The sequence below is a fragment of the Sphingobacterium tabacisoli genome, assembly GCF_017908035.1.
In the GTDB taxonomy this organism is placed as follows: domain Bacteria; phylum Bacteroidota; class Bacteroidia; order Sphingobacteriales; family Sphingobacteriaceae; genus Sphingobacterium; species Sphingobacterium tabacisoli.
Genome location: NZ_JAEQMU010000001.1, coordinates 2,479,878 through 2,537,548, shown reverse-complemented (window position 1 = coordinate 2,537,548; position 57,671 = coordinate 2,479,878). Strand labels below are relative to the sequence as shown.

General features: G+C 40.3%; 52 protein-coding genes (2 of these 52 cut by a window edge). 29 read left to right on the top strand and 23 right to left on the bottom strand.

Features of this window, described 5'->3' with window-relative positions:
• The 6 genes from JKG64_RS10770 to JKG64_RS10745 form a co-directional block, all read right to left on the bottom strand.
• On the bottom strand, positions 1-756 hold the beginning of the coding sequence (locus JKG64_RS10770) for an ATP-binding protein (protein WP_210354261.1). It extends 2,988 nt beyond the left edge of the window; 756 of the gene's 3,744 nt are visible here — the first part of the coding sequence; its start codon is at positions 754-756; its stop codon lies off the left edge, out of view.
• Between the two features lie 179 nt (positions 757-935).
• Positions 936-2,870, bottom strand: a complete 1,935-nt coding sequence (rpsA, locus tag JKG64_RS10765; RefSeq protein WP_210354260.1) for a 30S ribosomal protein S1 — start codon at positions 2,868-2,870, stop codon at positions 936-938.
• Positions 2,871-2,995: 125 nt separating this feature from the next.
• Positions 2,996-3,967 carry a YihY/virulence factor BrkB family protein gene (locus JKG64_RS10760; RefSeq protein ID WP_210354259.1) on the bottom strand — a complete coding sequence of 324 codons (972 nt, stop codon included), beginning with the start codon at positions 3,965-3,967 and terminating at the stop codon, positions 2,996-2,998.
• Between the two features lie 11 nt (positions 3,968-3,978).
• Positions 3,979-4,386 carry an acyl-CoA thioesterase gene (locus JKG64_RS10755; protein WP_210354258.1) on the bottom strand — a complete coding sequence of 136 codons (408 nt, stop codon included), beginning with the start codon at positions 4,384-4,386 and terminating at the stop codon, positions 3,979-3,981.
• An 84-nt stretch (positions 4,387-4,470) separates the two neighbouring features.
• Positions 4,471-5,511, bottom strand: coding sequence for an endolytic transglycosylase MltG (gene mltG, locus JKG64_RS10750; RefSeq protein WP_210354257.1), 1,041 nt, complete (start codon positions 5,509-5,511; stop codon positions 4,471-4,473).
• A gap of 2 nt (positions 5,512-5,513) precedes the next feature.
• Positions 5,514-6,266 (bottom strand): PASTA domain-containing protein, encoded by a 753-nt coding sequence (locus tag JKG64_RS10745; protein WP_210354256.1) that lies wholly within the window; start codon positions 6,264-6,266, stop codon positions 5,514-5,516.
• Positions 6,267-6,621: 355 nt separating this feature from the next.
• Here JKG64_RS10745 and JKG64_RS10740 point away from each other — a divergent pair, with 355 nt between their 5' ends.
• On the top strand, positions 6,622-7,626 hold the full coding sequence (locus JKG64_RS10740; RefSeq protein WP_210354255.1) for a D-alanine--D-alanine ligase: 1,005 nt from the start codon (positions 6,622-6,624) through the stop codon (positions 7,624-7,626).
• A 191-nt stretch (positions 7,627-7,817) separates the two neighbouring features.
• Here the strand turns inward: JKG64_RS10740 and JKG64_RS10735 are convergent, their stop codons facing one another.
• The 6 genes from JKG64_RS10735 to JKG64_RS10710 all read right to left on the bottom strand — a co-directional run bounded on the left by JKG64_RS10735 (position 7,818) and on the right by JKG64_RS10710 (position 14,243).
• The gene (locus JKG64_RS10735) at positions 7,818-9,062 is read right to left on the bottom strand and encodes a serine hydrolase (RefSeq protein ID WP_246512531.1); all 1,245 of its coding nucleotides are present in this window, start codon (positions 9,060-9,062) and stop codon (positions 7,818-7,820) included.
• Positions 9,063-9,105: 43 nt separating this feature from the next.
• Positions 9,106-9,705: an alpha-ketoglutarate-dependent dioxygenase AlkB family protein gene (locus tag JKG64_RS10730; protein WP_210354254.1), complete on the bottom strand. Its 600-nt coding sequence runs from the start codon at positions 9,703-9,705 to the stop codon at positions 9,106-9,108.
• Between the two features lie 10 nt (positions 9,706-9,715).
• The gene (locus tag JKG64_RS10725; protein ID WP_210354253.1) at positions 9,716-10,558 is read right to left on the bottom strand and encodes a bifunctional transcriptional activator/DNA repair enzyme AdaA; all 843 of its coding nucleotides are present in this window, start codon (positions 10,556-10,558) and stop codon (positions 9,716-9,718) included.
• Positions 10,559-10,623: 65 nt separating this feature from the next.
• Positions 10,624-11,325 (bottom strand): class I SAM-dependent methyltransferase, encoded by a 702-nt coding sequence (locus tag JKG64_RS10720; RefSeq protein WP_021069195.1) that lies wholly within the window; start codon positions 11,323-11,325, stop codon positions 10,624-10,626.
• The gene (pncB, locus tag JKG64_RS10715; RefSeq protein ID WP_210354252.1) at positions 11,318-12,496 is read right to left on the bottom strand and encodes a nicotinate phosphoribosyltransferase; all 1,179 of its coding nucleotides are present in this window, start codon (positions 12,494-12,496) and stop codon (positions 11,318-11,320) included. Before pncB ends, JKG64_RS10720 begins: the two co-directional genes overlap by 8 nt.
• Before the next feature lie 352 nt (positions 12,497-12,848).
• Positions 12,849-14,243: a DUF6600 domain-containing protein gene (locus JKG64_RS10710; protein WP_210354251.1), complete on the bottom strand. Its 1,395-nt coding sequence runs from the start codon at positions 14,241-14,243 to the stop codon at positions 12,849-12,851.
• Between the two features lie 240 nt (positions 14,244-14,483).
• Between JKG64_RS10710 and JKG64_RS10705 the strand changes: the two genes are divergently transcribed.
• From JKG64_RS10705 to JKG64_RS10690, 4 genes are read left to right on the top strand one after another with little or no spacing between them, the layout of a single operon-like run.
• Positions 14,484-15,242, top strand: coding sequence for an MlaE family ABC transporter permease (locus tag JKG64_RS10705; protein ID WP_021069191.1), 759 nt, complete (start codon positions 14,484-14,486; stop codon positions 15,240-15,242).
• A gap of 3 nt (positions 15,243-15,245) precedes the next feature.
• Positions 15,246-16,019, top strand: coding sequence for an ABC transporter ATP-binding protein (locus JKG64_RS10700; protein ID WP_210354250.1), 774 nt, complete (start codon positions 15,246-15,248; stop codon positions 16,017-16,019).
• A 10-nt stretch (positions 16,020-16,029) separates the two neighbouring features.
• Positions 16,030-17,025 carry an MlaD family protein gene (locus JKG64_RS10695; RefSeq protein WP_210354249.1) on the top strand — a complete coding sequence of 332 codons (996 nt, stop codon included), beginning with the start codon at positions 16,030-16,032 and terminating at the stop codon, positions 17,023-17,025.
• 27 nt (positions 17,026-17,052) lie between these two features.
• Positions 17,053-17,751, top strand: coding sequence for an RluA family pseudouridine synthase (locus tag JKG64_RS10690; protein WP_210354248.1), 699 nt, complete (start codon positions 17,053-17,055; stop codon positions 17,749-17,751).
• Positions 17,752-18,098: 347 nt separating this feature from the next.
• On the opposite strand, the gene JKG64_RS10685 is transcribed toward JKG64_RS10690, so the two are convergent.
• Positions 18,099-18,383: a DUF4286 family protein gene (locus JKG64_RS10685; RefSeq protein WP_210354247.1), complete on the bottom strand. Its 285-nt coding sequence runs from the start codon at positions 18,381-18,383 to the stop codon at positions 18,099-18,101.
• Positions 18,384-18,487: 104 nt separating this feature from the next.
• Here JKG64_RS10685 and JKG64_RS10680 point away from each other — a divergent pair, with 104 nt between their 5' ends.
• The 9 genes from JKG64_RS10680 (at position 18,488) to JKG64_RS10640 (ending at position 27,273) form a co-directional block, all read left to right on the top strand.
• Entirely contained in the window at positions 18,488-20,368 is a 1,881-nt protein-coding gene (locus tag JKG64_RS10680; RefSeq protein WP_210354246.1) for a S9 family peptidase, read from the top strand.
• Positions 20,369-20,371: 3 nt separating this feature from the next.
• On the top strand, positions 20,372-22,045 hold the full coding sequence (locus JKG64_RS10675) for a sensor histidine kinase (protein WP_210354245.1): 1,674 nt from the start codon (positions 20,372-20,374) through the stop codon (positions 22,043-22,045).
• Between the two features lie 3 nt (positions 22,046-22,048).
• Positions 22,049-22,744, top strand: a complete 696-nt coding sequence (locus tag JKG64_RS10670; protein ID WP_210354244.1) for a response regulator transcription factor — start codon at positions 22,049-22,051, stop codon at positions 22,742-22,744.
• Positions 22,745-22,885: 141 nt separating this feature from the next.
• On the top strand, positions 22,886-23,359 hold the full coding sequence (gene greA, locus JKG64_RS10665) for a transcription elongation factor GreA (protein ID WP_210354243.1): 474 nt from the start codon (positions 22,886-22,888) through the stop codon (positions 23,357-23,359).
• A gap of 219 nt (positions 23,360-23,578) precedes the next feature.
• The gene (locus JKG64_RS10660; protein WP_210354242.1) at positions 23,579-23,992 is read left to right on the top strand and encodes an HIT family protein; all 414 of its coding nucleotides are present in this window, start codon (positions 23,579-23,581) and stop codon (positions 23,990-23,992) included.
• 33 nt (positions 23,993-24,025) lie between these two features.
• Positions 24,026-24,676 carry a DedA family protein gene (locus JKG64_RS10655; RefSeq protein ID WP_210354241.1) on the top strand — a complete coding sequence of 217 codons (651 nt, stop codon included), beginning with the start codon at positions 24,026-24,028 and terminating at the stop codon, positions 24,674-24,676.
• Positions 24,677-24,691: 15 nt separating this feature from the next.
• A complete protein-coding gene (locus tag JKG64_RS10650; protein WP_133582789.1) occupies positions 24,692-25,234 on the top strand; it encodes an inorganic diphosphatase in 543 nt (180 codons plus the stop codon).
• Between the two features lie 6 nt (positions 25,235-25,240).
• Positions 25,241-26,554 carry a hemolysin family protein gene (locus tag JKG64_RS10645; RefSeq protein ID WP_210354240.1) on the top strand — a complete coding sequence of 438 codons (1,314 nt, stop codon included), beginning with the start codon at positions 25,241-25,243 and terminating at the stop codon, positions 26,552-26,554.
• A gap of 5 nt (positions 26,555-26,559) precedes the next feature.
• Positions 26,560-27,273: a 16S rRNA (uracil(1498)-N(3))-methyltransferase gene (locus tag JKG64_RS10640; RefSeq protein WP_210354239.1), complete on the top strand. Its 714-nt coding sequence runs from the start codon at positions 26,560-26,562 to the stop codon at positions 27,271-27,273.
• Here JKG64_RS10640 and JKG64_RS10635 read toward each other — a convergent pair.
• Genes JKG64_RS10635 through JKG64_RS10625 form a run of 3 tightly spaced genes read right to left on the bottom strand, consistent with a single transcriptional unit; the run spans position 27,270 to position 29,836 of the window.
• Positions 27,270-27,752: a hypothetical protein gene (locus JKG64_RS10635; protein WP_210354238.1), complete on the bottom strand. Its 483-nt coding sequence runs from the start codon at positions 27,750-27,752 to the stop codon at positions 27,270-27,272. The two genes, JKG64_RS10640 and JKG64_RS10635, sit on opposite strands and share 4 nt — an antisense overlap.
• 31 nt (positions 27,753-27,783) lie before the next feature.
• On the bottom strand, positions 27,784-29,208 hold the full coding sequence (locus JKG64_RS10630) for an ABC transporter permease (RefSeq protein WP_210354237.1): 1,425 nt from the start codon (positions 29,206-29,208) through the stop codon (positions 27,784-27,786).
• Position 29,209: 1 nt separating this feature from the next.
• Complete coding sequence (locus tag JKG64_RS10625; protein WP_210354236.1) at positions 29,210-29,836, bottom strand: ABC transporter ATP-binding protein; 627 nt, start codon at positions 29,834-29,836, stop codon at positions 29,210-29,212.
• A gap of 288 nt (positions 29,837-30,124) precedes the next feature.
• On the opposite strand from JKG64_RS10625, the gene JKG64_RS10620 reads away from it, so the two are divergent.
• The 5 genes from JKG64_RS10620 to JKG64_RS10600 all read left to right on the top strand — a co-directional run bounded on the left by JKG64_RS10620 (position 30,125) and on the right by JKG64_RS10600 (position 37,041).
• A complete protein-coding gene (locus tag JKG64_RS10620) occupies positions 30,125-32,965 on the top strand; it encodes a TonB-dependent receptor (RefSeq protein ID WP_210354235.1) in 2,841 nt (946 codons plus the stop codon).
• A gap of 73 nt (positions 32,966-33,038) precedes the next feature.
• Positions 33,039-34,190, top strand: coding sequence for a hypothetical protein (locus tag JKG64_RS10615; RefSeq protein WP_210354234.1), 1,152 nt, complete (start codon positions 33,039-33,041; stop codon positions 34,188-34,190).
• An 87-nt stretch (positions 34,191-34,277) separates the two neighbouring features.
• A complete protein-coding gene (locus JKG64_RS10610) occupies positions 34,278-34,967 on the top strand; it encodes a hypothetical protein (protein WP_210354233.1) in 690 nt (229 codons plus the stop codon).
• Positions 34,968-35,121: 154 nt separating this feature from the next.
• Complete coding sequence (locus tag JKG64_RS10605; RefSeq protein ID WP_210354232.1) at positions 35,122-36,189, top strand: MAC/perforin domain-containing protein; 1,068 nt, start codon at positions 35,122-35,124, stop codon at positions 36,187-36,189.
• Positions 36,190-36,399: 210 nt separating this feature from the next.
• Positions 36,400-37,041, top strand: coding sequence for a hypothetical protein (locus JKG64_RS10600; protein ID WP_210354231.1), 642 nt, complete (start codon positions 36,400-36,402; stop codon positions 37,039-37,041).
• 26 nt (positions 37,042-37,067) lie between these two features.
• Here the strand turns inward: JKG64_RS10600 and JKG64_RS10595 are convergent, their stop codons facing one another.
• The gene (locus JKG64_RS10595) at positions 37,068-38,261 is read right to left on the bottom strand and encodes a hypothetical protein (protein ID WP_210354230.1); all 1,194 of its coding nucleotides are present in this window, start codon (positions 38,259-38,261) and stop codon (positions 37,068-37,070) included.
• Between the two features lie 102 nt (positions 38,262-38,363).
• Between JKG64_RS10595 and JKG64_RS10590 the strand changes: the two genes are divergently transcribed.
• From JKG64_RS10590 to JKG64_RS10575, 4 genes are all read left to right on the top strand, one after another.
• Entirely contained in the window at positions 38,364-38,921 is a 558-nt protein-coding gene (locus tag JKG64_RS10590; protein ID WP_210354229.1) for a hypothetical protein, read from the top strand.
• Between the two features lie 32 nt (positions 38,922-38,953).
• The gene (locus tag JKG64_RS10585) at positions 38,954-40,729 is read left to right on the top strand and encodes a DNA polymerase III subunit gamma/tau (RefSeq protein ID WP_210354228.1); all 1,776 of its coding nucleotides are present in this window, start codon (positions 38,954-38,956) and stop codon (positions 40,727-40,729) included.
• Positions 40,730-40,822: 93 nt separating this feature from the next.
• On the top strand, positions 40,823-41,605 hold the full coding sequence (gene rlmB / locus JKG64_RS10580; RefSeq protein WP_210354227.1) for a 23S rRNA (guanosine(2251)-2'-O)-methyltransferase RlmB: 783 nt from the start codon (positions 40,823-40,825) through the stop codon (positions 41,603-41,605).
• A 76-nt stretch (positions 41,606-41,681) separates the two neighbouring features.
• Positions 41,682-42,284, top strand: a complete 603-nt coding sequence (locus JKG64_RS10575; RefSeq protein ID WP_210354226.1) for an HPP family protein — start codon at positions 41,682-41,684, stop codon at positions 42,282-42,284.
• A 51-nt stretch (positions 42,285-42,335) separates the two neighbouring features.
• Here the strand turns inward: JKG64_RS10575 and JKG64_RS10570 are convergent, their stop codons facing one another.
• A complete protein-coding gene (locus JKG64_RS10570) occupies positions 42,336-44,186 on the bottom strand; it encodes a DEAD/DEAH box helicase (protein ID WP_210354225.1) in 1,851 nt (616 codons plus the stop codon).
• 219 nt (positions 44,187-44,405) lie between these two features.
• Here JKG64_RS10570 and JKG64_RS10565 point away from each other — a divergent pair, with 219 nt between their 5' ends.
• Positions 44,406-45,917 (top strand): amino acid permease, encoded by a 1,512-nt coding sequence (locus JKG64_RS10565; RefSeq protein WP_210354224.1) that lies wholly within the window; start codon positions 44,406-44,408, stop codon positions 45,915-45,917.
• Positions 45,918-45,969: 52 nt separating this feature from the next.
• Here the strand turns inward: JKG64_RS10565 and JKG64_RS10560 are convergent, their stop codons facing one another.
• From JKG64_RS10560 to JKG64_RS10550, 3 genes are all read right to left on the bottom strand, one after another.
• Positions 45,970-47,304 (bottom strand): OmpA family protein, encoded by a 1,335-nt coding sequence (locus JKG64_RS10560; RefSeq protein WP_210354223.1) that lies wholly within the window; start codon positions 47,302-47,304, stop codon positions 45,970-45,972.
• A gap of 123 nt (positions 47,305-47,427) precedes the next feature.
• Entirely contained in the window at positions 47,428-48,285 is an 858-nt protein-coding gene (locus tag JKG64_RS10555; RefSeq protein WP_210354222.1) for a universal stress protein, read from the bottom strand.
• Between the two features lie 13 nt (positions 48,286-48,298).
• A complete protein-coding gene (locus tag JKG64_RS10550) occupies positions 48,299-49,147 on the bottom strand; it encodes a universal stress protein (protein ID WP_210354221.1) in 849 nt (282 codons plus the stop codon).
• Between the two features lie 348 nt (positions 49,148-49,495).
• Here JKG64_RS10550 and alaS point away from each other — a divergent pair, with 348 nt between their 5' ends.
• From alaS to JKG64_RS10535, 3 genes are all read left to right on the top strand, one after another.
• Positions 49,496-52,108 (top strand): alanine--tRNA ligase, encoded by a 2,613-nt coding sequence (alaS, locus tag JKG64_RS10545; protein ID WP_210354220.1) that lies wholly within the window; start codon positions 49,496-49,498, stop codon positions 52,106-52,108.
• A 19-nt stretch (positions 52,109-52,127) separates the two neighbouring features.
• On the top strand, positions 52,128-53,237 hold the full coding sequence (locus JKG64_RS10540; protein ID WP_210354219.1) for a TlpA disulfide reductase family protein: 1,110 nt from the start codon (positions 52,128-52,130) through the stop codon (positions 53,235-53,237).
• 105 nt (positions 53,238-53,342) lie between these two features.
• The gene (locus tag JKG64_RS10535) at positions 53,343-54,032 is read left to right on the top strand and encodes a response regulator transcription factor (protein WP_210354218.1); all 690 of its coding nucleotides are present in this window, start codon (positions 53,343-53,345) and stop codon (positions 54,030-54,032) included.
• Between the two features lie 56 nt (positions 54,033-54,088).
• On the opposite strand, the gene JKG64_RS10530 is transcribed toward JKG64_RS10535, so the two are convergent.
• Together JKG64_RS10530 and folK are read right to left on the bottom strand one after the other, a co-directional pair.
• Entirely contained in the window at positions 54,089-54,457 is a 369-nt protein-coding gene (locus JKG64_RS10530; RefSeq protein ID WP_210354217.1) for an Hpt domain-containing protein, read from the bottom strand.
• 11 nt (positions 54,458-54,468) lie between these two features.
• Positions 54,469-55,008 carry a 2-amino-4-hydroxy-6-hydroxymethyldihydropteridine diphosphokinase gene (gene folK / locus JKG64_RS10525; RefSeq protein ID WP_246512530.1) on the bottom strand — a complete coding sequence of 180 codons (540 nt, stop codon included), beginning with the start codon at positions 55,006-55,008 and terminating at the stop codon, positions 54,469-54,471.
• A gap of 36 nt (positions 55,009-55,044) precedes the next feature.
• On the opposite strand from folK, the gene sppA reads away from it, so the two are divergent.
• Both sppA and JKG64_RS10515 read left to right on the top strand, forming a co-directional pair.
• The gene (gene sppA / locus JKG64_RS10520; protein WP_210354216.1) at positions 55,045-56,805 is read left to right on the top strand and encodes a signal peptide peptidase SppA; all 1,761 of its coding nucleotides are present in this window, start codon (positions 55,045-55,047) and stop codon (positions 56,803-56,805) included.
• A gap of 87 nt (positions 56,806-56,892) precedes the next feature.
• Positions 56,893-57,671 carry the 5' portion of a phosphoglycerate kinase gene (locus JKG64_RS10515; RefSeq protein ID WP_210354215.1) on the top strand. The gene runs 412 nt beyond the window's last position, so only the first 779 of its 1,191 coding nucleotides appear in the window; the start codon lies at positions 56,893-56,895; its stop codon lies off the right edge, out of view.

Genomic DNA, 57,671 nt, shown 5'->3' with positions numbered 1-57,671 from the left:
GACTAGGAAGAAAGTGAGTAGTAAAATAACAACAGATAGAAAAGGATAGCCCTTACGCGCCAGCGTTAGGCAGGCACCATTTACCCAGATGACGAAACAGAGCGTCCCCAAGATCCAACATATCAATTGTATTTTAAGAAAAATACTGTTGTGCTTCCCCTCTTTTAGTTTGACAGAAAATAAAAAAGTATTGTCTTTAGCGTAGATGTTCTTAATATTTTCAGAGTCTCCAAAATTAGCTAGACGTAGATTATCCGTCTTTAGGAAGCTAAAGAATTGAGTTGTCTTAAAGTAACCGCTGGATGCATTGAAGCTCCTTTCTATCGGTATCAATGCTAGAACACTGATCTCATTCGATATGATCTTTTTTTTGACGACAAACGAAAAATTTTCCGTCTTTATAAAGCTTGTTTCATTTTTGAGTCCAGCTTCTGTCTCCGGGACATACATATTGGAGCTCCAAAAAATAGGCTTTTTGTTTTTGTATAGGTAGAGGTATACGTTTTCTTCTTCATAGCGCTGAGAAATCTCTTTTAATTGTAAGGGATATCTATCGCTATTGACAAAAGTTTTAAGATAGAGCGAGTCTCCAAAAATATGCTCGACGAGCTTTTCCTTTGATCTTAGATTCTCCGTGAGGTGTTTGGTGTCTAGCTCCAGTATATCGGTATCAGATATCGATTTTCGGATAGAAAAAGCTGTTGCTATAAACAATAGCGTCAATACTAATAAAAGAATGCGAAGGTTATTCTTCATTACAACGGGCAATTTGCTAATTACAAACTAGAGGGTGTCAGTCTTTAGATTATTGATGTTAAAAATAATGTATTAAAGACTAGTATACAAGTATGGACTATATATTTAGCTTTTAGGAGGTAAGGTTCTTAACGAAAAAAAGGCCCCTTGTGGGGCCTTTTATATAAATCTAATGGATTTTATTTAGATTTTTTTTCGTCACCTTCCATTTGCTCTTTTAATTGAGCTAATACATCAAGGTCACCTAAAGTAGATTTCTCGACAGAATCTTTTACTTTCTTAACCGCAGTTGACGCTGCTTTAGCATCTTTTTTACGGCTGTTAGACTCTTCTTTACGAACTTCTTCTTTAGCATCTTCCCAGATACGAGAGTGAGAAATAACTAGACGTTTGTTCTCTTTATTGAATTCAATAATTTTGAACTCTGTTGCGTCATCAACTTTCAAAGCGCTACCGTCTTCTTTTACAGAGTGTTTAGATGGACAGAATCCTTCTACACCGTACTGTAAAGCTACGATATCTCCTTTTTCACCTACTTTGATAACAGTTCCTTCGTGAATTGAACCTTCAGTAAAGATTGTTTCAAAAGTATCCCAAGGATTTTCTTCTAATTGTTTGTGACCTAAAGACAACTTACGGTTTTCTTCATCTAATTCTAAAACAACTACGTCTAATGTCTCACCAACTTTAGTGAATTCGTTAGGGTGGTTGATTTTTTTAGACCAAGAAAGATCAGAGATGTGGATTAAACCATCGATACCGTCCTCTAGTTCAACAAATACACCGAAGTTAGTCATGTTTTTAACAACAGCTGATTGTTTAGAACCTACTGGGTAACGCTCTGTGATATTTTGCCAAGGATCTGGAGTCAATTGTTTGATACCTAAGCTCATTTTACGGTCTTCACGATCTAACGTTAAGATTTGAGCTTCGATTTCATCACCTACTTTTAAGAACTCTTGAGGAGAACGTAGGTTTTGAGACCATGACATTTCAGATACGTGGATCAATCCTTCTACTCCTGGGATGATTTCTAAGAAAGCACCGTAGTCAGCAACAGTAACGATTTTACCTTTTACTTTAGAACCGATTTCTAAAGCTGTATCTAAAGATTCCCAAGGGTGTTGAGAAAGTTGTTTCAAACCTAATGCGATACGTTTTTTCTCGTCATCAAAGTCTAATACAACAACGTTGATTGTTTGGTCTAATGCCAATACTTCTCTTGGATGCTCGATACGTCCCCAAGAAATATCAGTAATGTGAAGTAAACCATCTACACCACCTAAGTCGATGAACACACCGAAATCAGTAATGTTTTTAACAGTACCTTCTAATACTTGACCTTTTTCTAATTTAGAAACAATCTCTGATTTTTGGTTTTCTAAATCGTCCTCGATCAATACCTTATGCGAAACTACTACGTTTTTGAATTCGTGGTTGATTTTCACAACTTTGAATTCCATAGTTTTTCCTACATAGATATCGTAGTCACGAATAGGTTTGATGTCGATTTGAGATCCAGGTAAGAAAGCTTCTACACCTTTGATGTCTACGATCAAACCACCTTTAGTACGTGATTTTACGAAACCATCGATGATAGCATCATTTTCCAATGCTTCATTGATAGATTCCCATGATTTTTGAGTTTTCGCACGCTTACGTGACAATACTAATTGACCATTTGCATCCTCTTGTGATTCAACAAATACGTCTACAGTATCCCCGATTTTTAAATCAGGAAGATCACGAAACTCAGTTTTTGCTACAAGACCATCTGATTTGAAACCAACATTCAAAACCACATCTTTACTATTGATAGATACCACGATACCTTCAATAATTTCGCCTTGGTTGATTTGGTTGAAAGTACCTGCGTACTGTTCTTCCATTTTTGTACGTTCTGCTTCGCTGTAATTACCGAAAGCTTTCTCGTCAGCATCCCAATCAAAATCTCCAGCTGGAGTAATCCATGTGTTGGATTTGATTTCGTCGATTAAGTTTGAATCAGCTTCAGACTCAATCTTTTCAGTGTCTTTCACTACTTTAGTGTCAGCACCTTGTAGCTCTGCGTTTTTCGCCGCTAACTCTTTTTCTGCTTCTTGTTTTTTTGCCATTAATTAATTATCTCCTTTTCCCTACATTGTAGGAAGTGCAAAGATACGAAAAACTTTTATTTACAATATTTTATGTGAAAAAAAAGTTTTCGACACCACAGGAAGTGTAAGTCGCGACTCAACGCTTAATTAGAAGGTTGTTTGAAAGAATTATAAACTTTAGGCTTGACAATCTTAATGCTCTGTTTGGAGAGTGTGATACTTGCATTCAGCTCAAAACCAATTAATAGGATAAGTGAATTGAGATACATCCATATCATCATTACGATGATAGTACCGATAGAGCCGTATAGTTTGTTGTAAGCATTGAAGTTATTGATGTAGTACACAAATCCAGAAAAGGTAAGGATAGCTAGGATTGTTGCTAATGTTGCCCCTGGGCTGAATAGTTTCCATCGTTTGGAAGCTGAGGGACCAAACTTGTAAAGCATGCTGACAGTGCTAAAATAGATGGCGAATAGAATAATCCATCGTGCCGCCTTTACCACGAAAGTCCAAAACCAGGACATTTCATACGTAATGTGGTCTTTAAGGTAAGTAATGATCATGCCCGCGCCAGTAAAAACCGCTATACCTATAGTTAAAGCTACAATGATCGCAAATGATAGCCCTAGGGCGATGAGACGTCGGTGGCCCCAGCTTCTTTTTTCCCGGGTCAATGAAGACTTATTGAAAGCCATCATTAGGTTTGTTACTCCATTGGTCGAAAAAAAAGTTGCCAATAGAAAACCGAAGGACATGAGTCCGCCGTTTTGATTTTTAATAATATCCTCTAAGGTAGATTCTATGGCAGCGAAAGCCTCCAAAGGGATGACTATGGCTAGGAAGTCCATCAGCCCCTCTTGAAAATTGTTGATAGGAATATAAGGGATGAGGGTGAATAGAAAAATGATACCCGGGAATATCGCTAACATAAAGTTATATGCCAGAGAAGAGGCCTTGTTAAGGATCGCTTCTCTTTTGATCTCCTGAAAGAAAAATACAGCTACAGTGTACAGTGGTAGATTGCTGAATCCCGGCAGAACCGCCGTCTTGGACCATTCGATGAATCTGTCGTAAGGTCTTAGATGGAGCAGGCTGTCATGTAGCTTTTTCATTTAGGGTCTTTCTATATAAAATAGGGTGCTATTTTCTCCAGGAAAATCTCTGGAGCCCGACAGGGCCTATTTTTTTTCATATCCACAAATACCAATTGCGTACTGCCCGTATTGAGCAGCGTTCCCTGTTCATTGCATATTTCATACTCGAAATTGATACGCACATTAGGCTTTTCACGGATAGTGGTCTTGATCGTGATGAGCTCGTCATATTTAGCAGGCTGTAAATACTTTGTGTGCATCTCCAGTACTGGCATCATGACCCCCATATCCTCTAGTTCTTTGTAGGATATACCGGTCTGGCGAAGCATCTCCGTACGTGCTACTTCATAGAAGGCCGCATAGTTGCCGTAATAAACATAGCCCATTTGGTCTGTCTCCGCGTATCGTATCCGTAGTTGGTGTTCGTATATAAACATTTTTAGTATTGCGTACCGGGTATTGCGCATTGAGATTCTTAGCGGTTTTTCCCTTTTTACGATTTTTTCTCTACCCTTCTAACTCTATTTTTTAATATTTCTGTCGTCAAGTGCTTTTTGGAACTTCCGCGCATTTACCAAATGCTCCGTCACTGTGGTTGCAAAAGCATGGTACCCTGAGAAATCTTCTTTCGCACACATGTAGATATAGTCATGTTGTGCTGGGTTGAGAACAGCATCAATAGCCACAATAGGCGCCATTGTGATAGGGCCTGGAGGCAGCCCTTTATACCGATATGTGTTATAGGGATTATCGATAGTCAGGTGTCTGTTCAATACCCGGCGGATAGTGAAATCGTTATTTGCAAAAATAACAGTAGGGTCTGCTTGTAAAAGCATTCCTTTTTTCAGTCTATTCAGGTATAGTCCAGCAATCTGTGGCATTTCATCGTTATGCAGTGCTTCGCCCCGTACAATAGAAGCCAGGATAGAAACTTCCACAGGTGTGAGATTTTGTTTTTTTGCTTTTTCCTTCCGTTCGTCGGTCCAGAATTTTTTATACTCTTCGTTCAGACGTTCGATTACTTTATCCGGCGATGTATTCCAATAGATGTTGTACGTGTTGGGGATAAACATCGCAAAGAAATTATCTTTGGTAAAGCCATACTGCTCCGCAACAGCTTCATTGTTTAAGATAGCGCTAAACTGTACAGAATCTGCTTCAAAACTTTTGCCTAGTAGACCTGCAAGGTTTTCTTTAAGACGGATGTTAGCGAAGCGCAGTTTCACAGGGTCTTGTAGGCCTGCTCTCAGATTGCCTATCAATTTTCGGTTGCTCATACCTGGAGTCAATTTGTAACGTCCAGCTTTAACACTCTCTGGAAAATCCATCGCTTTGGCCACGATATTAAAGTGTTCGGGGTCATTTACCAGATTCTCCTGTCTGATACGGCGTAGCACACTTTCATAATTATCATTGGTATGTACGTATAGGTATTCCTGGGCATCAGTAACAGATGGCCCCCAGAAAATCTGGTACGCCTTCCATCCGATAAAAGCACCGATGATTAGGACTGCGATTAAAATTCCTTTTAACCAAGTAGGGAAAGCTTTTTTTGCTGTCATGTCTAGTCGTTAGATAGTGTCAAGTTGATTGGTGTACCAATGCTAATAAAGCGTGATGTCGAATCTGGGGATTGTGCGATGACACGTGCTGTAGTCGAATCGGTTATTGCTCCAGATATTGCCCCAATATGGAGTCCTAGCCCCTGCAATGCAAACTTAGCTTCCGATAGAGTGAGGTTCAATAACATCGGCACTTCAACTTCGTTGGCTCCTTTTCCATTCCCGAGTACCACGGTGATTGAAGATCCTTTGGAAATCATTCTTCCGGCATTAATTTTTTGACCACCAAATTGAATACCTAATACGACGTCTCGTGCGATGTCGTTGATATAAATGGTGTCTTTAATTTTTAAATTATGGTTTTTTAAGATTGCAGACGCCTCAATAAGGTTCTTTTCAATAACATCAGGCAGTGCAATCTCTGGTGCAACCTGCGTGATAATAGTTAGGTATATTGTTCTACCTCCTTTTACTAGAGCTGATGCTTCAGGGTCTTGCTCTATAACTAAGCCTGGTTTGGCATCCATTTGGTAGACCGAGTCTATTTTGTATTCTAATCCCGCTTTGTCTAGTATCTGCTTGGCTTCAGATATCGTGAGCCCCTTTAATACAGGTACTTCTTGGGCATCGCCGTGCTTCGTGTAGATTTTAAGACCGAAGTATACTACGAGAAATAAAACGATAAGTGTGATCAGTGCATAAATCAGATTTTTTCTGAACACATCAGTTCGTAGATAAAGCAATAGTTTGGACATGAAATGAAATTTATATAAATCCTTGTGTTCTACTAAAAAGGTAGAAGCTTTTTTACAATGTAGTTTTCCTAAGCAAAAATATTCGTTTTTCCCCGTATCACAAATTATATTTCCTTTTAAACGGTCAAGTATTCAGACCGGACTAGCTAAAGGGACTCCTATTTTGTTTGTATAAGTGGGTACTATCGTTTAAAAAAGACTTATTGGCTGTGTTTTTATGAGTTATGTATTAGCGAATGATGTACATTTTTTTTAGGTTTGTGGAAGTTAAACTAGCTAATGTCCCTTCGTAGGGTGGATGCAGGGTAAGCGTTCATAATCTTAGCAGACCTGCTCATAAATAATTATATTCTAAATGAAAACAAAAGTAGCGTTAATTACCGGTGGATTTACGGGTGAAGCCGAGGTGTCTTATAAAAGTTCGGCTTTTGTCTATAGTCAATTGGATAAAAGTAAGTACGATGTATATATCATCGATATCACAAATGAGGGATGGTACGGGAGTGCAGGTGAGGGGGAGAAGGTGCCCGTTGAAAAAGACGACTTCTCTTTGTACATCAACGGCGATAAGATTCTTTTCGATGTTGCTTTAATTATTTTGCACGGCACACCTGGAGAGGATGGACGTTTGCAGGGCTATTTTGATATGATCGGATTGCCTTATACCTCATGTAGTGCATTGACCTCTGCGCTGACGATGAATAAGGGCTATACCAAATCTGTTTTAGCGGATATTCCGGAGATCAATGTTGCTAAGTCGGTATTGCTATTTGAAAACCACCGCAAAGACGGTGTTCGTCTGGTCGAAGAAAAGCTAGGGTTGCCCTATTTTGTCAAACCCAATGCGGGTGGATCGAGTATCGGCATGACTAAGGTCAAAGAAGCGGCACAGTTGCAGGAGGCATTGGACAAAGCCTTTGATGCCGAGAATACTGGTAAGCAGGTGTTGGTTGAAGAGTTTGTGCAAGGAAGAGAGTTTTCCCAGGGTATCTTTAGAAATGCTAAAGGCGAATTGGTCGTGCTACCCGCTACTGAAGTACGTACCACACGGGAGTTTTTTGACTTTGAGGCTAAATATATTCCAGGACTGACCGAAGAGATAACACCGGCAGACCTGAATGAAGAACAACGTGATCGTGCAGCCCGGATTATTAGAGAGATCTATGTTCGATTAGATTGTAAAGGAATGGTGCGTGTCGATTTCTTTTTGGAGCACGATACCGACAAGTTTTATTTTATTGAGATCAATACGATTCCGGGACAGACTGCACAGAGCTTTATACCGCAACAGGTACGCGCTTATGGAATGAAAGAAAGTGATTTTTATGCGGAGCTTATAGAGGCTGCGTTAGAACAATAGAACTTTTATGAAGCCATCGAATGATCAACAGAGATGAAACGGTCTCGATGTTGTCAGAGAGCTCTTGAATGCTAACGGAAAAGAAAATATCCTGAAAAAGTTCTTGAGAGTCTCTGAAAAACATAGACTTTGAGAAAAAAAGAGTCCGAAAAGTGACGATATGTGTTACCTTTTTGGGCTCTTTTTTTAGATTAAAATGAAAACCGTTTTAAGTTAGGCTGAATGGCTTTTGGCCTTTTTAGTTCTTCCTGATAGAGGACTTCTCCAAGGTTCTTTAAAAAAGGATAAGTGATTGTCTCATATTCATAGATTCCATCATTATATATTCCATTCTCATTGGATTGTACTACTACAGAAACCAAAAATTCAATACCTTTCTCAAAATCGACGATATACGCATTGTCAATATTATAGCCGTAAGAATCCCCGTATTTATTAAAGCTTCTGATATTTTGAAAGGATTTTATCGACTTGTCCCGTCCAAAATATACAAACTTACTATAAGTAGGCCAAAATTCCTCTCTCTCATATTGTGGGTAGGTTACCTCCTGAGGGCTCCTTGACATGTAATAATATAGAAAACGGTAGTCGTCTTCTGTGAGGTTAAAACGTTGTTTCATGGGGAAGGCCTCAGGGAAAAGAAGTTTTCTCAATAGTAATTGTTGGTCTTCCAGCGCATATACATTAAGTCCCTCAAAAGACCAAGGTTCGTGAACCAGTTCGTCCGCAGCATTCATATAGCCAATGCCTTGTACTGTGTTTTTAAGCCAAGGCATCTCATAATCCTTAGGGTCATATTGAGCCACTTGTTTGTATATGATCTGATCATCCTTGTAAAATGTAAATGGGTTGGTATGTTTAGCCCAAATGCCTTTGTCTCCAATAGCCAGCCTATTTACAATGCGGCTGTATTTGGCTCCGTGTTTTTTGAGTTTTTTGTTAACCTCTGCTCTGCCCACAAACTCAAAAAGTCTGTTGTGTCCATCGTTGTCTGAAGTCAGTAGAACCTTTTTGATATAATGTGCAATACTTGGAAGAGTATTTTCTGAAGAAGAGTCTCTGTATACTGAAGTCTGTCTGTCATAGGCAGAATCTATTTGCAAAGGGGTATCTCGCCCAAGCCCTCTGATTTTTAGCTCGTTTATCTTTTCTAAAGCAAAAATAGCCGTAGGTAACTTGACCGTACTTGCAGGATAAAAATACCAGGTCGGATCAAGTCGGTAACCGAAAGAGGTAAAGTGAGGGATGTTGTCTTTGTCTCTGTCAATTTGAGTGTACAGTATCTGGACTTCGTTGTGTGTTGGATGATTGAGTATTTGGCCAAATAGATCCGGATTTTTCTGCAGTAGTGACGAGAGGTAGATGCTGTCAATCTGTTGTGCCATACCGGTTGAAATACTTGTAATGATAAAGTACGAAAATATTAAAATGCGCATTGTAGAAATATTAACGCATGGAAGTTACGAAAATTTAAAGCATTTACCTTTCTATAGTTCTAAAAGTTAGATTAATCCGCGGTCCGTGTGTTTTTTTTGTTGGGGGCAGGCGGTGCATCCAATGCGTTTGTGTAGTGTCTTTCATGATCAATAAGGAGCCATGCTCCAGTACCAGATCTACTTTTTCTTTACTCTCCTTGTGCTTAAAACTGAATTTTCGTTCGGCTCCAAAGGTCAAAGAGGCTATTGCACCATCTTTCTTTAAATCTTTTTCGCCGTCACTGTGCCAGGCCATACCCTCCGAACCGTCGTTATACAGGTTCAATAAACAGGAGTTGAACGTCTCATTAGACTGCTTTTCTACCATGTCTTTCAGTTCTAGCAGACAGTCAACCCAGGGAAGGGCTGTTTTTTGAATTCCCGAATAGGTATATTCAAATGGGAGGTCGCCATACCAGGCCACCATCCGTTTCGTAAAGATGTGTTTTCCGAAAATTACCGCCTCATCGTGGCGCCATGCGATATCGTTATGTAACACACGGAAATAATGCTCCGGATTGGACAGGATAACGCCATAGTAGTTGACCGTACCATCGTAAGGTAACCAGTTTTTGTTCGGTTCATCGAACGAAAATAATTTCATAGGCAAGGGGTTAAGGTATTATTTGTGCATTTTCCCAGCCTATTATAGCTGTTTTTCGGGTAGGCCCCCACATGTATCCTCCTACTATCCCTGAGGCCTGTATTACACGATGGCAGGGGATGAGGTAAGCAATCGGATTGCTGCCAATGGCAGTCCCTACAGCTCGGGAAGCTTTTGGGTTGCCGATATGTTCTGCAATCCGTCCATAGGTCTCTAGCTCACCCAAAGGAATCTGAAGTAGAGCTTCCCAGACTTTTAGCTGAAATGCCGTCCCTTTCACGTGTAGTTTTATCGGTTCCCTGGAATCTTTTTCGCCATTCATAAAGTTGCGGACCTGCTGATGAAAAGGAGAGGAGGACTCTTTAAACGAAGCATTAGGAAATCGTCCTTCTAAATTTTTTACCCCATTTTCCCGATCGGTTATGAATGCGATATGGCAAATTCCTTTTTCTGTTGCAGCAATAATGATCTCTCCAAAAGAAGTGTCCGCATAGTCGTATGTTATCACCAAACCTTCGCCTCCATTACGATATTCATGGGGAGTCATGCCCTCTAGTTTGACGAAAAGTTCATGGAGACGACTGCTGCTGCTGAGTCCCGTCTTAAACGTTGTTTCAGAAATTGATTCCGATTTCTGAAGCAACGCTTTTGCGTGGCTCAGACTGATGTATTGCAAGAATTTTTTAGGCGTAGTGCCCGCCCATTCGTGAAATAACCGCTGGCAGTGAAATGGGCTTAGATGGATATGTGCTGCGATATCTTCCAAGCTGGGTTGCCTATCAAAATTGTCTTTGATAAAAGCTATTGCTTGCGCTATACGCTCGTAGTTCCAATGTCTCTCTTTCTCATTCATACACAAATTTGACTTTTAAAAATCGGGTGTGCAATCCGAAAATTGCTCAAATGCATTCCACTTTCCTATTTTCTCGGTTCCATTCGAACCAAATATTGATCGTTGTCATCTTCATAGAGGACCTGTACCACCCAATTTTCTTCATGAGCGATACGTATCAATGTGGCCTGGTCCATATAGAGCCATTTGAAAGGAGCCCCTTTCTGGCCTTGAAACTCATATTGATAGCCTATCTCGCCAAAGTAGTATTCCGGTCTTGTGATACGGTATTCTTCATAGAGGTAGGAGATGTCCGAACTGTCAAATAGGAGCTGTCCTCGGTCCGTCAAGAGTGTTTTTGCATGATGCAGCAAGCGACGAAAGCCTTCGAGGTCGCCCGCTAATCCGATGCCATTCATCAGAAACAGTAGGGTGTCATATTTTCCTTCGGAATAATCCCAAAAGCTATGTTGAGCAATATGCAATACACCCCGCTCGCGCATAATGTTGCAGGCTGATGCTGATATTTCTAAAGCAGTAGTTTCAAAACCTTTTTCCTGTAAGTACAATGCATGCGACCCTACTCCAGCGCCAACATCCAATACCGTACCATCACATAGGGACAGTGCGATCAGTTCGAGCTCGGGAAAATCCTCTTCTGTACGGAAAAAGACTTCAACAGGCATTTCTTCAATATCGCCGTAGGTGCTGTGTAACAATAAAGGGTGGCTTAGCTCCCCATTCCGATGGAATTGGTTTAGCGCTTCACCATAAATATCTCTATGCATGTTCGTCAAGTTGTAGGTACCGTATGGCCATTTCTATTTCGGCTTGGTCCCCGGTGTGTTTTAAAGGTTCGTCAGAAAGTTTTATTACAGGTGTCCATTCGCCATCTTCGGGAAGGCTTTCGGTCATTTTTAATACAATATTCATGCGTTCTAGACCGACGTCGTTGGTAAAGTCTGTGCCTATACCAAAGGAATAGCCTATTCTGCCATTACAGTAATTGGTGATTTTCTCTACCTTATTATAGTCGAGACCATCTGAAAAAATGATAGTTTTTGATAAGGGGTCAATTCCTTTGGATTCGTAATGCTTAATGGTTTTTTTTGCAAATTCAATTGCATCCCCGCTGTCATGACGTACCCCGTCAAATAACTTGGTGAGTTTTTTGTCAAATTGCCTAAAAAATGCTTCAGTCGTATAAGTATCTGAAAGGGCGATTCCCAAGTCGCCCCGATATACGTCCGACCAGTTTTCTAACCCCAAAAGATTGGCCATTTTATAACCGTATTTTGCAGCGTGAAACATAAACCATTCATGGGCATGTGTGCCAATTGGTTTGGTCTTGTATTTCATGGCCAGATGTACATTGCTAGTTCCTATAAAAGTTTTTGAAGGGTGCGCTTTTAGCGTTTTGATGACCAGGTCGTGTACTGCATAGGAGTGCCTTCGGCGTGTGCCAAAGTCTGCAATGGTGATTTTTAACTTATCGTACTTGTCCATCTTACGGTCTACGATGTCCATCACCTGTTGATCATCGACCCGTTTTGCATCACTCATTTCATAATACAGTTCACAGATTAGAGACATGATCGGTACCTCCCATAGGATGGTACGGTACCAAAATCCCTCTATTTTGACAGACAGTTCCCCAGCATGTTGTGTAATGCTGACTTCTTCCGGGTTGTAGCGATACCCTTGTAGAAAATCAAAGTAGGTGGGGTCGATATAAGGACAGGTCTCTGCAAAGAATTGCTTTTCGGCATTGCTGAGCTTAAGCGTTGCCATCGCTCCGATTGCTTCGGTAAGCCTTTCAGCGAAGCCTTCCGGAAAAACGTGCTTACCCCTATTGATGAATTGATACTTTGCTTTTGCTTTTGGGAAGAGTTTGACAACGGCGTACTGCATTGTGAACTTGTAAAAGTCGTTGTCTAGAAGAGATTCAAGTCTTGCCATATCAGAGTCTGTCTTTTTTTTGATTGCTGCATTGTCTATTGCTGTGTCATGAATCGACGCAGACCATGCTAAGCGTGAACGAAAATACCAAAAATAATTTAGCGGAGGGCTGTATTTCAACAGCCATTGACTCCTTTTTGCAAAAAGGAGCTGTCTAAAAAGCTTGAATTTTTCGTCTTTGCGAGAGCTTGTACCGATTTGTCGGTAAAGTATGATGAGGCAATCTGTGTTTTAAGTAAGTTAGATTGCCACACCATCGTTCCTCAGGTTCGCAATGACGACGATTTGTTGCTTTTTAAACAGCCCCGATATTTGTTTCAATTTAATAGCTGTTTTTTTGTTTTGAGCGAGACTAACGTCTGCTTCTTTCTCCAGTATTACTACTACCGCCACCACGTGTACTGGATGCGCCTTGTTCCGAACGACTGCCCGACGAACGGGATGTACTACCTGTAGAGCTTTCTCTGTTTGAGGCCTGAAATACAGGTTGTGAATCTCTACGTTGTTGCGTGCGACTTTCTGGTTGACGGCTCCTTTGCTCCGTTTGGGGCTGTGCAGGAGACTGTCTACGGCTTTCAGACGATCCGCGATTTGTTTCGGCTCCACGTTGCGTGCGCGATGTTTCTTCATTACTGCGTTGGACCTCCCTAGAGCGATTGTTTTGTTCCTGCTGTGGTTGACGTTGTGTGTTACTCTCGACGCCCCTTACAGGTTGTTGCCTACTAGATGTTGTCCTACGCGAATTATTCTGGTTCTCCGATTGCGATTGGAGTTCTGAGCCTCTTTCTGTACCTCTTGCAGGTTGTTGCTCTCTAGATGTTGTAGCGCCACCGCGTATGCCGGAATTTCCATTTCTATCAACATTTGTTTCTCTTCTACTACTTTCGGTTCTTGATGAGCCTACTTCTGAACGACTGCTTCCTCTGGAGTTCGTTGTGTTGCGGTCGGTTCTGCTGGAAGTACTTTCTCCTCTTGAGCTGTTACGGTCTGTACGTGTAGATTCGGCCTCCCTGCGGGAGCTAGTTGCTCTGCCATCTGGACGGTACATGGATACCGAGTTGCGGTCTGAACGAGAAGAACCAGGTCTTGATGATTCTCTGAATTCGCGTACTTCTACCCGACGCCCGGTGCTACGTTCCATATCTCTGCGGGAAGGACCACCATAGTAGTTGTGGTTGTTTACAATATACGTGTTGTTGATAATCGTTGTATTGTTGTATATGGCAGGACGGTCATAGTAGCTATATCTGTACACATTTCTCGAATGGATATGCCTTACCGGGGTAAAAATCCAGATATCTATAGGTAGTCCTATAGAAACATGTACACCTATATGTGGTTGCATAGGTGCCCAGCCGTAATAACCATTACCAGAGCGCCAATCGACCCATGCTGGTCCCCATTCGTAACCAGGTATCCATGCCCATCCTCTGTAGCTGTTATGTACCCACCGGCCATAATGAAATGGCGCCCATCCCCATGAATAGCCAGACACCCAGGTGTTGCCATATTCGGTCATTGCCCAATAGCCGTTCGTGCCATAAGGTCTGAAGTCCCGATTTACCCGAGGGTACCAGATCTCCCCATAAGTCGGATCGTTTTCCCAATAACCATAGGGAGAAAGCTCGTCGTAGAATACGTCCAAGGATACTCCTCCATAAAACTGAGCCTGTGCCGTAGACGGCTGAAAAAGATTTGTAAAAACACAAACCAATGTTACGACTAATACTGTTATCCCCCTTTTCATACGCTTTCTTTCTTAAAACTTTATTATTCTGTTTTTGTCTTTGTTGGTAGGACGTGCTAATGATAGGGAAGGTTTAATCGAGATATTACGACAAAACTAAAATATAAAAAAATGGTAGTTTTATAGCTACAATTTAAGGTTCACCTATTTTGTGACCTCAATAAAAGTTAAAATTGTGTACCTTTGGCCAGTTTTTTGATGAACACATAGTTGTTTTTTTATTTACTTCTAAAAATATAAATGGGAAGGAAATTTAATAATCTGCTCCTCGAGTTTGCTCGGTTACATCGCTTTTTGATGCGGGTACTGCGCGAGGCAGTGAGTCCACCGTATGAATTTAAGGAGATTGTTCGGCAGTGTTACGAAATAGGTTGGAAGTCTTTTCCTCTTATTGGGTTGACCGGATTTATCGTAGGGTTTGTTTTTACCAAGCAGTCCAGACCTTCACTAGAAGATTTTGGTGCCACTTCTTGGTTGCCAGCATTGATTTCCATTGCTATAGTTCGTGCACTGGCACCATTGGTTACCGCTTTAATTGCATCTGGAAAAGTTGGGTCACAAATTGGAGCTGAACTGAGTTCTATGAATGTTACGGAGCAAATCGATGCCATGGAAGTTTCGGGTACCAATCCGTTCAAGTTTTTAGTTGTCAGCCGTATTGTTGCGACTACAATTATGATTCCTATTCTATGTTTTTATATCGCAGGCATAGGTTTGTTTGGAGGATATTTAAGTATTATCGGGAGTGATCAGTTAAGTTTGTTGAGTTTCTTTACACAAGTATTTGATAAAATTGGCTTCGTAGACATATTTGCAATGACATTACGTGCTGTTGTATTTGGATTTACCATAGGGTTTGCAAGCTGTTACGTAGGGTATTATTCATCTAAAGGAACCGAAGGGGTAGGGAAGGCTGCCAATAGTGCGGTAGTGGCCTCTATGTTTACAGTATTCATTGAAGAGTTGCTTATAGTTCAGGTATTATCTTTAATTTCTTAAAAGATGGCAAAGGTAGGAAACGTAATTAACTATGAAGACTGCGTGATCCACGTGGATAATGTCAGTAAATCTTTTGGAAATCTGCATGTCTTACGGGATGTCGATCTCAAATTATACAACGGGGAGAACCTAGTCGTTTTAGGGAGGTCTGGTACAGGAAAATCAGTGCTTATTAAACTGATATCGGGACTGTTAAAACCAGATGCCGGTGATATCACTGTTCTGGGACAGCGTGTCAATGATCTGACTGAAAAAGAACTGATGCAACTGCGGTTACGGATCGGCTTTTCTTTTCAGAACTCCGCATTGTATGATAGTATGACGGTAAGAGAAAACCTTGAATTCCCTTTGGTGCGTAACAAAAGAAATTTGACAAGAGCAGAGATCAATCGCGAAGTGGAGGATGTGTTGGACGGTGTTGGTCTTTTGCAGGCATTGAACCAGATGCCTTCGGAGCTCTCTGGAGGGCAGAAGAAGCGTATCGGTATCGCCCGAACACTGATACTGCGTCCAGATATCATGTTATATGATGAGCCGACAGCAGGGTTAGATCCAATCACATGTTTAGATATCAACGGCCTTATCAATGAAGTCCAAGAGCGGTATAAAACATCCTCTATTATTATCACACACGATTTGGCCTGCGCCAAAATGGTAGGAGACAGGATGGTCATGTTGTTGGATGGTAAGTTTGAAAGACAGGGAACCTTTGAGGAAATATTCGATACAGATGATACTCGGGTAAAACCTTTTTATGATTATAATTTTATAGTATAATAGATTAAGAATGAGCGCAGCAGAAAATAAACGATCACTAATTGTAGGACTTTTTGCACTAATAGGCCTAGTGATTTTAGTTGCAGGTATTTTAGTGTTAGGTACGCAACAGAATAAGTTTAGTAAGAACCTTGTCGTGAAAACTTATTTTCATGACGTAAAAGGATTGAAAGTAGGTAACAACGTTTGGTTTTCCGGGGTGAAAGTCGGAATTATCAAAGAAATTGCTTTCGAAGATGTTGGAAATGTCCGGGTGCTAATGAGTATACAGGAGAAGGACAGCCAATTCATTCGCAAAGATGTGGTAGCAACATTAGGTTCTGATGGATTAATCGGTAATGCGATTATTAGCTTGGTCGGTGGTACAGCTGCCAATCCACAAATTGCAGATGGTGATGTGATCAAGTCTGGTGCCAGTGGCGGAATGGATCAGATGATAGGGTTGTTGCAGGAAAATGGTGCAAATCTAACTGTTATCACTCAGAACTTTGCGAAACTATCCCAACAGATGGTTGATGGAAAAGGGACAATCGGTGCGCTATTAACAGACGATGCAATAGCTACAAATCTGAAGTCATCCGTCGTTTCTTTAAATAGCGTCATGACAGATGCCAATAAAGCGGTTAATAACTTGGTTGCGCTGACCGGTAAGTTGAACAATAACCAAGGACTTATTCACGACTTGACAACAGATACCGAGGTGTTTGCAAGCTTGAGAGAGTCTGCAGCACAATTACAGGGGGTAACTCAGACTGCAAATGCACTGATGGAAAACCTGAACAAAACTTCAGCAAGATTGAATGATAAGGATAATGCACTAGGTGTGCTTACAAACGATGCTGCTGCCGCAAACGAGATACGACAAATTCTCAAAAACTTAAACACAAGTACAGAGAAACTCGATGTTAATATGGAAGCGTTACAGAGCAATTTCCTATTACGTGGATACTTTAAGAAAAAAGCAAAAGAAGCGGAGAAAGAGTCGAAAGACGCTGTTTCAAAATAACGTTCAAGCTGAAGATAGCATATTAATATGGGAGTGATTACAGATAGCGATGTTATCTACGAAGACAATCATCTGATTGCAATAAATAAGCGTGGTGGAGATATTGTGCAGGTAGACCCTTCAGGAGATAAATCTCTGGAGGAAATGCTGTCCGAATATCTTGCTAAGAAATATAACAAACCTAATCGCGCTTTCGTTGGGGTTATTCATCGTCTAGATAGGCCAGTTAGCGGTATGATTCTGATGGCTAAGACCAGTAAGGGATTGGATCGCATGAATAGATTGTTTCATGATAGAGCAGTAGAGAAGACCTACCTTGCTGTAGTCAAAGAACGACCGCCGGCACTGAGAGGTAAGTTGACCAACTGGCTCTTGAGGGACCGCAAGAAGATGATAACCAAAGCATATGATAGGGAAGTCAAGAATGGGAGTTACGCTGAATTGGATTATGAGGTATTGGGGCAGTTGGATGGATTTTATTTATTAAAGATAAACCCGCTTACAGGGCGTACGCACCAGATAAGATGTCAGCTTGCCTATATGGGCTGTCCTATTGTTGGGGATAATAAGTACGGTTACCCGAGAGGATCTACACGCCGTACAATTTGCTTACATTCCCGATCTTTGGCTTTTAAACACCCCGTGACCGAGGAGGCGATGTGTATCGAAGCATCCGTACCAGAGGACGGTTTCTGGGAAAAATTTAACGCACTATTACGGAAGTAGTTTAATTAGGATATATCCGTCTTAATTCTTTAACTTTGTGAAATGAAAGCAGTTCGCTATATACTTATTTCTGGAATGCTATTGCTAGGGATGGTTTTTATCAAGCCAACAGTAGTAGTGTCACAATGTGCTATGTGCTCGCTGAATGCTGAGAATAGTACACAACATGGAAACACCCAAGGTAAGGGCTTGAATAATGGGATACTTTTTTTATTAGGAGCACCTTTCTTGATCGGAGCAGGTATAGGGATTTTATGGTATAAAAAATATCGCACAAAATCCCCAAAACAAACTCTCTTATCGCATCACTCGTAGTGAGGCGACCTTATTATTTATCCGTTACTTATTTATAGATATTGCATTACACTATCGAAGATAAATGCTTTTTCGTTGTGGTGCTGTGTGATGTGGTTTTGTAATGAAAGCAAATGCTCCGATTGAAACTGTTGGATGTCGTTTTCATCACTAGCGATTAATTGAACACAGTAGGTGTGTCCTTCGTGTGGAGAGTTCAGCATTTTTAGAAGTTTGACTTCTGCTGGTAGAGCTGGTGCCCAAGATTGTTGGATCCAAAGTAGAAGCACCTGATGTTGACTCTCTTCGATTATAATGGAAATATTGTATAGATACATGTTGCAAATGTACGAAATGTAATTTTCCAACCTGTAAAAAAAAAGTTGCAATATAGGTTTAGTCTAGGAAAATTATAATATTTGAGAGAACGAGAAATAGTTGGATGAGATTTTTAATAATAGTCTTTAGTTTTCTTTTTGTTACCACTGTTTTAGTGGGTTGTAATGGCAATGGAAAGGTGGAGTATATCCCGGTTCAAGATTTTTTCAGTAAACCGGATCGTTTTAATTTTAGAGTATCACCGGATGGCAGACACATTGCCTACCTAGGATTAGAAGACCATTGCCGTAATATTTTTGTGTTGGATTTAGAGGAACCCGATTCCTCGAAGCAATTGACCTACCAGGACAATATGAATGTCCAATATTTTTTTTGGATAGGTAACGATAGTCTTGTTTTTTCCAATACCCAGTCCCATGAAGACAGTTTACGCATTTTTACCATTGATATTCACCATGAAGTCGCCCGCCCTTTATTTGCACCGGCAAAACATGCATTAAGCTGGTTGAATCCACTGCGGTCTAAAGACGGTGCCCTTCTGGCTGAAATGAATATTCGGGATTCTTCCGTGTTTGATCTATACCGTGTTCCCTTAGATGGTTCCGGGCCGAGATTGGTAGAGCAGAACCCTGGAAATATTAGTTCATGGTATGCGTCTACAGATGGTAAAGTTAGGTTGGCGCTGACGAGTGATAGTGTTGAAGACCAACTGCTCTATCGTGAACAAGAAGGCGATCCCTATCATAAAGTCGTAGAGGCTGATTTTGCGACGACGATACTTCCTCTTGGACCCGTCAAGGGCGAACATGGGGCTGTATTTGCAATGTCCAATGTCGGAAGAGACAAGCTTGCTGTTGTGAAGCTAAATCTACGTACCGGAAAGGAAGAGGTAATTGCGGAAGACAAACACGTCGATATGAATAGAGAGGGGTATTCGTTTTCCAGGGAGGAAATGATTTATACCACTGGAATGTTGAACAAAAAGGAAACCCGCATTCTTAATAAAGATTTCAAAAAGATATATTCAAAAATAACCAACAAGTTTGATGGTTATAACATTGATATATTTGATATGGATAGTACATTTAATACTGTGCTATTTAAGACCTATACAGACGTAGATCCTGGTGGGATTTATTACTATTCCAAAAAGAAAGATAAGATTGTCGAGCTCTCTATTATGAATCCTGCACTTAGCGGTAAGCGCCTTGCGCCAATGGAGGAGGTCAGTTTTGACTCTAGGGATGGTAGGACTATCAAAGGTTACTTGACCTATCCGCTGGTAAAGAAGGATTCTTATCCGGTCGTGGTTCTGATTCATGATGGTCCGAATAGGAGAGATGTGTGGGGGTTTAATTCCGAAGTACAGTTTTTAGCCAATCGTGGGTATGCGGTTTTCCAAGTGAACTATAGAGGATCTGTAGGCTATGGTAAGGAATTCTATACTGCAGGTTTTAAGCAATGGGGTGGTGAGATCCAAAATGATATTAGTGATGGGGTGGCTTGGCTGATCCATCAGGGAATAGCGGATAAGAATAAAATAGCGATAATGGGTACCGGTTTTGGCGGGTACTCCGCATTATATGCCGCTTGTTTTAATCCTACGCTCTATAAGTGTGCTATTTCGGCGTCAGGTTATACCAATCTGTTTACCTATTTGAAAGAGATACCGCCTTATTATCAGCCTTATCTGCAGCTCTACTATAATATTATTGGAGATCCCACGAAAGAGTATGAGCTATTTAAGGCAACATCACCTTTGTTCCATGCAGAAAAGGTGAGGATGCCAATTTTGATGTTCCACGGGGGAAGAGATCGTTTCAATAGCCTGACCGATGTCAATCAGTTTGTGCAGAAATTGAAAAACAATAATGTTCCTGTGCGGTATGTATATAAAGAGGAGGAAGGCCGTCGGTTCAAGAAGGATGAGAATGTAATTGAATATTACCAGATGATTGAACAGTTCCTAAAAGAACAGCTGTAGCAAATGGCAAACTTTGGTTTACAATATCGAAAGAATTTTGGCCTTTTAATCACATTTTTGGTCTTGGTCACTGTGCTGTTCGTGACGTCAGCTTTTTTTGCGCGGAAGATGACCACTAATTTCGTGGAGACCGAGTTCAATAATAAAAAAGTGGAGGTCTTCGATGAATTTATAAAGCCATTTAATGAATTCTTCACCAAGAAGGTGCCCGAAATAAGCTATTATCAGGGCTATATTGATTCCACTCAGGCTGCTGAATTTTCTAATACCGTACTTCGTAGATATCCTTTTGTGGATAATGTAAACTTTTTCGATGTTGTATTTACCAATAGAGACACATTGGGGAAAGGTGTACGTTTTAATAATTTAGGTATATCGTCGCGCAATTCCTATAATTTTAAGCTAGATCCTAAGAATCGATTTATTGGTGTACACCAGAGTTCGGATGACTATAAGAACTATGCCGAGGATTTTAATAACATGATGCTCAAGTTGGCCGGTTTTTTAGATAGGGTTTCCGATTCTACGAAGTTGACTGATAATGATATTTATAAAGTATTCTACACCTTGCAACCCGGTAAGATCTCTTATTTAAATATTCCGAGAATGTCTGATATCATGGCTTACAAGTCCATGATGCGTTTTGAGGACTTGCCAAAGAGCGATTATGAGCAGGATCTGTTTGTCTTTACGATAGAACCACGTAAGATGGCTATCCTGAACAAGTATCCCAATCTCTATGAGGATATTGTTATCAAGCCGGTAGTTGATCAGTATGTTGTCAAGAACGCCGCTTATTTGAGTACGGAACTGGCCCTGCCTGGCGCATTGTCCGATTATAAGTTACAGTTCGAAGCCTCTAGAGAGTTCATTCAGCATGATGTTAATAGACGTTTCTTCCCGGTGGTACTAGGGCTTTCGTTGATTTATTTTATTCTTTTGATGGTAGGCTACTTGGTCTATCGGAATGTAATGATCAATAGCCGTTTGTATCAGTTGCAATACGATTTTATTAATAATCTGACCCATGAGTTCAAGACACCGGTCAGTGTCATCAAGATAGCGGGTAATAATATCAAGAGTGCCGACAAGCTATCCGATACAGAGCGGAATATGTATGGGCGGATTCTCGATCAGGAAGCCGATAAGCTGAATGCTTTAATGAATAAGTTATTGTCCTTTGCGCAGATTGAGAATAAATCCATTAAGTTTAATGGCGAGTATATCGAGTTGAATGAGTTCTGTCAGCATATATTTGATGCGACACACATCAAATATCCCGATTTGCAGTTGAATTATAGTATTGATGTGAAAAATGAAATGTATGCAGATCCTGTTCTGTTGACAAGTGTTTTTCAAAATCTAATCGATAATGCCTACAAGTATTCAGCTCCCGATCGAAAGGTTTTGGACATCAAAGTGCAACAAAACAAAAAGAATTTTGTTATTTTATTCAAAGATCGTGGGATTGGTATAGATAAGAAAGAATTTAATAGTATTTTTAAAAAGTTTTACCGCGTCAAGAACCAATTTAACCAGCAAGGAAGTATTGGTTTGGGATTGGCCTTTTGTAAAGAGATTACAGCGTTTATGGGGGGAGATATAAAAGTGGACAGCCAAATGAATGTTGGTACGGTTTTTACACTTAGTTTTCCTGTAGAAGTTAAAAAAACATAAATTATGGAAAAAGATATTACGGTTGCTGTTGTAGAAGATGATGAAAACTTACGTTTTTTAGTAAGTCATCGTTTACAAACAGAGAATTATAAGGTCATCCAGGTAGGAAATGGATTGGAGGCAGAACAGTTAATCTTAGAGCTTCAACCAGATATCGTATTGTTGGATTGGATGCTTCCTGGCAAAGAAGGTATTGAAGTCTGTCAGGCAGTACGCAAAGAAGGATTTGAAAATATCATCATTATGATGACGGCCAAATCCCAGGATGTAGACAAAATAGACGCCTACAGCTATGGCATCACGGACTATATCACCAAGCCTTTCAATATGGATGTACTGGTGGCCATGATCGAGAATAAGGTGCGTTTCTTTGTTCCTAAAAGTAATAATAAGGATGTGCATGTTTTTGGAAATACCGAACATCATCCACAGATCCATTCTTTGGTTAGAGATGGCAAAAAGATTGAATTGACAATCCTGGAGAACCGTATTCTCTTGCATTTTCTACAGAATATGGGACGAGAGATTACCCGGGAGGAGCTAATGGAAGTTGTCTGGGGGTATAGCTCCAATGTCAATACGAGAACCTTGGATATGCATGTTGTCCGTTTGCGTAAAAAAATCGAGAATAATCCCGATAAACCAACTTATCTGCAGACTGTCAGAGGTTTAGGGTATAAGTTTGTCGATGAAGAATAATCTGATGAATTTGGATAATTAAAACGTTTTAATTATCTTCGTCAATATCGAACAAGACCACTCTTTCAAATGAGGAAAGAGTGGTCTTGTTTCTTTTTTATTAAGAATCTAGTATTTACTATTTAAGTTAATTGAATAATTATGGCGGAAGTAACTTATTACACAGAAGAAGGGTTAGCGAAGTTAAAAGAAGAAGTACAGTACCTGAAAACTGAAGGAAGAACTAAAATAGCCAATGCTATAGCAGAAGCTAGGGACAAAGGCGACTTGTCAGAAAATGCCGAGTACGACGCTGCAAAAGAGGCACAGGGCTTACATGAGGCGAAAATCGCCAAATTGGAAGATGTGTTGGCGAGTGCACGATTAATCGATGAGTCTAAATTAGATCTTTCCAAAGTATTGGCTCTTTCTATCGTTAAGATAAAGAACAAGAAAAATGGAGCTGAGATGACATACCAATTGGTATCAGAGACCGAAGCAGATTTGAAAGCCGGTAAGATATCCGTTAAGTCTCCTATAGCACAAGGATTATTAGGTAAGTCTGTTGGAGATGTCGCTAAAGTGAATGTGCCAGCAGGTGAAATTGAATTTGAGATATTAGATATTTCTAGATAATATTTAAGATAGGTTATGAGCGGATTGCCATAACCGCTCTCATAACTTTATAATTTCAGCGGGAGAGCCATAGTTTCTATGGCTCTCCCGCTTTTTTTAATGTTTTGTCTATGTGTGCATAATGTCAGAAAAATAGTAGGTGCTAACTTTCATTGTAGTTTATGCAAATACTTGTTGAAGGTTTTGTTATATTTGTTCATTAATCAACTTGAAAGATAAATGTCTACAATATTTTCAAAGATTATTTCTGGCAAGATACCGGCCTATAAAGTCGCTGAGAGCAACGATTATTTGGCTTTTTTAGATATTTCTCCACTTACTCCAGGGCACGTGTTGGTTATTCCAAAGACGGAAACTGATTATATATTCGATATCAATGACGATGAGTATATGGGAATGTGGGTTTTTGCTAAAATTGTAGCTCAAGGTATAAAGAAAGTATTCCCATGCCGAAAAGTCGGAGTTGCAGTAGTTGGTCTAGAAGTAGCACATGCTCATATACATCTTATCCCACTTAATGAAGTGAGTGATATGAATTTTGAAAAGGCAAAATTGTCTTTACCTACCGAGGAAATGACTAAAATAGCGGATGAAATCCGTCACGCAGTGGTCTCTATCACTAATGGCGAGTAGTCAAGCCTCATACTCGTATCCTAACAAAGAAATATGCAAGAATTTTTAGTGTCATTTCAACAATTATTGGACGCTGAGTACTTATTAAGTCATGGCGGATTCTATATTGTTTGTTTAATTGTATTTGCAGAGACTGGTCTCTTTTTTGGCTTTTTCCTGCCTGGAGATTATCTTTTATTTTTAGCAGGATTGTTCTGCGCACTTAATAAGATTGACGTAGGTATTACTACGATGTATTTTGGTATCTTAGGGGCTGGTATCTTGGGTAATTTTGCAGGTTATTGGTTTGGACATCGAACGGGACCTATGCTCTTCAAGCGAAAGGATTCGCTGATTTTCAAACGAAAGTACGTTGTTATGGCCGAAGAGTTTTATCAGAAATATGGAGGTACTGCATTGGTAATAGGGCGGTTTGTGCCAATTATTCGTACATTTGCGCCAATATTTGCCGGAGTGGTTAAGTTGGACTTTAAGAAATTTGTGCTTTATAACGTTTTAGGCGCATTTATCTGGGTGTCTGTCTTAACTCTTTCGGGCTATTATTTGGGAGAGCTTTTCCCTTCTATCATTAATTATGTAGAGTATATTATTGTTGGTATGATTGTTATTGCATTCTTACCTATTATTATTGCTTTAATAAAACGATGGATAAAAGGCCAAAAAGAAAAAAAAGAAACAAAATAAACAGTAAATATATTAATGAGTACACAACACCCTTGGCACCAAGTTTCTCCTGGTGAGGACCTGCCAAACTCCGTAAATGCTATTATAGAAATACCTAAAGGTTCGAAAGCGAAATATGAAATCGACAAGGATAGTGGCTTACTAAAACTGGATAGAGTTTTATTCTCTTCAGTGATGTACCCTGCAAACTATGGTTTCATTCCTCAAACTTACTGTGATGATAAAGATCCATTAGATATTTTGGTTCTTTGTTCTGTAGATGTAGTTCCTATGAGTCTTATCGAAGCTAAAGTCATTGGCGTAATGCACATGATCGATGGTGGTGAGCAAGACGACAAAATTATTGCCGTAGCAAAAAATGATATGTCTGTTAATCACATTAACGACCTTTCTGAATTACCTCCGCATACGATGAAAGAGATTGTTCGTTTCTTCCAGGATTATAAAGCCCTAGAAGGTAAGAATGTAACAATTGAAAATTTATATGGCCGTACTTACGCTCAAAATGTTATCTTAGAGAGTATTGAGCTGTATAACAAAGATATAAGAAACAAATAACCCCTGATGGCCCTCGATATTTTTTGGACAATTTTTTTAGTTTTTGCAAACGGTTTTTTTGTTGCTGCTGAGTTTGCTATAGTAAAGGTAAGAGCATCTCAGATAGAGCTGCAGGCAAAATCGGGTAGCAATGTCGCAAAAATTGCGAAAAATATTACAGAGCATTTGGATAAATACCTAGCTGCTACACAGCTAGGTATTACTTTAGCTTCTTTAGGCTTAGGATGGAAGGGAGAGGCTGTAATGACACAGCTTGTGTCCCAACTGTTCGCTTATCTACAAGTGGATGTGTCGCAGGGATGGGCAAAATGGGCTGGATTTGCAATAGCATTCGGTACTATCACCTTCCTGCATGTTGTATTGGGGGAGCTTGCTCCAAAGTCTATCGCGATACAAAAGCCCGTAGCGACGACCATGAAAGTTGCTATTCCTTTACGTATTTTTTCTTGGGTATTAATGCCTTTGATTTACGTTTTTAACGGGTTTGCTAACTTTTTGTTGAGGTTGGTTGGTATACACCCCAATCCTCACGACTCGACACACTCTTCGGAAGAGCTTCAATACCTTTTAGAAAAGGGAAAGGAGTCTGGGGCATTAAATACTTCAGAGCATGAACTTATTAAGAATGTATTTGACTTTAACGAGCGTGTCGTAAAAAATATCATGGTGCCCCGTACCAAGATAATTGCTGTTGAGATTGATGACTCTGCCGAAGAGTTCATTAATACAGTAACAGAAGAAGGTTACTCCCGTATTCCTATTTACGATGACAATATAGATCAGATTGTAGGAGTGGTGCACACTAAAGATATTCTTCCTTTGTTGGTTAAAGGGAAAGAGGTTGTCTTAAAAAATATAATGCGTAAACCTTACTTTATTCCTGAGACGAAGAAAATCAATGATTTGATGACCGAGTTTCAGTTAAAGCGCATTCAGATTGCATTTGTTCTAGATGAATTTGGCGGTACTTCTGGTATGGTTACGTTGGAGGATATTGTTGAGGAACTGGTTGGCGAGATACAGGACGAGTATGACGAGGAAACACCCGTTGTCGAACGTATTTCTGAGACGGAGTATATGGTAGATGCTGGTGCTTCTGTACACGATGCAAACGGATATTTACCGTTGGAACTTCCAGAAAGCTCGGATTATGATACCATAGCCGGATTAGTAAGCCACGTGTTCGAGAAAATCCCTGATGTAGGCGAATCTACAGAAGAGTTTGGCTATGTGTTTACTATTATGAAAAAGACACAGCAGAACATCGAATTTGTGAAGTTGGATTTAGTGGAGACCGCTAATGACGATGACAACGAATAATTATAATGCAACTTTTTTACACTCCTGAGATAGAACCCCATCATGCTGCTTTTCTTCTGAATGAAGAAGAAAGTAAACATGCTATTCGGGTATTACGGCTGCAGGTCGGAGATACCATACACCTAGTTGATGGGAGGGGAGGGCTATATGAAACCGAAATTTTGGATGCGCATCCCAAGCGCACGAGTCTAAAGATATTAAAGGTTCAGACCGAGTTCGGTATATTACCCTATCGTTTGCATATGGTCGTGGCTCCAACAAAGAACATGGACCGGCTGGAATGGTTCTTAGAAAAAGCCACTGAGGTCGGATTGTATGAATTTACACCTATCATCTGTGAGCATTCCGAAAGAAAAGAGGTGAAGGTAGAACGGTTGGAGAAGGTTGCAGTAGCCGCGATGAAACAATCTTTAAAAGCTTATCTGCCACGTGTAAACCCCGCTATTTCGTTTAGTAAATTTCTACAACAAGTTGCCGGGACAGAGTCTTATAAAGGTCTTGCACATTGTGTGGAGTCAGAAAAGAAATATATCTCTACGGCGTTTGCATCTAAAGGCGATTACTTATTACTGATCGGTCCTGAAGGGGATTTCTCTGAAAAAGAAATAAGCCAGGCATTAGATGCTGGCTTTATTCCTATTTCTTTAGGGGATGCTAGATTGCGTACTGAAACAGCTGCATTAGCTTCCGTGATTGAAGTATCTTTATTGAATCGCTAGCGAATCAATTCCGCTTCGAATAGCTGTATCTCCGCATTTCCTTTGAGCGGTTCCGGATTGAATTTCATTTTTCCCTTGATTTTAATAGGCTCCTCGGTATATTTGATACTTCCTTTTTTCATAAATACCTCGACCATAGGAGGGATACCGTTAGTGCCACAAAACTGACACTGTGCAATCGGAAGTACCGATAGCATAAAAGTACTGTGGTTTCTTCCACTAGTGAGCGGTACGATATATCCCGGCAAGTCTACAATTTTGTTTTCCAGTTTTTTCAGCTCCGGTGGATAGTGGGGTGTATATACCTTTTTATTGCCTTCAGTGCTGACTTTGTACATCATTTTATCAATGGCTTCCCAGGTATTGTTCATCATCGGAGTGTGGTCCGGCACATTGAGGTTGGGGTAATCTTTTATCTGGGCATTTGAAACCAATGTGCTCAGTAAAAGAAAGTTTAGTATTAAAAATAATTTGTTCATTCTCTGATTTGTCTATGATTATCCCCTTTTGTTATTTGGATGATAATGTTTTTGAAATAGTTGTATTGTATGCTTTGAATGCAGGGATCAAAGCGGCTATTACGCCTAATGCTATCGCTGCCGCTAGAATAAGCAATTCATTCGGGTATAGCTTAAACGCTTCAATAAAATCCGCACTTTGACTCGTCTGTGTACTTATATAGTACAGTATCGTATGTCCCATCAGTAGACCGGCCAAACCACCGATCAATGTAATAACAAGCCCTTCGGCTACAACTAATCCAAATAGCTTTGTTTTCGTTGCTCCCATGGTACGCATGATTGCCATGTCATACCGTCTATCTTTTAGCGCATTGTAGAGACTTATAAATACACTCAATGCTGCAATTAGCATAATAACATAAGCCAGTATAGCAAGTGAATCTAGGCCTACACCCAATAGTGAAAAGATCCTAGAACTCTCTATCGCTGGTGAAGCAGCCTGCATGTGGGTGCTTTGGTTGATCAGTCGAGGTAGCACGCCTATGGCCGCCGGGGAGCTGTATTTGACTAAAAGAGCGGTGATTTCGACGCCATGGTCTTCTATCATATCCTGTCCTATGCTTTTGACCATGCCAGGTACTTCCATTCTTGGTTTTTCTTTAACCAATTCTTCTTCTACGTCTGCATGGTCATGCTTATGCTCCTCTGCTGTTGCATGTTCATGGTTGTGATCCCCATCACCGTGCTCATGTTTATGGTCATCTGCTTTATGTTCATGTGTCGAACCGCTATGATGTGCATGGTCGTGATCGTGGTCATGATCACAGTTCGGTCCATGTATATGTTCTCCATCATGCGCTATGCCATGTACCTCCCAAACACTAGCTAGGTTGGATAGTATAAGATTGTCTATGACAGATCGAGCTGGCGCCAGTATACCAACCACTTTGAACGGGTGGTCATCATGGACGTGTGCATCAGCTGAAAGACCATGCGCACTATGTATTTCATCTCCGATTTTTAAGTGGTGCTTTCGGGCTACTTCAGCACCGAGTACAATCTCAAAGCTTTTGGACCATAATGCCCCCTCAGCAAGCTTCAGTTCATATAATCCCATAAACGAAGTGTCTGTGCCGATAATCCGGTGCCCTTTGAAATTGTCGCCCAAAGAAATCGGAACAGCCAATTGTACAAAGGGATTTTCAGCTATCTTGTTTGCTTCCGCTAAGGATATATTGCCTGTAGGATTGTCGACATGGTAAAGACTACTCAATATTAATTGCATCGGGCTACCTTTGGCACCGATTACCAAGTCTACATTCTTACTGTTGTTTTCTAGTTGTTTTTCAAAGGTATCTCCCGATATATATATAACCAATAATATAGCAACCCCGAATGCGGTCAAGACTATACTCAATAGGGTTGCCCCCCACTGTTGGGTAATATTCTTCCAGACTAATGCAAAATTGTTCATATTATAACTGATAGGTATTGGAGAAATTGTCCTTTATTCGTTTATCGTGCGTAGCTATTAGCAACGTAGCTCCATAGGTTGTGGCTGTATCCAGTAAAAGCTCCAAAACATGTTGCGTATTCGTGTCATCTAAGGCGGCAGTAGGCTCATCGGCGACCAATAGCTTTGGTCTGTTGATCACAGCACGAGCGATGGCTGCGCGTTGTAGCTGACCTCTGCTTAGTTGAGAAGGGTAGTTGTTGACCTTTTCGGACAACTGTAATTTGTCCAGTATAGCCGCGATGGCTGTCTTATCCACGGTTTTCTTAGCTAGGGTTTGAGCCAGTGCTATGTTTTCACCGATAGTCAGGTTCTTCAAAAGGTGGGCCTCCTGAAAGATAAAACCAATATTATCCGCCCGAAACCGATCGAGCTGACTTTCGCCAAGTTGATAGATATCTTGGTTGTCTATGAATACTTTCCCACTAGTGGGGCGGGAAAGTCCACTCAATAAATGCAGTAAAGTCGTTTTTCCAGTTCCTGAGTCTCCTAATAGAAGGGTATGTTGATGCTTTTCTATTTTGAAATCAGCAAACTGCAGTTCGTGCGACGGTAAATAGTTGAACTTAAGGTTTTCTGAACGTATCATGGATAATGTATTCCTACGGTGTGAATTTTCAACCTTAAAGGTATCGGAAATTGGTTACAATAGAAAATCTTAATAAAATTATTACAGGATTAAGTCCATTTCGTCTTAAAGAAAAATTAATGTATCTGAAATAAAACGCGCGTTATCGGGGGGTAGAAGAGGCCTTTTTTTGTTGAATGGAGTCTAGTTAACGATTAATTAACAATAGGTTGAGTTAAAAGTAATTTGTCGGTAATATTGAGTTAATATACCCCTTATACTTTTGTGTTAAATTAAAATTAATTCAAGTTGAAACTAAATTTAAACATTAAAAAGGCAGGTTTGCTAGTATTAGGTGTAGTAGCAGGCTCAGTTGTATTTGCACAAAAGACAGATCCGAAAGGAAATGCCTTAGTAAAGGAGTCCACTAAAAAGGATACTGTTAATACGTTGAATGCACAGCAGAAGACAAGTGCTTCAATCGCTGATGGGGTTTCAGCTTCGGTATTAGGCATCCGGGGTCGGATCATCGACGTAGAGACGATGAAGCCTATAGCAGGAGTAAGTGTGTCCTTGTCTGATAATAGCAAAGTGACATCGACGAATGCGAATGGAGAGTTTATTATCCCTGTAGCCAAAAAGGGTGATTATAAAATAGTAAGTAGTTATCTGGGGTATAATAAGGAGGTTACTCCAGTAGTTTTAGAAGCTAAAAATTGGGAGACCGTAAGTGTTGTTTTGGTCAGTGAGTCTTCTACACTGGATGAAGTCGTTGTGACACGCAGACGTGTACAGGCTAGTGAATTTGCGTTATTAGAAGAACGAAAAAACTCGAATCTATTTGTAGAAAAAATCGGCGCACAGGAGCTGTCCCGTAAAGGGGTGTCTGATGCAGAAGGTGCATTGACCAAGATGAGTGGTGTGACCAAATCTGCTTCGGGAGCGAATGTATTCGTACGTGGATTGGGAGATCGTTATAACAGTACTACATTCAATGGATTGGCTTTGCCATCAGAGGATCCTTTGAACAAAAATATCTCCTTGGATTTCTTTGGTACATCAATTATTCAAAGTATAGCGGTGAATAAAACATTCAATCCTTTGATTGGGGGAGATGTCGCAGGTGCCAATATTGATATACTTTCCAAAGACCTGAATGAAGACGGGTTTATTGAAATAGGCGCGTCTGTAGGGGTAAATAGTCAAGCGATAGATGCTAAAAACTTGCAACGTATCGATGGGACAAACTGGTTCGGATCTTTACGCGAAAAGAAAGTGCCAATTGCGGATCTGAATAGCTATGATTTTAATAATAAATGGAATACTAAAGAGATGGAGAAACCTATCAATTCTAGTTTTTCTTTAGCGGGAGGTCGTAAGTTTAAAGTCGGGAATGGTAACCTGAATGTTTTTCTTACCGGTAATATGAATTCTGATTACAAGTATTTAAATGGAGCAATTCGTCAGACTACAACCTCAGGACTCATTATTCGGGATCAAGAAATGACGAAAACCCAATACAATATCGCGAAGACGGGAATGGCTAATCTAAAGTATAGTATTGGAAATCATTCCGTCTCTTTCAACTCGCTATATATCAATGACCAATCGCAGGAGTTGGAACAAAATTTTGGATTGGACGCAAGCCGTGAACCTAATGATAAAGTTTTGTTTAGACGTCAGCATGTTGTTAATAATCAGCTTTTTGTTAACCAGTTGTTGTCTAAGTTGCAGCTCACTGATGCTTGGAAGCTAGATTTAGGAGTAGGTTATAATATGGTTGTAGCACAAGAACCAGACAGACGTACCAATAAAATTATCCTTGACGAAGACGGTATTTATCAGCTACATGGTGAAGCCAATTCTAACGAACGTTATTATTCAGATATCAAAGAAAAGGGACTTACTAGTAAAGCAATCGCAACTTATAAGGTTAATGGAAACAGTGGGTTGGACCGTAAGATAGAATTTGGTTATCAAGGGGAGATTGTAAAGCGTGATTTTAATGCAACCATTATTGGGCATAGAATAAAAGGAGACCGTATCATCACGAGCGACTATATTAACAATATCGACGCTATGTTTAACCCTTCAAAGTTACAGTCCGGATATTTTGAACAGACTACTTTGCGTGGTGGTTTGGAACCTAACTGGTATTCCGTAGACAAAAAAGTGCATAGCATGGTGATGGCGGGTACCTATCAGTTTACAGACCGGTTAACTACGGTATTGGGCCTAAGATATGACAATGTATATCAGGATATAATTTATCAAACAAATATGGGGAGTACGGAGTTAGATGGTCCTTCCACTATCAAAAAGAATTATGTCTTACCAAGTTTAAATGCTAAATATGCGCTGACCGAAAATAGCAACCTACGTGCTTCTGCAAGTATGAGTTATACGTTACCACAGTTTGCGGAGTTGGCTTACTTCCTGAATACATTTTCCAACTACAGTACGCAGGGTAACAAGGATTTAGTTCCTGTAGAGAATACTAACGTTGATCTTAAGTGGGAGATGTTTCCGACGAAAGGAGAGTTATTATCCTTTGGTGTCTTTTATAAAAATCTTAAAAACCCAATTGCACGTTCAGAAACAGGAACGAACGTAATGACCTATTATAATGTTGGTGCTTCAGCGACTGTTGCGGGGGCTGAGGTAGAGTTGAAAAAGAACCTATTGACAAGAAACACAGCTAATGGCGAAAACGTCTTGTCGGCAGGGGCTAATTTGTCCTATTTATATACTTCTCAAAAATTAGAGAATGTAGATCCTTTATTTACAAAGGTGCATGGAACAAGTGCATTACAGGGAGCCTCTCCATTATTGGTGAATGCGGATGTTTCGTATTTGTATCACGGTAAAAATTGGAACTGGACATCAACGGCTGTTCTAAACTATTTTAGTGACCGAATCTACTCGTTAGGTACACGTGGATTTAGTGATGTAATTGAGAAGGGAATACCTACGCTAGACTTTATCTCTTCAGCAAGTATTAACAAAAAATGGGGTGTCGATTTAAAAGTACGCAATTTGTTGAATCCTGAGTTTAGGTTAGAACGCGAAACTGATACAAAGGAAAATATCGTTCTAGAGTCCTATAAAAGAGGTATGGACTTGAGTTTAGGAGTCTCATACAGGTTTTAATGTTTTGATAACATTAGTTTAACCGTTAGTTTTTTTTAAATATTTAGTATTGTATAAGATAAATAATAAACAAATGAAAAGGAAATTATTTGCAGTTTTGACAGTTTCAGCTTTAGTGTTCGCATCATGTAGTAAAGACAACGATCCGAGTAAGCCAGGTCAAGGAAATGAGTTAACAGAATTGAATGGTAGCATCACTAGCGATGCTGTTTTAAAAGGTAATTCTATTGCCCTAAAAGGAGCTACGATTGTACGAGCAGGCGCTACGTTGACGATTCCTGCAGGTACTACAATTACGGCTTCAGAAAAGACAGCCTATTTATTAATCGAAAAAGGTGCTAAAATCATTGCGAAAGGTACAGCTTCAGCTCCCATTACTTTTACTTCCACCACAAAAAGCTCTGGTGGTTGGGGTGGTGTTATCATAAACGGTAAAGCTCCACTTTCTCGTGCGACAGAAGCAACTGAAAGTACATTCCCTACTGAAATCAATACAGCAATCATGTATGGTGGAAATGATGTTAAAGATAATTCTGGTGAGTTGGATTATGTAATTATCGAATATTCTGGATCTAATATATCCGATGATAAAGAGCATAATGGTTTGACATTGAATGGAGTTGGTAATGGTACAAGAATTAGTAATATCTACATTAAAGATGGTGCTGATGATGGTATCGAGTTCTTCGGTGGATCTGTTAATGTAACGAACCTATTAGTAGTAGATTCGGAAGACGATATGTTCGATTTTACACAAGGTTATACAGGTACTGTAACGAATGCTTATGGTATCTGGACTCCTAAGTTTTCTACGAATGAAGATGATCCAAGAGGAATTGAAGCCGATGGTAACATGGATGGCAAAAATCCTAATGATATCGCTCAATCTAACTTTATTATCAAAGATATGACGATTGTACACAAAGCTACAGCGCCTGCAAAAGCTGGTGAAATGGTGGATGTGGTTAAAATCAGAAGAGGAGCAACAGCTAATATTTCTAACTTGAAAATAGAAATAGGGGCTACTTCAAGATTCGCTGATATTATTGACTTTACTGATGGTTCTGGTAAGGGTAATCCTGCATCTAAAATCACTTATACATTTAATCCTGCGAGTATGTATGACGCAGCAAAAGTAAAAGCTGAAGGTGCTACAATAACTAAGAATGATACGCAAACAGGTGCTAACACAGGTGCATTCTCTTGGACGAAATTTTCTTTCTAAGATTCCCGTATTAAAAATAAACAAAAGGGGCGATTCATGGAGTCGCCCCTTTTTGTTTATATATTTGACCGCCATAAAAACAATACCATGAGATATTTTTTTAAACTAGTTTTACTCTTACTACTTGTTAGTCTACATACAGGTCGTGGTTACGCACAGGCATTATCTATATCTAAATACAGCAAGGAACTACTTGTGCCTATACCAAAAGGATCAACGATTTTTATGCTGACTAGTAGAGGTGATTTACTATATGTTATGGTTAAGGACGAGTCCGACCTTGACTTTAAGTATAACATAGATGGTCGTTTGTCAAAAGTTGGAGACAAGGATATCTCTTACAATTTTGATGGACTGTTAGTTCATTTTGGAGAAATTAGTGTCGACTATAATTTTGAAGGAAAAGTGAGGAAGATAGATGATATATACATCGACTATAATTTGGATGAACAAGTAAGAAGGTTTGGAAATGTTGATATAAACTATAATCGGGATAATAAAATACGCCGAATTGGAACCATTGAAATAGATTATGATATTGATGATCGTGTTCGGAGATTTGGAGATGAAGATATAGTATATAATTTAGATAATAAGATTCGGCAGTTTGGTGAGCAGCGTGTAAGTTATGATATAGATGGACGTATTCGTGAAATCGGGGGGAGTCGTTTTGATTATAATCTTGATGGATTGCTTCGGTCTGTTAAAAATAGTCAGAGGGGGATAGTGAACGAGAATGTCATGTGGTATTATAACATGATTCAACAAATGAATTGAAAAGATTAACTCAATAGCTGGCAATTCGGAAGAAATTTATATAGAAGGAAGTGATAATGATTCTTTATTTTTTATCGTTTACAATAGATTAATGTTGAGCTAATTATCAGTTAATAATAAACTCCCTTATTTGATTAACTATAAATATGAGAATATGCTAAAGGTTAAATTTATCTATCCCCTAACGGTGATAATGATTGGTAGTTTCACTGCCTGTAAAAAAAGTGCATCAGATGAACCTATAACGCCGGATCCGGAAGTTGTAGATCCAAAATCAGAGGGAGTAGCAGAACTGAAATTCGTGATTAAGAATCTTACGAAGAGCAATAGTGTGAAGGAAAAGGAAGGGTATAATGAGTTTAATTTCCTGGGGTATGGTTATGACGTTATGGGTAAGTATTCCCACAGAAGTTCAGTGAAAGACGCTGTAATCAATACACCAGCATTTGCACAAGAAAACCCCAGTTCTATTGACATACGTCTCCCTCGGGAAGGAAGTTTTCGTACCGTTTATGGGGCGGATTCTGAAGGTTTTTTAAAATTGCTGACAGGTGAAAAATCCGATATCAGTTACTTTAAGGGAAATGTTACGCAACCCTTTGGAGATACTGATCCAACTGCAAATGAATATGTCTACGGCTTGTATGATAGCTTTGCAAAGTACAAACAGCTCACCATCTTTTATACCAAAAGCAAAGTGATGTCGTATCTGACGAAAGGTTTTCAAGCTGACATTAAAATATTGGGGGCAGAGGAGTTAGTCAAAAAATACGGAACACATGTCTTACTTTCTTTGTTTACAGGAGCTAAACTTAGTTTGGACTACCAAGCAGGGTATACCGGCAATAAGGATAAGCACACTGCTGTACAAAGTAGTTTTCATGTTGGTCTGAATGAATGTTTTGGATTATTTTCTGGTGCTTTTGCTCCATCCGATTCCACGGTGTTTAAGGATGTGGTTCGACCTATAATCGCTTTTGAAGCAATTGGTGGAGATCCAAGTAAAATAGTTGTAAATAGAAGCTCTGGTGTAAACCCGAAAGTAAATATATCTGATTGGGCGAAAGATCTTACTGATGATAATTCGCGTTTTGTTTACATCGGTGGTCTAGATAACTTGTTACCTATTTCGGAGCTTATAGCGGATGTGGAGAAAAAACAAAAAGTAGAGGCCTTTGTCACGGAATATATCAGAGCAAATCAAGTAAAGGTCAAAAGGTAGAAGCAATGAAGTTTATAGGATATTGGGTAGTATCTAATTATCAATTAAGCTATCAATTAAATAGCCTTAACATAGAGTTTACATAGCCTTAGCATAGCCAATAGCTATGTATAGGCTGTGTTAAGACTAGGTTAAAAACATTTTAACACATAATTTGTTGTTAATAAAGTGGTAACTTGTTTTAAATCAGTAAACTCTAAATTTAAAGCTATGGCAATTCTAAATGATGGCCCAAATGGGCCGATTCGAGGTAAATTTGGTAGCGTGTTCGCCTATGTGTTGAACGGACAGAATATTGTACGTGGTGCCCGTAAACCACGGACGACTCCACCGAGTCAGGCGGAATTACTGAATCGAAAGAAAACTAAGGTCACCAATGATTTTCTGACTTATTTGTTCCCGATCGTGAAGTATGGATATAAGAATTTGTTGATAGATCACCCCACACAAAATGCGGCTAATCTAGCGCAATCCCACGTGAGGAAAGATTGCATTGCTATCGATGCCAATAATGAACCCTATGTGAGAGCGGAATTGTTCAAACCGTTTAGAGGGACTTTATTTACGCCAGAGAACGCAGAAATGCAACTGATGGATGATCATCTGCATATCACATGGACACCGCCCGATGTGAATAATCTAGAGGAGTGGGTCAAACTGAATGTGGTAATAGTGAATGTAGAAGTGTTGGCCGACATGAGAGTTGCCATCGTGCCCGCCCGTTTAGGAGAGTATCGCTTACAATCAGGATTACTTAATTGTTGCGGTAAGGGACTGCATGTGTATATAGGCTTCGAAAATAGTTATACTGGGCAAATGTCCGATTCTGTTTATCTCGGAAAGCTAGATTGAGAGTAGAAATCATTGGCAAAGAAATCTTACTTTGGTCTGTAGTGATACACAATCTCGTACTTTTCGTGTTTGTACTTCTCGGCTAATTCACCAATATTTAAGCTTTGTCCCTGAGGAGTAGGTTCGCAGATGGAAAAATATTGTCCTTCGTAGGCTATGGACTCCCCAATTTTTTGTTCAAACTGTACGGCCATCGTAATGTGGGTGGGGTATAGTATGGCAATCATGGGAAGGTTATAGATTTCTTTGACCAAGAAAAAGAACAAGGCCGCTCTGTCGTCGCAGTCGCTGTAATTGTTCATCAGTGTCTGTTCAGGAGATAGACGTTTTTCTATACCAAAGTTGATATCATCATTCTCGTATAAGAAAGCGTATCTGGTAAAACGCATAAGGTAGTCAACCCCTCCTTTTGTGTCCATTCCTTTAATATTCTCCTTGAGTACAGGAATCAAGGATTGATAGGTCACTTGAGTGAGTGGAATATTAAAATAAGTCTCGAAATCTACTCCAGGGTAGTTCTTAAAAATCCCGGCGACGTGGTCATTGACTTTGATGTCAAATTCATAGACTTTGTCCTGATATTGAAAGTTGACATTCTTAACCGCATAGGACTCATCTTTGAATTCGGGCATTTGCGCTATTTTGTAACTGAAGTCGCCTTCTGCGCCAGGGATGGTAATTGCTACAGGACGATAGACATCGGAGCGTTTGAATAACTTGCCATAATCATGGTAGTTAAGGCAGGTAAACTGCTGTCCATCGATAATAAAAAAAGGAATATCCGAGATATCCTCTTTGTTTTTGATGTAGAATATCACTTGGTCATCGCCGACCGCTAGGCGGGCATCGTACCCCGATTTGTTCATCAGGTACCATTTATAGAGCGTGTAGCGATGGTAGTTCTCGGCTTTAGGGCTTATTGCTTCCGATACCTGTCGGATAAGCTGGTAGTAAAGCCAGTCATTAAGGTTATTTTCCGCTTTAAATGCTGTTAATTGTTCTATAAGCGGTGTATATTCCCTTGATTCGATGTCCTTGTAAAAGTGTAAAATAGACTGTTCGTCGGTTTTTCCCTGGATTTGAATCTGAGGAGTATGAGATTTGTCGAAAACAAACGGTTTTTTAAAAAAGTCGATGGTATCCAATTGCTGTCCCCACAACGGAGCTGTACAGGTCAGACCTATACAGATTAAGAGGATATATCGGATACAAAGTCTCATTTTATTAACATTCGCTTAATATAAAGTTAATAAAAAAATAATGTTATTTTTCTTATCTTGACTTATTTAGGTTCAATAGGCGGTGTATCGTCCAGTTTTTTTATGAGAAAGATTATTCTATTCATGCTGTTTAGCATAAGCGTTAGCTGGGCTCGTGCCCAGACTTCAAATTCCAAAGCTTTTATGGAGGCTTTTAAACCACATCTGGGTAAGTATTATGAGGGTACGATCGTAGCAGGTGGAAAGGAAGGGGATGGTTTTACCGGAGAGCGATTGCTGATGGAGGTTATGAGCTGGGATGAGCGGGAGGTAAAGGTTCCGTTTTATGTAGGTGAAGACAAGTCCCGTACCTGGATTTTTAGTTGGAGTAATAATCGGGTGGAACTAAAGCACGACCATGGAAAGTCGGATGGTACAGCAGATAAGGTGACTTTTTACGGAGGTACTGCCCCCAATGAGGGAACCCCGAATATGCAGATGTTTCCAGCCGACGCAGAGACAGAGCAACTTATCGATTACGCAGCCTATAATGTATGGTGGGTGACTATTGATGCGGACAAATTTACCTACAATCTGCGACGAATCGGATCGGATCGGTTATTTTCGGTGGAGTTTGATCTAACCAAACCTATTGTGTCGAATTTCAAACCTTGGAGATAGGTTTTTGATTCTAATTCCATATCTTTGCAGGGATGGATAATTTCATTGTTTCAGCCCGTAAATATCGCCCAGCGACCTTCGACTCCGTTGTAGGACAGTTGCATATTACAAATACGCTAAAGAATGCGATTCATAGTAATCAGCTTGCGCAAGCGTTTTTGTTCTGTGGACCTAGAGGAGTGGGGAAGACGACCTGTGCCCGTATATTGGCTAAGACAATAAATTGTGAGAATATCTCCTCAAGTACCGAAGCTTGTGGAGAATGTGAAAGCTGTAAATCTTTTGCGGGAGGTGCTTCATTCAGTATTCATGAATTGGATGCGGCATCGAACAACTCTGTCGACGATATCCGTAGCCTGATCGATCAGGTACGTATACCCCCACAGACCGGCAAGTATAAGATTTACATTATTGATGAGGTGCATATGTTGTCTCAAGCAGCTTTTAACGCCTTTTTGAAGACGTTGGAGGAGCCGCCTTCCTATGCGATATTCATATTAGCGACCACAGAAAAACATAAGATTCTACCTACGATTTTGTCGCGTTGTCAGATATTTGACTTTAACCGTATCCGGGTAGAAGATATGTCCAATCATTTAGCATCAATAGCGAAAAAAGAAGACATAACGTTTGAGATAGATGGCTTGCATGTCATCGCTCAGAAGGCTGATGGTGGTCTCCGCGATGCACTGTCTATGTTTGATCAGATTGTAAGTTTTTCGAATCGGAATCTTACCTATCAGGCCGTTATTGAGAACTTGAATATTCTTGACTATGATTATTACTTCAATCTGGTCGAAGCGATAAAAAAAGAAGATGCTGCAGAGGCCTTATTAATTTTAGATAATGTACTGAACAGAGGCTTCGATGGGGGGCATTTTATTGCAGGTCTATCAGGGCATTTGAGAAATCTGTTGATCACAAAGGAACCTAAAACATTAAAACTGTTGGAGGTTAGTGAGAATGTTAAGAAGCGATACCTTGAGCAATCTTCATCCTTGAGTTCAGGTCTTCTGCTGTCGGCCTTGAATATTGCAAATCAATGTGAAATAAGCTATAAAACCAGTAAGAATCAAAGGCTTCAGGTCGAATTGGCATTATTGAAGATGTGCCACATAGCTGCAGCAATACAGCTTGGAATAAATGGTGTATCAACTCAGGTTGATCAAAAAAAAAAACTACCTAGTTCCGTAACAACACCCACTCCACCTCCTGCTGCGGCGGCAAAGACTGAACCTTCTGAACCTGTAGTCACCAAGGTTGAACCTCCCAAAGTGACCGCTACGCCTACAAAGCCTGTTGTAGAGGAAAAAAAGAGCTTCTCTTCGGGGAAAGGATGGGGAAGTTTTAAGTCTGCTGTCGACGTACCTAACTTGAACACGGTATTTGAAGAAAAGGCGGTAGAAGAGGAACAGGAGAATGATCTGGTACAGGGAACAGAATTTAGAGAGGTGACTTTTAATTCCTTCATCGGAAAGTGGAACGAATTAGCCGAGAAGATGAAAGCAAGTAATCGTATTACCATATATACGATCATGACTGCCAACCCACCGAGACTGCAAGGGAATATTATTGAAATTGATGTTGAAAATGCCATTCAGAGCGATCAGCTACGGGAAGGTAAAATCGATATGCTCAACTATCTTCGCCCAGCGTTACAGAACTTTTCTTTAGATATGCAGACCGTTCAATTGGAACAGGCCGTCATCCGTAAAGCCTATACCTCGCAAGAGAAGTATCAGGCAATGGCTTCCAAAAACCCTGCTCTAGAAGTGTTGAGAAAGACTTTTAATCTAGGTCTTAGTTAGTAGTATTCTTGCCATTCGATTTGAATGGTTTTTAATTTTTAATTTTGGTTTTTAACCGAGCTTTTGCGAGCTCATCTTCAGATAATTTAAAACATGCAAAATAATTTCCAACGTCATGATAGAGGCGAAAAAAGAGAAAGTAATCAAATGGTTTTTGGTATTCGTGCCGTAATTGAAGCTATTGACAGTGGGAAAGAAATAGAGTCGCTTTTTATACAGCGTGGTATCAGTGGGAGCCTCTTCTTGGAACTCAAGTCATTGCTAAAAGAGCATGGTTTAAGTTATCAACAGGTGCCTATTGAAAAACTGAATAGGATTACCAGAAAAAATCATCAAGGAGTTATTGCAGTTATCTCGCCTATCATCTATCAACATATCGAAGATCTATTACCATCCATTTATGAAAAGGGAGAAACTCCTTTGCTGTTAATGTTAGATGGTGTTACTGATGTCCGTAATATGGGTGCGATAGCGCGTACCGCAGAATGTGCCGGCGTACACGCGATTATTGTTCCGAAAAAAGGTTCTGCCGAGATTAATCCGGATGCGATAAAAACATCTGCAGGAGCATTGTACAAGATACCGGTGTGTAGGGAAGATTCCTTGGGTAAAACTGGCCGTTTTCTTATTGAGTCTGGAATACAGCTGGTCGTGAGCACAGAAAAAACACAAGATTCCGTATATGATGTGGATTATAGTGGACCTACCTGTATTATAATGGGGGCCGAGGATGTCGGAGTATCGGATGATTTAATTCGCATCTCGGACAAGTTGGCCAAAATACCGATGTATGGAGAGATAGGTTCGTTAAATGTTTCTGTCTCTGCAGGCGTTGTGATATACGAAGCAATACGTCAGCGGGCGTTGGGTAGTTAGTAGGTTAGAGAGTTAAGGGGTTGTAGGGGTTATAACTGTTATAACCTTTGTAACTTTATAACCATTAAAAAAGGAAATGTTAAAGAGAAAACTGGAGCGCGAATTTAGAAAGTACCGCTATGTGATGTATCGCGAGACACTGATTGACCATCGTGAGCATTTCTGGTCTTTTTTAGGAGCATTTGTTGGTATTGGCATCATTGCTTTCATACAGTCTATGCATTTGCCGTCTCTCGAAAATGTATTTTTAATAGGTTCCTTTGGTGCCTCGAGCGTACTTGTCTACGGAGCAATACAGAGCCCTTTGGCACAACCCCGGAATCTGATAGGTGGGCACGTGGTATCGGCATTAGTTGGTGTTACTGTAGCTACTTTTGTACCGGATATAATCTGGCTTACGGCGCCACTTGCAGTTGCCTTTTCTATTGTCTTTATGCAGATTACGCGTACCCTGCATCCTCCAGGGGGAGCTACGGCATTGATTGCGGTGTCTGGTGGCACAAAAATAGCGGCTTTAGGTTATTGGTATGTGCTTAGTCCTGTTTTTACAGGAGCATTGATCCTATTTCTGGTTGCTCTATTGTTCAATAATATTACCAAAAATAGGCATTACCCGGTTAAGAGCTCTAGGTTACGACGATCTAGGAGAGATTACCTGAAAAAGAGATTTAATAAGTAAAAAAAAACATCCGCCAATTTTGACGGATGTTTTTTTATGTAAGCTTTTCGACTAGTATTTACTTTTCGATTCGCGACGTTTGCCAGAGAAGTCACGGAATCCGCCACCGCTGTTTCCACCGCGATCACCTCTTCCGCCACCGTAACCGCCACTACTACGACGATCACCACCACGGTCTCTTCTTTCGCCACCACCGTAGCCACCGCCATTACGACGCTCGCCACCGCGCTCTCCGCCTCTTGAACGACCACCTCTATCGGAACGGCCACTATCTCCAGAAACTTCGATACGTACCTGACGTCCGTTGAAATCAACAGCTTTAAAACCTTCGAAAACTTTGTTTACTTCCTCATCCTGAACTTCAAAGAAAGTAAATACGCCTTTCATATCAATCTTACCAATTGATTTTCCAGATATTTTAGCGTTGTTGCAGATGAATCCTAACATGTCTCCACGAGAAAATTCGTCTACTGCTCCAAGGTTCATGAATAGACGCGTGTATCCTTTTGATCCAGCACGTGATCCACGTTCGCCACGATCTCTACCGTCTCTACTCTCTCTACCATCACCACGGGCATCAATGTTCAAATCAGGAGCATTATTGTAATACTCTAAGAATCTATTGAACTCTAAAGATGCAAATCTTTTTACAATCTCTTCTTTTGATAAAGATTCAAAGCCTTCCATAATCTGAGGTAAGAAAGGATTGATTTGATCCTCGTTTACTTCTACATTCTGTACTTTGTTGATGATTGTTAAAAGTTGTTTTTCTACAACTTCAGGCCCCTGAGGTACTTGTTTACGCTCAAAAGTTTTTCCGATTACTTTTTCAAGTTGACGGATCTTGCTTTGCTCTTTAATGTTAATTAAAGAAATAGAGATACCTGTCTTTCCTGCACGTGCTGTACGACCTGAACGGTGCGTATAGTTTTCGATTTCGTCAGGCAAAGAGAAGTTGATAACGTGTGTAATGTTATTAACATCAATACCACGGGCAGCAACGTCAGTAGCAATTAGCAACTGTAAGCTGCGGTCGCGGTAACGCTTCATCACTTTGTCACGCTGTTGTTGAGACAAATCTCCGTGTAGTGAATCGGCATTATAACCATCCTTAATCAAAGCCTCTGCAATTTCTTGCGTTTCAATCTTGGTACGACAGAAGACGATACCGAAGATGTCTGGGTTAGAGTCTACAATACGTTTGAAAGCAGCGTATTTATCTCTAGCTTTGATCAAATAGTATTGGTGGTCAATGTTTGCATTACCTGTGTTTTTGGTTCCTACAGTCATCTCTACAGGATCTGTCATGTAGTTTTTCGCTATACGACGTACTTCTGTAGGCATAGTTGCAGAGAATAACCATGTTTTTTTGTCATCTGGTGTCTCCGACAAAATGTTGTTAATGTCTTCTTTGAAGCCCATGTTCAACATTTCATCAGCTTCATCCAATACAACATATTTTACTTGTGAAAAATCAATTGCATTTCTGCCGATGATATCCAACATACGACCTGGAGTCGCTACTACAATTTGCACACCACGTCTGATTTGACGCAATTGATCCGAGATGTTAGCACCTCCATATACAGCTACAACATGTACGTTGTCGATGTACTTCGCAAATTTTTCTAAATCCTTTGAGATTTGTAAACAGAGCTCACGCGTTGGGCAAAGTACTAAAGCTTGAGGCTGTTTTTGAGAAAAGTCTAATTGCTCTAATAATGGTAGACCAAATGCCGCTGTCTTACCTGTGCCGGTTTGGGCTAATCCGACAAAATCGTCGTTGCCAGTCAATAAAACAGGAATGGCTTTTTCCTGAATTTCAGATGGTTTTTCGAAACCTAATTCTGAGATGGCATTAACAACTTCCTCACGGATTCCCAGTTCTAAAAATGGGTTCATGAAATAAATTATACAATAGGCACTATTGCCTAAGGCGCTGCAAAGGTACAACTAATATTTAACAATTCCTATAGTGTAAGCGATTGATTTTGAATAGGCTGAAGTTTTTATTGTCAGAAAGTGTTATTGGGGAGCTATTTGAAGAAAAACGCTAATCCTTAGTTGGATATAGCAATTTTTTTTTTAGGTTTGGATTACGTTAACTAATCTAACTAAATTATGTGGTATAAAAAATCTATAGCCAAGCTTGTGTCTGAGGCCGAGCAAAGTGGAGAGGGGACCTTAAAGCGCACCTTATCTAGTTCAGGCCTGATTGCTTTGGGGGTAGGTGCGATTATCGGGGCCGGACTATTTTCATTGACGGGTATTGCCGCGGCAGAGAATGCCGGCCCGGCAGTTATGCTTTCTTTTATTATTGCAGCCGTGGGCTGTGCCTTTGCAGGACTCTGTTATGCCGAATTTGCTTCCATGATACCCGTGGCAGGTAGTGCGTACACGTATTCTTATGCGACCATGGGTGAGTTTATGGCCTGGATTATCGGTTGGGATCTCGTATTGGAATATGCGCTGGCGGGGGCGACCGTAGCAGCGAGCTGGTCGCAGTATTTTAACGAACTACTTAAGATATTTGGAACATCACTGCCGAATGAGCTGTTGTACTCGCCTTGGGTGGAACATCATCTCGCTGACGGAACCGTTTTCTCAGGTGGTATAGTTAATCTTCCTGCAATCATTATTGTCTGCCTTTTATCGTTGCTCCTGATTCGTGGTACGCAGGAGTCTTCTTTTGTAAATAATATATTGGTTGTTCTAAAAGTGGCGGTAGTTGTTCTCTTTATTGCTTTAGGATGGCAATTTATCAATCCTGCAAACCACACTCCATTTATTCCTGTAAATGAAGGAGAGGAACTGCTCCGAGAAGGGAAAATAGGCGTATTTGATTTCTTTAAAGAAGGGTATTTCGGTCATTTTGGAATATCAGGTGTATTACGGGCAGCAGGAGTGCTTTTCTTTGCATTCGTAGGTTTTGATGCAGTTAGTACAGCTGCTCAGGAGGCTATCAACCCGAAAAAAGGGATGCCTATCGGTATTATAGGGTCGCTGGTAATCTGTACGATATTGTATGTGCTGTTTTCGTATGTCATGACCGGATTGGCGCATTATTCTGACTTTAAGGGGGATGCCAAGCCGGTGGCTACGGCCTTTGCAAAGACGGGGTATACGTTCCTGAACACAGCAATGATTGTAACCATTATCGCCGGATACACCTCCGTTATTCTAGTGATGTTGTTGGGACAGAGTCGAGTTTTCTATTCTATGAGTAAAGATGGCCTTTTGCCTAAAGTGTTTTCAGATCTATCCAAAAGACAGACTCCATGGAAGACTAACCTTATTTTTATGGTTTTTGTAAGCTTGTTTGCAGGATTTGTTCCAGTGGCTGAGCTTGGACATATGGTCAGTATCGGTACGTTGTTTGCTTTCACCTTGGTGTGCATCGGTGTGATTGTGATGCGTAAACGCAATCCGGATGTCGAACGGCCCTTCAAAACGCCACTTGTTCCGTTGATTCCTATTTTAGGTATTATCGTCTGTGTGTTGATGATGGCATCTTTGCCTCTGGAGAGTTGGGAGCGTTTGGGAATCTGGATGCTGATTGGTGTGGCAGTGTACTTTATGTACGGAAAGAAACATTCTCTATTGCGAAAGGAAATAGAATCTGGAAAAGAATAAATAAAAAGGGAGCTTATTTAAGCTCCCTTTTTGTTTATATATGTTTTACTGCTTAGAATAATAAGAATTCTACACGACGGTTTTGTTGACGTCCTTCAGCTGTCGCGTTTGTAGCGATTGGCTGATTAGGGCCGTAACCAACAGCTTCTATACGTGAAGCGTTAGCGCCTTTAGATACTAAGTAAGCTTTTACAGACTCTGCACGTTCTTTAGAAAGACGTAAGTTTGTTTGTAGAGAACCTGTGTTGTCAGTGTGTCCAGCTAGTTTTAAGCTGAAGTTTTTCTCGATCAATAAAGATGCTACACGGTTTAAAGAAGCGTGGGAAGTAGAGCGGATGGTTGCTTTACCTAAGTCAAACTCTAAGTTTTTGATCGCTTCGTCTACTACTTTTTTATCTTCTTCAGTAACGATGATTTTCTCGATTACTTTAGTTTCGTTTTTCATTTCAGGTAGTGGACATCCAGCACCGTCTACTTTTACACCAGCTGGCGTATTTGGACATTTGTCAAACTTGTTAGCAACACCATCACCATCATCATCTCTTAAGTCTGCTGAAATCTCATCCAATTTTAGCTTTAACTGCGAGTTAGAAGCTACTAAGGCATCACGCTCTGCTTTTATCGCATCGTATTTTCTGTTTGCATCATTTACCAGGTTGGCTACTGGGTTGCTGTGTGCTAAGTAAGGTTTTTCTCTGCTTCCTAAAGCAATCTCAATACCTGCATGGATGTAGGTGAATAAATCTTCTTTTATAGAACCAGATTCGATACCGTTAAATTTCTTGTTAGCCCAGTTTAACTGGTAACCTAGGTCAAGACTGATGCCTTGTGCTACAGCAAACTTCAATCCTGCGTCCATTGGTACGTAGAATTTTGTTTTAGAATCTGCGGTGTTGCTTACTGAACCAGAGAAGGTAGTTGTTTCATAGTTCAAAGCACCGATACCGATTGCAGCATAAGGTTTGATGATGTTATTTAAGAACATCCAGTCCGTATTCGCCATTGTCCACTCCGCAGAAAGGGCCGCAGACCAAGGTGTTTTTGTTTCAAACTTAGAAATCTGGTTGCCCGTAGCGTTTTCGTTAGTGCCACCTACCTTTCCGCCAAGGTATTGCGCTTTCAAACCGAAAGATGGGGAGATATGTTTTTTGATGTACACACTGTACCCAACATTGTTGTCCATTTTGTCAAAGCCTTCACGGTTGAAATTGAAGAGATTGGTTTGGTTTAAAAGACCTGCATTAACACCTACCGACCAAGTTCTGTACGAAGTTGATGGTGCAAATGGAGTAGTACCTGAATCGTTTGTGCTTTGTGCATAAGACGCTGTACTGATTAGCCCAGCTGCTACAGCTAGCGAAAGATTACGTAGAGATTTAATTTTCATATTTATTTTTTAAAAAAATGATTGGGCAAAACTATTGCCAAAAAGGTATTATTCCCTAATTAAGTTTGGTGAAAACATAATATTGTGGAGCGAAAACTACACCAATATTTTTGCTTTTTAAATTTATGCATTGGACCGTGCGAAAAATTTAGGAATCTGAATCTGGTAGGCCATTTTCTTAACGATATTTTCTTCGACAATTTTACGTAAGAAACCTTTTTTGCTCTTAGTTACTAATAGTACATCGAGTAACTCGTCAGCAATAACCGAGTCAATGGCTGAAGAGATGTCCTCTTTGTATTGGATTAAAAAGGCCTGCGTCTTAATGATGTAAGATATGTCATCGATTCCGGTCTCGGCAATGATGCGCGTTATGAATTCCGCAAATTTGCTGTCTAATGCCTGTATTGTTTCATCGGTTGTATTGATGTGTATCAGGACGAGTTCGAAGTCTTCGGTATACAGCGCTGTCGCTTGTTTGAGGACGTCTATCTCTCCATCTTTGAAATTACACAATAGTCCAATTTTTTCCGATTTATAGGGTTTGTCGCTGAATGGAATAGCCAGTACCGGGGTTTGTGTGTTTTGGAAAACATCAAACATGTTGGATCCAATTAGTAAGGAATCTAAGCCTGATGAGCCTTTTGTTCCCATGATGATCGCATCATAGGATTCTACAGCTACAAGTTTTCCTATTTCCTCAAAGAGGTTTCCGTCGCCAAAGACTCTGCTTACCGCGATTTCAGGATTTGCTTTTTTGAGGTCAGCTATCAGTTTATCCATTTCATCTTTTGCCTTGGCTACACGAGGATCTAATAGGTCTGTGTTTTCAATGGAATTGCGGTACACATTGATATGATCTGTAAATACATGAACCAATACTAAGTCATGTTTGGCCGTTTTAGAGAGCTGTAAAGCATATTCTATGGCCTTATTGGAATATTGGGAAAAGTCAACGGGGATAAGTAATTTCTTCGCCATGATCGGTGCGTATTTAATTGTTGTCAAAAAAAGTGGGACGCTCTAGGTCTAATACAATCTCTTTGGAGACGGATGGAGAGAATAGTCGTTCAAAGAATGATTTTCTCGTTTTAGTGACCACCATCATATCATAGTTGTTCTCTTTGATAATATGATTGATAACTTCAGGAATGCTATCTAGATTTTCATCTTCGATATGGATAGGTTCAGCGATGCGCTGTACCTCTTCTATGCCATTTAGATTTTTTATATTAAACGACCAGGTGTCGAGATGTTCTGCTATTTCAGAGGCGTCTTTGGAGTCTCTATACACGTGGATAGTGTCTAGATGTGGAATGGGGGATACTAACCTTAGGTAGGCTTTTAGTGTGTCTAGTTCTTCTGCTTTGAAGTTGGTCAATATACCCACTTTTTGGGAAGAGAATTTTTTTGTGGTACTGGGAACAGCGATAACAGGAACTTTGGCTTTGGTGGTGATACTACTGGTATTGCTTCCCCAGACAACAGATTTTCCTTTTCCGGTACCGGTGGTCCCCATCACAATCATGGCATATGCCGGCGCTACGGCTACGGAAGGAAGTACTTCATATAGAAGCCCACTCGTACACGTTGTTTCAAAGGATACCGTAGGGTATTCCTTTTGAAGGTTTTCTTTGAGATCCAGTATAAGCATGTCTGCCTTTAATAACGGAATATTCGTGTCTTTGTTTGCTTTTTCCTCATCAAAAAGTGCTGAATTGGAGGTGTAGCAATGAAAAAGATGAATGGTATAGTTGTTTTGGCGGGCCAGCTCACAAGCGTATCGCGTTGCCGTTAATGCATTGTCTGAAAAGTCAGTAGGTACTATTATTTTTTGTGTCATGTTTCTCTAAATATCTACATCGAAAGATGGAATAAATCTACTACTATTTATTGACTTTTTAATGATTTCGGTTAGTTTTAAGCGTGATTCTAGTCACTTTTACGAAGGGTAGGGCACAGTATAAGCTGTTATTGTCTTCGTTCTTTGGTCGATTCTATCTGTAAGTGCGCTATAGACACTGTCCAGTAGGTAGATGCTTAAAAAATCAATTGTATTAGCGGCCTATTTTGAGTAAATTTGGCACTTTATAAAATAAAGTTACAATGGTGACAACAGTTAGGACGGTTATGAAACATACCTTCTCACTTACATCACTTTTATAGCTTCTATAACTTTAAAATAAATTTCATGACCAGTAGAGAAATACGCGAAGCGTTTTTAGATTTTTTCAAGAGTAAATCACATCATATCGTACCTTCAGCACCCGTAGTGGTGAAAAATGACCCTACATTAATGTTTACTAATGCGGGGATGAATCAATTTAAAGATTTGTTTTTAGGAGAGGCTGCGGTTAAATATTCGCGAATTGCTGATACGCAACGTTGTTTGCGTGTGTCTGGTAAGCATAATGATTTGGAAGAAGTAGGTATCGATACCTATCACCATACCCTATTCGAAATGTTGGGGAATTGGTCTTTTGGAGATTATTTTAAGAAAGAAGCTATCGCATGGGCTTGGGAATTATTTACCGAGGTCTATAAACTCGACAAAGATAGATTGTATGTAACCATTTTTGAGGGGGATGATGCTGAAGGATTGGTGCGTGATCAGGAAGCATATGATTTTTGGAAGGAGTTTATCGCTGAGGACCGTATTTTATTGGGGAATAAGAAAGATAATTTCTGGGAGATGGGAGATATGGGACCTTGTGGACCTTGTTCAGAAATCCATTATGATATGCGTACCGATGAGGAGCGTACCGCACAGAAGGGGCAGGAGTTGGTCAATGCTGACCACCCTCAGGTCATCGAGGTGTGGAACTTGGTATTTATGCAGTTCAATAGGTTGAAGAACGGTAGCTTAGAACCACTGCCTGCTAAACATGTGGACACGGGGATGGGATTTGAGCGTTTAGTGCGTGCAATACAGGGTAAAACTTCAAACTATGACACGGACGTGTTCCAACCATTGATTGCCTATATCGCTCAAAAATCAGGAATCCAATATGGAGCCGCAGAGAAAACTGACATCGCTATGCGCGTACTTTCGGATCATATCCGTGCCGTATCTTTTGCAATTGCTGATGGACAACTGCCTTCAAATAATAAAGCAGGATATGTAATCCGCCGTATCTTAAGACGTGCTGTTCGTTATGCGTATACCTTCCTTGACTTTAAGCAGCCTTTCTTTCATGAATTGGTGCCTGTTTTGGCCGCACAGTTTAAAGGGGTGTTTGATGAGCTTTATCAACAGCAGGACTTTGTAGAAAAAGTCGTTTTAGAAGAGGAGATTTCCTTTTTGAGAACATTGACTACAGGAATACAGCGATTTGAGAACTATGTCGAGGGTAACCAACTTATTGATGGAGACTTTGCTTTTGAATTGTTCGATACGTATGGCTTCCCAATAGATTTGACGGAGTTGTTGGCAAGAGAGAAGGGCCTGACGGTAGATATGGATGCTTTTGACCGGGCTTTGCTGGCTCAAAAGGAACGCTCGAGAGCGGCAACCACAACAGATACTGGAGATTGGGTAATTGTTGGTGAAGGTGATGAAGTGGAGTTTGTAGGTTATGATGCATTGACCGCTACAACCCATATTCAAAAGTACCGTAAGGTAAGCGCAAAAGGGAAGGACCAATACCAATTGGTACTGACTGTTACGCCTTTTTATGCAGAAGGTGGAGGTCAGGTCGGTGATTCGGGACTGTTAGTCTCCGAACGCGGCGAGAAAATAGTAGTGACAGATACCAAAAAAGAAAATGGACTTATTGTTCATTTCGTGAATGAATTGCCTGAAGAAATTGACGCTAGCTTTGAAGCTACTGTTGATGTCGCAAAACGTATCGATACAGAAAGCAATCACTCTGCGACACATTTGCTACATGCGGCCTTGAAAGAGGTGCTGGGTGAGCATGTGAATCAGAAAGGTTCGTTGGTATCTGCAGATATTCTACGGTTTGATATTTCTCATTTTGCTAAAATGACTTATGAAGAAATCAAGGCTGTCGAGGATATCGTTAATGCTAAAATCCGTGCTAATATCCCATTGAAAGAAGAAAGACAAGTGCCTTATCAGCAGGCTGTCGATTCGGGGGTGACGGCTCTTTTTGGAGAGAAATACGGAGATTATGTTCGTGTGATCACCTTTGATGATAAGTATTCCAAAGAGCTTTGTGGTGGTACTCACGTAAAGGCAACGGGGCAGATCGGATTTTTTAAGATTGTTGCTGAGTCAGCTGTAGCAGCAGGGGTGCGACGGATTGAAGCTATAACGGGAACAAAGGCTGCTGCTGTTATTAGAGAGCATTTCGAGCTGTTCCAGCATATGAAAGAAATTCTGAATAACCCGAAAGATTTCGTTTCTGCGGTTACAAAGATTATGGATGAGAATGGTTCGTTGAAGAAAGAAATCGATAATTTCTTAAAGGAACGTTCGTTGTCATTGAAGAATGAGTTGAACGAGAAGATGGAAGTCGTGAATGGAGTTAACTTCCTCGCCACTGTAGTGGATCTGCCAAGTGCTGATGCGGTGAAAACACTTGCTTATGCCTTGAAAGGCGCGATGAATAATCTGTTCTTGGTCTTAGGAGCAAATATAGACGGTAAGCCTAGTTTAACGGTTGTCGTCTCTGAAGAGTTGGTGAAAGAGCGTGGCCTAAATGCCGGAAATATAGTGCGTGACTTGGCCAAAGATATCCAAGGTGGAGGCGGTGGGCAGCCTTTCTTCGCGACTGCGGGAGGTAAAGATGCAAGTGGTCTAGAGAAGGCTATAGCACGATCAAAGAATTTTTTAACATAGTATTATTTATTAGCAGCATATGAACAAGTTTCACGTTTTTCTGTTTTCAATTTTTGGATTAGGGTTATGGGGCTGTTCCAATAAGGATACAATAGGGATAGCTGGTGAGATTTTAAATCCAGGTAATGTTAAGGTTGTTGCGTTTTATGAAGGTGACCGGAAACTTGATTCTGTCTTTTTGAGCGATCAGAACAAATTTAAGTTTGAGCGTGAAGCAACTCAGCCACGGCTTTTGACGATAGAAGTGGGTAAAAACCGTTATCCTATTATTGTCTCGCCCGGCGAGAAACTTGTATTTAGCTCCAATCTTCAGGATAATCCAGAAGACTATAAGGTGGAGGGGTCTGCTTTATCTTCTTTGTTGCGAGATTTTGCGCCAGTAAAACAAAGAAAGGAATTTCTGGAAGACTCATTGCAAGGAGACTTTGTAAAACGTATGGCGGGCAAATCTGAACCAGAAATAGAAAGTCTGCGAGCGGATTATATGGCACAATATAGAAAGGAAATGGTTTCCTTTACGACGCAGGCTGTAGCTTTTGCAAATGCTAATCGGGATAATCTGGCCGGATTTTATGCTATGAGTGTTTTGGATCCGGATGTGGCTGAAAATGAATTGATAGCTTACGCAGATGGTTTGGGAGATTTGTTCTCGGACAATCGCACGGTTATTCAATTCAAAGAAGAGATAGCGAAGTTACGAAAATTGGCTATAGGACAACCCGCTCCGGAGATCGTAGCTTATACGCCGGATAATAAGACGGTAAAGCTTTCCGATTTTAAAGGTAAGTATGTGCTTGTTGATTTTTGGGCTTCTTGGTGTGTCCCTTGTCGCAAGGAAAATCCGAATATAGTGCGCCTGTACAATCAGTATAAGGATAAAAACTTTACGGTACTGGGCGTGTCCCTGGATAACAATCCAGGTTCGTGGATGCGTGCTGTAGAGGAGGATAAATTGACTTGGACTAATATTTCGGACCTGAAAGCTTGGAGTTCTGATCTGGTGTTAAATTACCGTATTAAAGCTATTCCAGCTTCTGTGGTGTTAGATCCGTCGGGGCTGATTGTTGCTAAAAACCTGCGTGGTACGGATTTAGAGGCTTTCTTGCAAAAGACATTGTCTTCAAATTAGAGTTAGTTTATTAATTTATTAAGTTATTTTTAATAGTTAACAATTTCATAACATTAGATTAACTTTATCTTACCATAAAGTACATACTTTAGCAAAAAAACTAATATGAGTGCCAAGCAAAAAATACTTGTGGTAGATGATGAGCAAGATATCTTAGATCTCATTTCCTACAATCTGAACAAAGAAGGCTATCAAGTCTATACGGCGTCAAATGGAAAATTAGCAATAGATAAAGCGAAGGAAGTTAGTCCTGACTTGATTATTCTAGATGTTATGATGCCTGTGATGGATGGAATAGAGGCTTGTCGAATTATGCGCTCGCTGCCTGAGTTTAAACATACCTTCATGGTTTTTTTAACTGCTAGAAGTGAAGAGTATTCTGAAATAGCAGGCTTTCATGTCGGTGCAGACGACTATATCGCTAAACCGATCAAGCCACGCGCATTAATGTCTAGAATCAATGCGATTTTGCGAAGAAATTCTACCGAATCTATCGATGAGCCAATAGATAAATTGGAGATTGCTGATCTGGTAATCGACCGGGATGCATTTTTGGTATACCGCGAAGATGAAAAAATCGTATTGGCCAAAAAAGAGTTTGAACTCTTATACTTGTTAGCTTCAAAACCTAATAAGGTATACACACGGGAGCAGATATTGAAAGCAATCTGGGAAGATTCTGTCGTGGTAACTAACAGGACTATCGATGTGCATATCCGGAAGTTGCGGGAGAAAATCGGAGACAATTATGTGGCTACCGTAAAAGGAGTCGGATATAAATTTGATCTTAGTTAAAAAACGTATTATAAATTTATGGTTAAGGGGTGAACATCTATACTGATTTTTGCCCCTTAGTCTTTTATGTGCTTTTCGTTTTCTATAGTGAACGACTTTAGCTCACTAATCATCAAGTCAAAGTCGGATCTGATCTCTTCAAATTTGATACGGATAGTCTCGATTTCTATACCATCCCGTCCCATATTCTCCAGCTCTTGAAAAGCGGCTCTAAGTTTTGAAGCACCAATGTATTCCATGGTGGGTTTGATGTGGTGGGCGCTGTCCCGGATAGCAGTTTTATCGTTGTTGGTTAGGCTTTGGGTTAATGCCTCAAAATCCAGCGGGCTCTGTTCAATATACATTTCAATGAACTGTTTTACCATTTTTGGATTTCCCATCATGGATTTATTGATCGATTCTGGATTAATGATTTTATAGGTCATCTAAATACGGATTAAGTATATTTCTTGACAACAAGCTCATCTTCACTATTGTTAAGGAGCTGCCGGTTGGTTTGTAGTAATAAAGGGTGGATGTAATCTGCCGCAATTTCGCAAAGGGGTACCAGTACGAAGTTTCTAAATTGCATAAGGGGATGAGGGATCACCAGATCTTCCGATTCGTATACCTCCTCATTAAAGTAGATAATATCAATGTCTATCAGTCTGGCTCCCCATTTGACGAGGCGGGTTCGCCCAAGTTCGGTTTCTATTTCCTGGCATAGGGTCAGGCAGGTCTGTTTGTCGTGATTCGTTTCGATTACAAGTGCTTGATTGTAAAATAGGGGTTGGTCTTTAACTCCCCATCCCTCGGAAACATACAGAGCGGATGATGTTAGAATACGACCAACTCGGTCCTGCAAAAGGATAGATGCCTGAGCAATTTGTGCTGTCGGATTGCCTAGATTGGCTCCTAGTAGGATGTAGATTTGATTCATACTATTCCAAAAATACAATAATGAACTTTCAAATTCGACAAAACCAATTAAATACATTAAATTTAGTCTGTAAAAAATAAATTGTTTACATATATGAACTTTATCAAACAAGTGCTAGCCACGATAACAGGGATACTTATAACGAGTATTATTCTGTTTTTTCTTTTTTTAGTGTTTATTGGTGTATTGGTACAGCAGTCGTCGCAACCGACAACGGTCGTCGCCCCAGCCAAATCGGTGTTATACCTGTCTCTTGATTATAAAATTGTTGAAAAAACAGAAAGCAATCCACTAGGGGATTTGAATCTGCCTCTTTATAGTGTGGAGAAATCTATTGGATTGAATGATGTGCTGGCACGGATAAAGGCCGCAAAAACGGATGATAATATAAAAGGGATATACCTAAATCCTTCCTCAGTAGGAATGGGCTTCGCTAGTTTGAAAGCGATACGGGATGCTTTGGTGGATTTTAAGGAATCAAAGAAATTTATCATTGCTTATAGTGATGGTTACTCGCAGAAAGCTTATTACCTGTCTACTGTGGCAGATAGTGTCTATCTGAATCCGCAGGGGTCTCTGGATTTTAGAGGATTAAGCTCGTCGGTCGTCTTCATGAAAGAGGCTATGGATAAGCTCGGTGTCGAAATGCAGGTGATAAAAGTCGGAACGTACAAGTCGGCTGTAGAACCTTTTATACTTAATGAAATGAGTGTGGCGAATAGAGAACAGGTGACTTCTTACCTGGGAAGTATTTATGAGTCCTTTTTATCGGATATTGCGGAGGCTAGAAAACAACCTGTCGACTCGTTGAAGCATATTGCTAGTGAGTATCTGGTCCGTAATGCGGACGATGCGCTCCGTTATAAATTCATCGATGGCAAGCTGTATAAAGATGAACTTCTTTCGGCCTTGAAGAAACGTCTGGATGTAGCTGAGGATAAAGATATTTCGTCGGTGTCTATTTTGAATTATGCAGGCAATGCCGCCACAACTTCTGGAGACAAGATTGCAGTGCTTTATGCCTATGGTGATATCGTAGATGGTGAAGGATCTATAGGTCAGATCGGTGGGGATAAGGTGTCGAGACAGCTCCGTAAATTGCGCAGAGATAAAGATATCAAAGCGATTGTACTTCGGGTAAACTCGGGAGGTGGCTCGGCCTTGGCTTCAGATGTTATTTGGAGAGAAGTCGAACTTATCAAGAAAGAGAAACCAATTGTCGTATCAATGGGTGACTATGCCGCGTCTGGAGGATATTATATCGCAGCAGCGGCAGACTCTATATTTGCGGAGTCAAGTACGTTGACAGGATCTATTGGTGTATTTGGACTTATCCCTAATTTTAAGGGATTATTGAATAATAAATTAGGAATACATATTGACGAGGTGAATACGGGTAAGTTTTCAAGTCTGATGGGTAATCCGGATAAACCACTTACCGAGGAAGAGCGTTCTATCGTTCAGATGGAGGTCAATAGAACGTATGCTACCTTCATGGAGCGAGTGGCTAATGGACGGAAAATGAAGGTTGAGGCCGTGGATAGTATCGGTCAGGGACGTGTGTGGACCGGAAAGCAAGCGCTTGAGCTAGGGCTGGTCGATGGCATAGGTAATCTGCAACGGGCTATTGGTGCGGCGGCGGCAAAGGCTTCGCTGAAAAACTACCAGATTGTAGAGCTTCCAGAGAAGGAGGATCCTTTTGCAAGTATTTTATCTTCTTCTAAAGACAGGGTTAAGATGTGGTTGTTCGGTGAAGAGCTTGGCGATTATCAAAAGTATCTGCTGGACGTGACTAAAGTTTTAAAACATACAGGGATACAGGCAAGATTGCCTTATCAAATTGAGATATATTAGATTTTTTTTTACGGCATTGCATGAATGCAAAGCAATTTATATAAGTTTACGCTTCAAATCAACTTAAATACTTTTTAGATACTGTGTATGAAAACAATTGACGATTTAAATTTTTCGGGTAAAAAGGCCTTAATCCGGGTCGACTTTAATGTCCCTCTTGATGCGGATTTTAATATTACGGATGATAACAGAATTCAGGGAGCTGCGCCTACAATAAAGAAAATATTAGCAGATGGAGGATCCGTTGTATTGATGTCTCACTTAGGAAGACCTAAAGAAGGACCGACAGATAAGTATTCGTTAAAACATATCGTTTCACACCTTTCAAAGGTATTAGGGGTAGATGTTCAGTTTGCTAACGATTGTATCGGTGCTGAAGCATACGATAAATCCGCAAACTTGAAAGCCGGAGAAGTGCTGTTGTTGGAAAACCTCCGTTTTTATAAAGAAGAGGAAAAGGGCGATGTCGTTTTTGCCGAGAAGCTTTCGAAATTGGGTGATGTATATGTCAATGATGCTTTCGGTACGGCACACCGTGCACATGCATCTACGGCAATCGTTGCACAGTTTTTTCCAACGGCTAAATATTTCGGTTATTTGATGGCTGGCGAATTGAACAACGCGGAGAAAGTTTTGAATCACCCTAACAGACCGTTTACAGCAATTATGGGCGGCGCTAAAGTTTCCGATAAGATACAATTGATTGAGTCTCTATTGGACAAAGTGGATAATCTTATTATCGGTGGCGGAATGGCGTATACGTTTGTGAAAGCTCGAGGCGGTGAGATTGGGAAGTCATTGGTGGAAATGGATAAACTGGACCTTGCGAACGAATTGGTAAGGAAAGCAGAGGAAAAAGGGGTGAA

Coding starts and splice junctions, on each gene's coding strand:
- rpsA (WP_210354260.1), bottom strand. CDS start 2,870: ATGGCAAAAAAACAAGAAGCAGAAAAAGAGTTAGCGGCGAAAAACGCA.
- JKG64_RS10760 (WP_210354259.1), bottom strand. CDS start 3,967: ATGAAAAAGCTACATGACAGCCTGCTCCATCTAAGACCTTACGACAGA.
- JKG64_RS10755 (WP_210354258.1), bottom strand. CDS start 4,386: ATGTTTATATACGAACACCAACTACGGATACGATACGCGGAGACAGAC.
- mltG (WP_210354257.1), bottom strand. CDS start 5,511: ATGACAGCAAAAAAAGCTTTCCCTACTTGGTTAAAAGGAATTTTAATC.
- JKG64_RS10745 (WP_210354256.1), bottom strand. CDS start 6,266: ATGTCCAAACTATTGCTTTATCTACGAACTGATGTGTTCAGAAAAAAT.
- JKG64_RS10740 (WP_210354255.1), top strand. CDS start 6,622: ATGAAAACAAAAGTAGCGTTAATTACCGGTGGATTTACGGGTGAAGCC.
- JKG64_RS10735 (WP_246512531.1), bottom strand. CDS start 9,062: ATGCGCATTTTAATATTTTCGTACTTTATCATTACAAGTATTTCAACC.
- JKG64_RS10730 (WP_210354254.1), bottom strand. CDS start 9,705: ATGAAATTATTTTCGTTCGATGAACCGAACAAAAACTGGTTACCTTAC.
- JKG64_RS10725 (WP_210354253.1), bottom strand. CDS start 10,558: ATGAATGAGAAAGAGAGACATTGGAACTACGAGCGTATAGCGCAAGCA.
- JKG64_RS10720 (WP_021069195.1), bottom strand. CDS start 11,325: ATGCATAGAGATATTTATGGTGAAGCGCTAAACCAATTCCATCGGAAT.
- pncB (WP_210354252.1), bottom strand. CDS start 12,496: ATGGCAAGACTTGAATCTCTTCTAGACAACGACTTTTACAAGTTCACA.
- JKG64_RS10710 (WP_210354251.1), bottom strand. CDS start 14,243: ATGAAAAGGGGGATAACAGTATTAGTCGTAACATTGGTTTGTGTTTTT.
- JKG64_RS10705 (WP_021069191.1), top strand. CDS start 14,484: ATGGGAAGGAAATTTAATAATCTGCTCCTCGAGTTTGCTCGGTTACAT.
- JKG64_RS10700 (WP_210354250.1), top strand. CDS start 15,246: ATGGCAAAGGTAGGAAACGTAATTAACTATGAAGACTGCGTGATCCAC.
- JKG64_RS10695 (WP_210354249.1), top strand. CDS start 16,030: ATGAGCGCAGCAGAAAATAAACGATCACTAATTGTAGGACTTTTTGCA.
- JKG64_RS10690 (WP_210354248.1), top strand. CDS start 17,053: ATGGGAGTGATTACAGATAGCGATGTTATCTACGAAGACAATCATCTG.
- JKG64_RS10685 (WP_210354247.1), bottom strand. CDS start 18,383: ATGTATCTATACAATATTTCCATTATAATCGAAGAGAGTCAACATCAG.
- JKG64_RS10680 (WP_210354246.1), top strand. CDS start 18,488: ATGAGATTTTTAATAATAGTCTTTAGTTTTCTTTTTGTTACCACTGTT.
- JKG64_RS10675 (WP_210354245.1), top strand. CDS start 20,372: ATGGCAAACTTTGGTTTACAATATCGAAAGAATTTTGGCCTTTTAATC.
- JKG64_RS10670 (WP_210354244.1), top strand. CDS start 22,049: ATGGAAAAAGATATTACGGTTGCTGTTGTAGAAGATGATGAAAACTTA.
- greA (WP_210354243.1), top strand. CDS start 22,886: ATGGCGGAAGTAACTTATTACACAGAAGAAGGGTTAGCGAAGTTAAAA.
- JKG64_RS10660 (WP_210354242.1), top strand. CDS start 23,579: ATGTCTACAATATTTTCAAAGATTATTTCTGGCAAGATACCGGCCTAT.
- JKG64_RS10655 (WP_210354241.1), top strand. CDS start 24,026: ATGCAAGAATTTTTAGTGTCATTTCAACAATTATTGGACGCTGAGTAC.
- JKG64_RS10650 (WP_133582789.1), top strand. CDS start 24,692: ATGAGTACACAACACCCTTGGCACCAAGTTTCTCCTGGTGAGGACCTG.
- JKG64_RS10645 (WP_210354240.1), top strand. CDS start 25,241: ATGGCCCTCGATATTTTTTGGACAATTTTTTTAGTTTTTGCAAACGGT.
- JKG64_RS10640 (WP_210354239.1), top strand. CDS start 26,560: ATGCAACTTTTTTACACTCCTGAGATAGAACCCCATCATGCTGCTTTT.
- JKG64_RS10635 (WP_210354238.1), bottom strand. CDS start 27,752: ATGAACAAATTATTTTTAATACTAAACTTTCTTTTACTGAGCACATTG.
- JKG64_RS10630 (WP_210354237.1), bottom strand. CDS start 29,208: ATGAACAATTTTGCATTAGTCTGGAAGAATATTACCCAACAGTGGGGG.
- JKG64_RS10625 (WP_210354236.1), bottom strand. CDS start 29,836: ATGATACGTTCAGAAAACCTTAAGTTCAACTATTTACCGTCGCACGAA.
- JKG64_RS10615 (WP_210354234.1), top strand. CDS start 33,039: ATGAAAAGGAAATTATTTGCAGTTTTGACAGTTTCAGCTTTAGTGTTC.
- JKG64_RS10610 (WP_210354233.1), top strand. CDS start 34,278: ATGAGATATTTTTTTAAACTAGTTTTACTCTTACTACTTGTTAGTCTA.
- JKG64_RS10605 (WP_210354232.1), top strand. CDS start 35,122: ATGCTAAAGGTTAAATTTATCTATCCCCTAACGGTGATAATGATTGGT.
- JKG64_RS10600 (WP_210354231.1), top strand. CDS start 36,400: ATGGCAATTCTAAATGATGGCCCAAATGGGCCGATTCGAGGTAAATTT.
- JKG64_RS10595 (WP_210354230.1), bottom strand. CDS start 38,261: ATGAGACTTTGTATCCGATATATCCTCTTAATCTGTATAGGTCTGACC.
- JKG64_RS10590 (WP_210354229.1), top strand. CDS start 38,364: ATGAGAAAGATTATTCTATTCATGCTGTTTAGCATAAGCGTTAGCTGG.
- JKG64_RS10585 (WP_210354228.1), top strand. CDS start 38,954: ATGGATAATTTCATTGTTTCAGCCCGTAAATATCGCCCAGCGACCTTC.
- rlmB (WP_210354227.1), top strand. CDS start 40,823: ATGCAAAATAATTTCCAACGTCATGATAGAGGCGAAAAAAGAGAAAGT.
- JKG64_RS10575 (WP_210354226.1), top strand. CDS start 41,682: ATGTTAAAGAGAAAACTGGAGCGCGAATTTAGAAAGTACCGCTATGTG.
- JKG64_RS10570 (WP_210354225.1), bottom strand. CDS start 44,186: ATGAACCCATTTTTAGAACTGGGAATCCGTGAGGAAGTTGTTAATGCC.
- JKG64_RS10565 (WP_210354224.1), top strand. CDS start 44,406: ATGTGGTATAAAAAATCTATAGCCAAGCTTGTGTCTGAGGCCGAGCAA.
- JKG64_RS10560 (WP_210354223.1), bottom strand. CDS start 47,304: ATGAAAATTAAATCTCTACGTAATCTTTCGCTAGCTGTAGCAGCTGGG.
- JKG64_RS10555 (WP_210354222.1), bottom strand. CDS start 48,285: ATGGCGAAGAAATTACTTATCCCCGTTGACTTTTCCCAATATTCCAAT.
- JKG64_RS10550 (WP_210354221.1), bottom strand. CDS start 49,147: ATGACACAAAAAATAATAGTACCTACTGACTTTTCAGACAATGCATTA.
- alaS (WP_210354220.1), top strand. CDS start 49,496: ATGACCAGTAGAGAAATACGCGAAGCGTTTTTAGATTTTTTCAAGAGT.
- JKG64_RS10540 (WP_210354219.1), top strand. CDS start 52,128: ATGAACAAGTTTCACGTTTTTCTGTTTTCAATTTTTGGATTAGGGTTA.
- JKG64_RS10535 (WP_210354218.1), top strand. CDS start 53,343: ATGAGTGCCAAGCAAAAAATACTTGTGGTAGATGATGAGCAAGATATC.
- JKG64_RS10530 (WP_210354217.1), bottom strand. CDS start 54,457: ATGACCTATAAAATCATTAATCCAGAATCGATCAATAAATCCATGATG.
- folK (WP_246512530.1), bottom strand. CDS start 55,008: ATGTATTTAATTGGTTTTGTCGAATTTGAAAGTTCATTATTGTATTTT.
- sppA (WP_210354216.1), top strand. CDS start 55,045: ATGAACTTTATCAAACAAGTGCTAGCCACGATAACAGGGATACTTATA.